General features: G+C 67.4%; 54 protein-coding genes and 1 pseudogene (2 of these 55 running past the window's edge). 28 read left to right on the forward strand and 27 right to left on the reverse strand.

Translation table 11 applies throughout. The annotated features are described in order from the left end of the window. Both EII34_RS09135 and EII34_RS09140 read left to right on the forward strand, forming a co-directional pair. A protein-coding gene (locus tag EII34_RS09135; protein WP_124844851.1) for a sugar kinase crosses the window boundary here: on the forward strand, window positions 1-577 show its 3' portion. The gene continues 299 nt to the left of window position 1, outside the view; 577 of the gene's 876 nt are visible here — the last part of the coding sequence; its start codon lies beyond the left edge, outside the window; it ends in the stop codon at window positions 575-577. Then, window positions 567-1,196, forward strand: coding sequence for a bifunctional 4-hydroxy-2-oxoglutarate aldolase/2-dehydro-3-deoxy-phosphogluconate aldolase (locus EII34_RS09140; protein WP_221620256.1), 630 nt, complete (start codon window positions 567-569; stop codon window positions 1,194-1,196). Before EII34_RS09135 ends, EII34_RS09140 begins: the two co-directional genes overlap by 11 nt. Before the next feature lie 4 nt (window positions 1,197-1,200). On the opposite strand, the gene EII34_RS09145 is transcribed toward EII34_RS09140, so the two are convergent. The 4 genes from EII34_RS09145 to tdh are packed head-to-tail and all read right to left on the reverse strand — an operon-like array spanning window position 1,201 to window position 5,035. Further along, the gene (locus EII34_RS09145; RefSeq protein WP_124844852.1) at window positions 1,201-1,920 is read right to left on the reverse strand and encodes a hypothetical protein; all 720 of its coding nucleotides are present in this window, start codon (window positions 1,918-1,920) and stop codon (window positions 1,201-1,203) included. Continuing rightward, window positions 1,913-2,770, reverse strand: a complete 858-nt coding sequence (locus EII34_RS09150) for a HipA domain-containing protein (protein WP_124844853.1) — start codon at window positions 2,768-2,770, stop codon at window positions 1,913-1,915. Before EII34_RS09150 ends, EII34_RS09145 begins: the two co-directional genes overlap by 8 nt. A gap of 49 nt (window positions 2,771-2,819) precedes the next feature. After that, complete coding sequence (locus EII34_RS09155) at window positions 2,820-4,007, reverse strand: glycine C-acetyltransferase (RefSeq protein ID WP_260425110.1); 1,188 nt, start codon at window positions 4,005-4,007, stop codon at window positions 2,820-2,822. Continuing rightward, complete coding sequence (tdh, locus tag EII34_RS09160) at window positions 4,004-5,035, reverse strand: L-threonine 3-dehydrogenase (protein WP_124844854.1); 1,032 nt, start codon at window positions 5,033-5,035, stop codon at window positions 4,004-4,006. The genes EII34_RS09155 and tdh overlap by 4 nt, the downstream gene beginning before the upstream one ends. Before the next feature lie 187 nt (window positions 5,036-5,222). Between tdh and EII34_RS09165 the strand changes: the two genes are divergently transcribed. The 4 genes from EII34_RS09165 (at window position 5,223) to EII34_RS09180 (ending at window position 9,943) form a co-directional block, all read left to right on the forward strand. Continuing rightward, complete coding sequence (locus tag EII34_RS09165; protein ID WP_124844855.1) at window positions 5,223-6,194, forward strand: sugar-binding transcriptional regulator; 972 nt, start codon at window positions 5,223-5,225, stop codon at window positions 6,192-6,194. 47 nt (window positions 6,195-6,241) lie between these two features. Continuing rightward, window positions 6,242-7,159 (forward strand): enoyl-CoA hydratase/isomerase family protein, encoded by a 918-nt coding sequence (locus EII34_RS09170; RefSeq protein WP_124844856.1) that lies wholly within the window; start codon window positions 6,242-6,244, stop codon window positions 7,157-7,159. 236 nt (window positions 7,160-7,395) lie between these two features. Next, the gene (locus EII34_RS09175; RefSeq protein WP_124844857.1) at window positions 7,396-9,504 is read left to right on the forward strand and encodes a prolyl oligopeptidase family serine peptidase; all 2,109 of its coding nucleotides are present in this window, start codon (window positions 7,396-7,398) and stop codon (window positions 9,502-9,504) included. Window positions 9,505-9,703: 199 nt separating this feature from the next. Beyond that, window positions 9,704-9,943, forward strand: coding sequence for an AbrB/MazE/SpoVT family DNA-binding domain-containing protein (locus EII34_RS09180; RefSeq protein WP_124844858.1), 240 nt, complete (start codon window positions 9,704-9,706; stop codon window positions 9,941-9,943). Window positions 9,944-10,202: 259 nt separating this feature from the next. Here the strand turns inward: EII34_RS09180 and EII34_RS09185 are convergent, their stop codons facing one another. The 5 genes from EII34_RS09185 to EII34_RS09205 all read right to left on the reverse strand — a co-directional run bounded on the left by EII34_RS09185 (window position 10,203) and on the right by EII34_RS09205 (window position 13,734). Next, on the reverse strand, window positions 10,203-10,511 hold the full coding sequence (locus EII34_RS09185; RefSeq protein ID WP_124844908.1) for an AzlD domain-containing protein: 309 nt from the start codon (window positions 10,509-10,511) through the stop codon (window positions 10,203-10,205). Continuing rightward, window positions 10,511-11,170: an AzlC family ABC transporter permease gene (locus EII34_RS09190; protein ID WP_260425111.1), complete on the reverse strand. Its 660-nt coding sequence runs from the start codon at window positions 11,168-11,170 to the stop codon at window positions 10,511-10,513. The genes EII34_RS09185 and EII34_RS09190 overlap by 1 nt, the downstream gene beginning before the upstream one ends. After that, window positions 11,167-11,769 carry a TetR/AcrR family transcriptional regulator gene (locus EII34_RS09195; RefSeq protein WP_124844859.1) on the reverse strand — a complete coding sequence of 201 codons (603 nt, stop codon included), beginning with the start codon at window positions 11,767-11,769 and terminating at the stop codon, window positions 11,167-11,169. The genes EII34_RS09190 and EII34_RS09195 overlap by 4 nt, the downstream gene beginning before the upstream one ends. Window positions 11,770-12,034: 265 nt before the next feature. Beyond that, the gene (locus EII34_RS09200) at window positions 12,035-13,309 is read right to left on the reverse strand and encodes a Y-family DNA polymerase (protein WP_124844860.1); all 1,275 of its coding nucleotides are present in this window, start codon (window positions 13,307-13,309) and stop codon (window positions 12,035-12,037) included. Further along, window positions 13,306-13,734 carry a LexA family protein gene (locus EII34_RS09205; RefSeq protein ID WP_260425112.1) on the reverse strand — a complete coding sequence of 143 codons (429 nt, stop codon included), beginning with the start codon at window positions 13,732-13,734 and terminating at the stop codon, window positions 13,306-13,308. The genes EII34_RS09200 and EII34_RS09205 overlap by 4 nt, the downstream gene beginning before the upstream one ends. Window positions 13,735-13,908: 174 nt before the next feature. Between EII34_RS09205 and EII34_RS09210 the strand changes: the two genes are divergently transcribed. From EII34_RS09210 to EII34_RS09235, 6 genes are read left to right on the forward strand one after another with little or no spacing between them, the layout of a single operon-like run. Further along, complete coding sequence (locus EII34_RS09210; protein ID WP_124844862.1) at window positions 13,909-15,369, forward strand: MFS transporter; 1,461 nt, start codon at window positions 13,909-13,911, stop codon at window positions 15,367-15,369. Between the two features lie 27 nt (window positions 15,370-15,396). After that, window positions 15,397-16,329, forward strand: coding sequence for a thioredoxin-disulfide reductase (trxB, locus tag EII34_RS09215; RefSeq protein ID WP_124844863.1), 933 nt, complete (start codon window positions 15,397-15,399; stop codon window positions 16,327-16,329). A gap of 16 nt (window positions 16,330-16,345) precedes the next feature. Next, window positions 16,346-16,666 (forward strand): thioredoxin, encoded by a 321-nt coding sequence (trxA, locus tag EII34_RS09220; RefSeq protein WP_124844864.1) that lies wholly within the window; start codon window positions 16,346-16,348, stop codon window positions 16,664-16,666. Continuing rightward, window positions 16,666-17,469, forward strand: a complete 804-nt coding sequence (locus EII34_RS09225; RefSeq protein WP_124844865.1) for a hypothetical protein — start codon at window positions 16,666-16,668, stop codon at window positions 17,467-17,469. The genes trxA and EII34_RS09225 overlap by 1 nt, the downstream gene beginning before the upstream one ends. A 42-nt stretch (window positions 17,470-17,511) precedes the next feature. Then, window positions 17,512-18,810: an aminotransferase-like domain-containing protein gene (locus tag EII34_RS09230; RefSeq protein ID WP_124844866.1), complete on the forward strand. Its 1,299-nt coding sequence runs from the start codon at window positions 17,512-17,514 to the stop codon at window positions 18,808-18,810. 15 nt (window positions 18,811-18,825) lie between these two features. Beyond that, window positions 18,826-19,764, forward strand: coding sequence for a D-alanine--D-alanine ligase family protein (locus EII34_RS09235; RefSeq protein WP_124844867.1), 939 nt, complete (start codon window positions 18,826-18,828; stop codon window positions 19,762-19,764). A gap of 92 nt (window positions 19,765-19,856) precedes the next feature. Here the strand turns inward: EII34_RS09235 and EII34_RS09240 are convergent, their stop codons facing one another. The 13 genes and pseudogenes from EII34_RS09240 to rpmH all read right to left on the reverse strand — a co-directional run bounded on the left by EII34_RS09240 (window position 19,857) and on the right by rpmH (window position 33,727). Then, window positions 19,857-20,762: a restriction endonuclease gene (locus tag EII34_RS09240; protein ID WP_124844868.1), complete on the reverse strand. Its 906-nt coding sequence runs from the start codon at window positions 20,760-20,762 to the stop codon at window positions 19,857-19,859. A 379-nt stretch (window positions 20,763-21,141) separates the two neighbouring features. Further along, window positions 21,142-21,975, reverse strand: a complete 834-nt coding sequence (locus EII34_RS16550) for an N-6 DNA methylase (protein WP_260425113.1) — start codon at window positions 21,973-21,975, stop codon at window positions 21,142-21,144. Window positions 21,976-22,031: 56 nt separating this feature from the next. Continuing rightward, window positions 22,032-22,637, reverse strand: a pseudogene (locus EII34_RS16555) (type I restriction-modification system subunit M N-terminal domain-containing protein); the annotation flags it as partial. 72 nt (window positions 22,638-22,709) lie between these two features. Then, the gene (locus tag EII34_RS09250) at window positions 22,710-23,267 is read right to left on the reverse strand and encodes an NfeD family protein (RefSeq protein WP_124844869.1); all 558 of its coding nucleotides are present in this window, start codon (window positions 23,265-23,267) and stop codon (window positions 22,710-22,712) included. 216 nt (window positions 23,268-23,483) lie between these two features. After that, entirely contained in the window at window positions 23,484-24,137 is a 654-nt protein-coding gene (locus EII34_RS09255) for a proline-rich domain-containing protein (protein WP_124844870.1), read from the reverse strand. A 1,141-nt stretch (window positions 24,138-25,278) separates the two neighbouring features. Then, window positions 25,279-26,184 carry a ParB/RepB/Spo0J family partition protein gene (locus EII34_RS09260; RefSeq protein ID WP_124844871.1) on the reverse strand — a complete coding sequence of 302 codons (906 nt, stop codon included), beginning with the start codon at window positions 26,182-26,184 and terminating at the stop codon, window positions 25,279-25,281. Next, window positions 26,184-27,188, reverse strand: a complete 1,005-nt coding sequence (locus tag EII34_RS09265) for a ParA family protein (RefSeq protein WP_124844872.1) — start codon at window positions 27,186-27,188, stop codon at window positions 26,184-26,186. Before EII34_RS09265 ends, EII34_RS09260 begins: the two co-directional genes overlap by 1 nt. 3,493 nt (window positions 27,189-30,681) lie before the next feature. Continuing rightward, the gene (rsmG, locus tag EII34_RS09270; RefSeq protein WP_124844873.1) at window positions 30,682-31,326 is read right to left on the reverse strand and encodes a 16S rRNA (guanine(527)-N(7))-methyltransferase RsmG; all 645 of its coding nucleotides are present in this window, start codon (window positions 31,324-31,326) and stop codon (window positions 30,682-30,684) included. 10 nt (window positions 31,327-31,336) lie between these two features. Continuing rightward, window positions 31,337-31,807, reverse strand: coding sequence for a Jag family protein (locus EII34_RS09275; protein ID WP_124844874.1), 471 nt, complete (start codon window positions 31,805-31,807; stop codon window positions 31,337-31,339). Window positions 31,808-31,850: 43 nt separating this feature from the next. Further along, window positions 31,851-32,954, reverse strand: a complete 1,104-nt coding sequence (gene yidC, locus EII34_RS09280) for a membrane protein insertase YidC (protein WP_124844875.1) — start codon at window positions 32,952-32,954, stop codon at window positions 31,851-31,853. Next, complete coding sequence (yidD, locus tag EII34_RS09285) at window positions 32,955-33,245, reverse strand: membrane protein insertion efficiency factor YidD (RefSeq protein WP_124844876.1); 291 nt, start codon at window positions 33,243-33,245, stop codon at window positions 32,955-32,957. Beyond that, complete coding sequence (rnpA, locus tag EII34_RS09290) at window positions 33,239-33,586, reverse strand: ribonuclease P protein component (RefSeq protein WP_124844877.1); 348 nt, start codon at window positions 33,584-33,586, stop codon at window positions 33,239-33,241. Before rnpA ends, yidD begins: the two co-directional genes overlap by 7 nt. Window positions 33,587-33,589: 3 nt before the next feature. Next, on the reverse strand, window positions 33,590-33,727 hold the full coding sequence (rpmH, locus tag EII34_RS09295; RefSeq protein WP_124844878.1) for a 50S ribosomal protein L34: 138 nt from the start codon (window positions 33,725-33,727) through the stop codon (window positions 33,590-33,592). A 316-nt stretch (window positions 33,728-34,043) separates the two neighbouring features. Here rpmH and dnaA point away from each other — a divergent pair, with 316 nt between their 5' ends. From dnaA to EII34_RS09350, 11 genes are all read left to right on the forward strand, one after another. Next, entirely contained in the window at window positions 34,044-35,453 is a 1,410-nt protein-coding gene (gene dnaA / locus EII34_RS09300) for a chromosomal replication initiator protein DnaA (RefSeq protein WP_124844879.1), read from the forward strand. 400 nt (window positions 35,454-35,853) lie between these two features. Beyond that, a complete protein-coding gene (locus tag EII34_RS09305) occupies window positions 35,854-36,756 on the forward strand; it encodes an ABC transporter ATP-binding protein (RefSeq protein WP_464115346.1) in 903 nt (300 codons plus the stop codon). A 2-nt stretch (window positions 36,757-36,758) separates the two neighbouring features. Continuing rightward, window positions 36,759-39,305, forward strand: coding sequence for an ABC transporter permease (locus EII34_RS09310; protein WP_124844880.1), 2,547 nt, complete (start codon window positions 36,759-36,761; stop codon window positions 39,303-39,305). 82 nt (window positions 39,306-39,387) lie between these two features. Continuing rightward, window positions 39,388-40,548, forward strand: coding sequence for a DNA polymerase III subunit beta (dnaN, locus tag EII34_RS09315; protein ID WP_124844881.1), 1,161 nt, complete (start codon window positions 39,388-39,390; stop codon window positions 40,546-40,548). A 48-nt stretch (window positions 40,549-40,596) separates the two neighbouring features. Continuing rightward, a complete protein-coding gene (locus tag EII34_RS09320; protein ID WP_124844882.1) occupies window positions 40,597-40,803 on the forward strand; it encodes a hypothetical protein in 207 nt (68 codons plus the stop codon). Window positions 40,804-40,943: 140 nt separating this feature from the next. Continuing rightward, on the forward strand, window positions 40,944-42,215 hold the full coding sequence (recF, locus tag EII34_RS09325; RefSeq protein WP_124844911.1) for a DNA replication/repair protein RecF: 1,272 nt from the start codon (window positions 40,944-40,946) through the stop codon (window positions 42,213-42,215). Window positions 42,216-42,270: 55 nt separating this feature from the next. Further along, a complete protein-coding gene (locus tag EII34_RS09330; protein WP_124844883.1) occupies window positions 42,271-42,792 on the forward strand; it encodes a DciA family protein in 522 nt (173 codons plus the stop codon). Window positions 42,793-42,935: 143 nt separating this feature from the next. Beyond that, window positions 42,936-43,916: a metal ABC transporter substrate-binding protein gene (locus tag EII34_RS09335; RefSeq protein WP_124844884.1), complete on the forward strand. Its 981-nt coding sequence runs from the start codon at window positions 42,936-42,938 to the stop codon at window positions 43,914-43,916. Further along, entirely contained in the window at window positions 43,913-44,647 is a 735-nt protein-coding gene (locus tag EII34_RS09340; protein WP_124844885.1) for a metal ABC transporter ATP-binding protein, read from the forward strand. Before EII34_RS09335 ends, EII34_RS09340 begins: the two co-directional genes overlap by 4 nt. Beyond that, window positions 44,644-45,570 carry a metal ABC transporter permease gene (locus tag EII34_RS09345; RefSeq protein WP_124844886.1) on the forward strand — a complete coding sequence of 309 codons (927 nt, stop codon included), beginning with the start codon at window positions 44,644-44,646 and terminating at the stop codon, window positions 45,568-45,570. The genes EII34_RS09340 and EII34_RS09345 overlap by 4 nt, the downstream gene beginning before the upstream one ends. Continuing rightward, the gene (locus EII34_RS09350; RefSeq protein ID WP_124844887.1) at window positions 45,567-46,466 is read left to right on the forward strand and encodes a metal ABC transporter permease; all 900 of its coding nucleotides are present in this window, start codon (window positions 45,567-45,569) and stop codon (window positions 46,464-46,466) included. Before EII34_RS09345 ends, EII34_RS09350 begins: the two co-directional genes overlap by 4 nt. Here the strand turns inward: EII34_RS09350 and EII34_RS09355 are convergent. Beyond that, complete coding sequence (locus tag EII34_RS09355) at window positions 46,387-47,055, reverse strand: metal-dependent transcriptional regulator (RefSeq protein ID WP_221620260.1); 669 nt, start codon at window positions 47,053-47,055, stop codon at window positions 46,387-46,389. The two genes, EII34_RS09350 and EII34_RS09355, sit on opposite strands and share 80 nt — an antisense overlap. A 147-nt stretch (window positions 47,056-47,202) precedes the next feature. Here EII34_RS09355 and EII34_RS09360 point away from each other — a divergent pair, with 147 nt between their 5' ends. Together EII34_RS09360 and EII34_RS09365 are read left to right on the forward strand one after the other, a co-directional pair. Further along, window positions 47,203-48,507, forward strand: coding sequence for an AAA family ATPase (locus EII34_RS09360; protein WP_124844889.1), 1,305 nt, complete (start codon window positions 47,203-47,205; stop codon window positions 48,505-48,507). A 112-nt stretch (window positions 48,508-48,619) separates the two neighbouring features. Next, a complete protein-coding gene (locus EII34_RS09365; RefSeq protein WP_124844890.1) occupies window positions 48,620-49,492 on the forward strand; it encodes a hypothetical protein in 873 nt (290 codons plus the stop codon). Here the strand turns inward: EII34_RS09365 and EII34_RS09370 are convergent. Both EII34_RS09370 and EII34_RS09375 read right to left on the reverse strand, forming a co-directional pair. Continuing rightward, entirely contained in the window at window positions 49,456-50,280 is an 825-nt protein-coding gene (locus tag EII34_RS09370; protein WP_124844891.1) for a hypothetical protein, read from the reverse strand. The genes EII34_RS09365 and EII34_RS09370 overlap by 37 nt on opposite strands. A gap of 25 nt (window positions 50,281-50,305) precedes the next feature. After that, window positions 50,306-51,253 carry a helix-turn-helix transcriptional regulator gene (locus EII34_RS09375; RefSeq protein WP_124844892.1) on the reverse strand — a complete coding sequence of 316 codons (948 nt, stop codon included), beginning with the start codon at window positions 51,251-51,253 and terminating at the stop codon, window positions 50,306-50,308. A 127-nt stretch (window positions 51,254-51,380) separates the two neighbouring features. Between EII34_RS09375 and EII34_RS09380 the strand changes: the two genes are divergently transcribed. Further along, the gene (locus tag EII34_RS09380) at window positions 51,381-51,944 is read left to right on the forward strand and encodes a mycothiol transferase (RefSeq protein WP_124844893.1); all 564 of its coding nucleotides are present in this window, start codon (window positions 51,381-51,383) and stop codon (window positions 51,942-51,944) included. On the opposite strand, the gene EII34_RS09385 is transcribed toward EII34_RS09380, so the two are convergent. Together EII34_RS09385 and EII34_RS09390 are read right to left on the reverse strand one after the other, a co-directional pair. Beyond that, window positions 51,898-52,797 carry a hypothetical protein gene (locus EII34_RS09385; RefSeq protein ID WP_124844894.1) on the reverse strand — a complete coding sequence of 300 codons (900 nt, stop codon included), beginning with the start codon at window positions 52,795-52,797 and terminating at the stop codon, window positions 51,898-51,900. The genes EII34_RS09380 and EII34_RS09385 overlap by 47 nt on opposite strands. A 178-nt stretch (window positions 52,798-52,975) precedes the next feature. After that, on the reverse strand, window positions 52,976-53,812 hold the full coding sequence (locus tag EII34_RS09390; RefSeq protein ID WP_124844895.1) for a glycyl-radical enzyme activating protein: 837 nt from the start codon (window positions 53,810-53,812) through the stop codon (window positions 52,976-52,978). Window positions 53,813-53,984: 172 nt separating this feature from the next. Here EII34_RS09390 and ptsP point away from each other — a divergent pair, with 172 nt between their 5' ends. After that, entirely contained in the window at window positions 53,985-56,513 is a 2,529-nt protein-coding gene (ptsP, locus tag EII34_RS09395; protein WP_124844896.1) for a phosphoenolpyruvate--protein phosphotransferase, read from the forward strand. 21 nt (window positions 56,514-56,534) lie between these two features. After that, window positions 56,535-57,094 carry the 5' portion of a glucose-specific PTS transporter subunit IIBC gene (ptsG, locus tag EII34_RS09400; protein WP_124844897.1) on the forward strand. 1,372 nt of this gene lie beyond the right edge of the window, so the window shows 560 of its 1,932 coding nt (coding positions 1-560); it begins with the start codon at window positions 56,535-56,537; its stop codon lies beyond the right edge, outside the window.

Genomic DNA, 57,094 nt, shown 5'->3' on the forward strand with positions numbered 1-57,094 from the left:
CCACTACTACCGCGACGGTTCGGCCGCGAGCGGTATGGATGCCGCCTTCGCCGATGTGCTCCCGCTGCCCCCCGAGACCCTGGTCCACCTCACCGGGATCACTCCGGCCCTGGGACCGTCGTGCCACGCGATGGTCGAGCGGCTCGTGGAGCGGGTGCGCTCGCTGCCCGGTGTGGAGCTGTCCTTCGACGTGAACCATCGGGCCGCGCTGTGGCCCGGGGGCGGGGCCGCCGAGGTGCTGGGGGAGCTGGTCCGGCGGGCGGACGTGGTGTTCGTCGGGCGCGACGAGGCCGCCGCGGTGTGGGGGACGGGATCGGCCGAGACCGTCCGGGAGCGCTTCCCCACCGTGCCTGAGCTCGTCGTCAAGGATGCGGGGGTGGGGGCGACGGCGTTCACCGCCGGGGGATGCTGCGTCGTCCCCGCACCGCCGGTGGAGGTGGTGGACCCCGTCGGGGCGGGCGATGCCTTCGCCGCCGGCTACCTGGCGGCGCGACTGGAGGGGGACGGCGTGACGAAACGGTTGGAACGTGGCCACGCGTTGGCCGCGACCGTGCTGAGGAGGACCGGTGACATCTGATGACCAGGGCACCGCATGGGTGACGGCCCGGTTCGACGCGGAGTTCCGGCCGGTCCCGGCCATGGTGATCCTGCGGGGTCTCGGCCCGGGAAGGAGCCTCGAGCTGGCGGAGGCCGCGTGGGAGGCCGGGATCCGGGCCGTCGAGATCCCGGTGCAGCAGGAACAGGACCTCGACACGCTGCGGGAGGTGGCACGGTGTGCCGGGACGCGCGGGAGATCGGTCGGGGCCGGGACCGTCGTCGACCCCGACCAGGTGGCGGCGGTGCGGGACGCGGGAGCGGCCTACGTCGTGAGTCCGGGCCTCGACCCCGCCCTGGTGGCGACCTGCCTGTCACAGGGTCTGCCACCCCTGCCGGGGGTCGCGACGGGCAGTGAGGTGCAGCGAGCGGTCACGATGGGGTTGACCTGGCTGAAGGTCTTCCCCGCAGCCGTGCTCGGTCCCGGGTGGTTCACCGCGATGCGTGGCCCGTTCCCGCAGGTCAAGTTCGTCGCCACGGGTGGGATCTCCGCGGCAACGGCGCAGGACTTCCTCGACGCGGGGGCCAGCGCGGTGGCCCTCGGGGCGGCCCTGACCGACCCAATCCAGCTAGGCCGTCTGTCCGGGCAACGCTGGTCGTGAACCGTCACATTTCCGACGGTTCACGACCAGTGGACAGCTGCCCTGCCTCAAGTCGACACAGCACAGCCAAGCGAGACGGAGCATCCAGATTCACCTGGTCCACGAACACCTCCACCTCGTTGGTCTCGCGCAGACGGTGCACGGTGTCGACCAGCCAGTCAGGAACCCAGCCGACGGGAGTGCCATCGGTGGTCAGCAGGATCGCTCGCGGATTCACAGGGTTGTCCGGCTCGTCACACAGCTCGAGCTGGTCTCCCACCTTGAGCTCACGAGCCACGGCCTCATTCTGGTGACGAACTCCGGAGATGAAGAACCAGCCCTCGCAGCGGCCGTCGTGCTCCTCGAAGCTGTCCACGACGTGGAAGGTGTCGGTTTCCCGTCCACCTCCAGTACGGGCGAGGATCTCGACAGGCAGGGCATCCTCGGTCAGCCCCAGCCACCCGACGTACTCGCCGTAGTTGACTCGCTTCCGGGACATCACCCGGTTGGCGAAGAACGCTGGCAGCACCTCCGAGACGTAGGGGCGCCCGGTGTCGGGGAACTGGAGCAGGGGATGGAAGCCATCAACGGATCCCACGTCCTCCCGGTAGGCGAAGACGTAGCGGCCGTCGCGGAGGTGCTCGAACTGCCCGACCTCGTGGTATCCACCGTCGACGGGGTTCTTCCAGATGAGTCGGAACTTGACGGCATCCCGGGCCTCCTGCTCAGAAAGCACATCAGCCATCACTGAACGCATCGCTCAACCTCCTCCGGTTCGTCTCGATAATCTTGATCGCCAATCTAGCTCGCTCCTCCGACAAAACCTCTTCGGGCATGCCCCTGGTGGCCACCGCCACATCTCCGGTGTCGAGATCGTGAAGTCGCCCCTCCAAGTACTCGCGAGGTTTTTGGGCGATCAGTCGGAACGCCTCTGCCGCCACCTCCACCGGACGTGCCCGGAAGTACCTGTTCCGTCCTTTACGCACCCACTTCACCAGCTCAGCCTCGTCCTTCAGCAGTCGTGTCACATCCTCCATCCTCACGGCGAAGCCCAGGGCGTTGCCGTGATCGAACGTCGGCGCAAGCCATCTCCTCCCCGAACCATCCTGGATGAGCCCCCAGTTCTCATGGTGTCTGTCACAGGCAGCCACCAAGGCATCCATCATCAAGTACCCGGCGAACAGGTCGAAGGCGCTCCAACACGAGTAGGGCTCTGGTGCTGGGAAGCCCTGGAGTGAACGATGGATGTTCTCCACCGTGTAGAGCTGGTTCCGTGCTTCTGCCTTGTCATACCCTTCCACCCCTTCAGCCAGCAGTTCATTCCCGTGGACGAGCTGCTCCTCGGCGCCGTGGACACGTTTGATCGCGACGCCGCGCCTCCCACCCTCCTTCGCAAGACAGACGCAGGCGGACGGGAGGTCGAGCAGCCGCGCCACCACGTGGACCAGGCACTCAGCCCAGTCCTCCCCGAGCTCACCGCAATCATTCAGCCGCACGTACTTGAACAGCCACCTCGACTCATCAGAGCTGAACCAGAACTTCTTCTTGGAACCCATCTGCTCATCGGTCGAGTCGCCGTGGTTCTCAACATCCACGGGGGTCCAGTCGTACGGCGGATGCCCCTGGCACCTCATCCGCTGGACCTCAGCCGACCTCGTCGCGGGCCTCGATGAAGGCCTGGATGGCCGCATCGAGGTCGTCGCGGGTCAGGGCCGCCGACAGCTGGGTGCGGATGCGGGCCCTGCCCTTGGGCACCACCGGGTAGCTGAAGGCCCGCACGTAGACGCCCCGGGCGAGGATCGCATCGGCCATCCGGGCCGCGCGCGCCGCGTCGCCGATCATCACGGGCACGATGGCGTGATCGGAGACGGGGATCTCGAAGCCCTCCTCCGTCATGCGACGCCGGAAGTACGCGGTGTTGTCGCGCAGCCGCTCCAGGAGGTCCCCGGAGGAGGCGAGCAGGTCCAGCATCGCCAGGGAGGCCCCGACGATCGCGGGGGCCAGGGAGTTGCTGAACAGGTACGGGCGGGAGCGCTGCCGCAGCCACTCGACGACCTTCGTCCGGGCGCAGGTGTAGCCGCCGGAGGCACCACCGAGGGCCTTGCCGAGGGTGCCGGTGAGGATGTCGACGCGGTCCGTGACGCCGAACTGTTCCGGGGTGCCCGCGCCGGTGGGACCGACGAAACCAACGGCGTGGGAGTCGTCGACCATCACCAGCGCGTCGTACTCGTCGGCGAGGGCGCAGATCTCGTCGAGGGGGGCGACGTAGCCGTCCATCGAGAACACCCCGTCGGTGGCGATCACCTTGTGCCGGGCCCCGGAGGCGGCCTCCAGCTGGGTGCGCAGGTCGTCGAGGTCGCGGTTGCGGTAGCGGAACCGGGCGGCCTTGCTGAGCCGCACCCCGTCGATGATGGAGGCGTGGTTGAGCTCGTCGGAGATGATGGCGTCCTGCTCCCCGAACAGGGTCTCGAACAGGCCGCCGTTGGCGTCGAAGCACGACGAGTAGAGGATGGTGTCGAAGTCGTCGGCGATGTCGGGGCGGAGGAAGGCGGTGAGGCGTCGCTCCAGCTCCTGGTGCTGGGTCTGGGTGCCGCAGATGAACCGGACCGAGGCCATGCCGAAACCCCAGCGGTCGAGGGCGGCCTTCGCGGCGTCGATGAGGACGGGGGAGTCCGCCAGGCCGAGGTAGTTGTTGGCGCACAGGTTGATGACCCGGCCCGCCGGGGTCGCGACGTGGGCAGCCTGCGCGGTGGTCAGTGGCTCCTCGTGCTTGTGGAGGCCGTCGGCGCGGAGCTGGTCCAGCTGGGCCGAGATGTCGTCGATGAAGTTCACAGTTCCTCCCAGTTGAGTACGACCTTGCCGGAGCGCCCGTCCCCGGCGACGGCGAAGGCCTCGGCGTGGTCGGTGGGGGCGAAGCGGTGGGTGATGACCCCGGAGATGTCGAGGCCGGAGCGGATGAGGGAGTTCATGGCGTACCAGGTCTCGAAGATCTGGCGGCCGGTGACCCCCTGGATGGTGAGCATGCTGAAGATGATCGTGGAGAAGTCGATGGTGAGGGGATCGGCCGGGGTGCCGAGCAGGGCGATCCGGCCGCCGTGGGTCATGTGGTCGATCATGGACTCCAGGGCGGCCCCGGAGCCGGACATCTCGAGCCCGATGTCGAAGCCCTCCCGCATCTGGAAACGCTCGTAGCTGTCGGCGAGTCTCTCCTTGGTCGGGTTGAGGGTGGAGGTGATGCCGAGGGAGGCCGCCAGTGCCAGACGTTCGTCGCTGAGGTCGGTGATGACGACGTTGCGGGCGCCCTGGAACCTCGCGACCAGTGCGGCCATGATCCCGATGGGTCCGGCCCCGGTGACGAGCACGTCCTCGGCGAGGGCGGGGAACTGGAGGGCGGCATGGACGGCGTTGCCGAAGGGGTCGAAGATCGCGGCGACGTCGGGGTCGAGGTCGTCGGGGTGGACCCAGATGTTGGCGGCGGGCATGGCGAAGTACTCGCAGAAGGCCCCGTCGACGTGGTATCCGATGCCCCGGGTCCGCAGGCACAGGTGGCGTCGCCCGGCCAGGCAGGCTCGGCAGCGGCCGCACACGTAGTGGCCCTCACCGGAGACGAACTGCCCGACCTCCAGGCCGCTCACCTCGGAGCCGAGCTCGACGATGGTGCCCGCGAATTCGTGGCCGAGGATGCGCGGGGTGACGACGGTGTTCGCGGCCCAGCCGTCCCACCGGTCGATGTGGACGTCCGTGCCGCAGATCCCGGTGCGTCTCACCTTGACCAGGACCTCGTTGGGTCCGGGCGCGGGGACGGGGACGTCGATGAGCTCCAGACCCGGGCCGGGCTGCGTCTTCGCCAGTGCCAGCATGGGGACATCGTGGCACAACAGCCCTGTCCACCCACACTCACCCCCGTGATCGACCGGTCACCGCTGCAAACGTGCGGCGCGTTGCTCCTGGAAGCGCTCCCAGGACGAACGCTCCGCGTGTTTGCAGCGCGACCCGGCCCGTGTCCATGACGTATGGTTCTGCCATCCCGACGGCGAAGGAGCCCCCATGGAACGCAACACCGAGCTGTTGCTCCGCGTCGCCCGCATGTACCACGTCCAGTCCGAGACCATGGATGCCATCGCCCACCAGCTCGGGGTGTCCCGCTCAACGGTCTCCCGACTGCTCAAGGACGCCCGCGACCGCGGCCTGATCCGCGTCACCATCGCCGACCCGGAGCGCCCCCTCACCCGCCTGTCCGCCCTGTTCGAACGCAACTTCCGGGTCCAGGCCCACCTGGTCAGCGTGCGCTCCGGCTCCAGCTCCGTGCTGCGCCTCGAGCAGGTCGCCAAGGTGGCCGCCCGCCTCCTCGACGACATCATCACCGACGGCGACACCGTCGGCGTGGCCTGGGGCACCACCACCGCCGCCATCGCCTCCCAGCTGCGACCCCGCGACCTGGCGGGGGTGCGCATCGTCGGCCTCAACGGCGGCGCGAACGACCGCACCACCGGCCTGCCCTACGTCGGCTCGATCCTGCAACGCTTCGCCGCCGCCTACCAGGGCGAGGAACAGCTCCTGGCCCTCCCCGCCTTCTTCGACGACCCCGCCACCCGCGTGGCCATGTGGCGGGAACGCTCCACCCGCCACATGCTGTCCGCGCGAGCCGCGTGCACCGTCGCGGTGTTCGGGATCGGCAGCCTGAAGTCCGAGCTCCAGAGCCACGTCTACGCCGCCAACTACCTCGACGACGACGACCTCGCCGCGCTGGAGGCCGCCCGGGTCGCAGGTGACGTCTGCACCGTCATGGTGCGTGAGGACGGCACCTGGCGTGACATCCCCCTCAACCACCGCGCCTCGGGCATCACCCCCGACGAGCTCCAGCAGCTGCCCCGCCGCATCTGCGTGGCCAGCGGGGCCGCGAAGGCTGCCGCCGTGCTGGGCGCGATGCATGCCGGCGTGGCCACCGACCTCGTCATCGACGAGGAGACGGCCCGTGCCGTGCTCAACCGGCTGCGCCCCGGGCTCGGCAAGGTGTGAGCGAAAACCTCACCCACCCCTTGCCACAAGGCATATGATTGAGTTTCATGACAGATCTCATCGCGACCTCCGTCGTCGACGGTGTGGCCACACTCACACTGAACCGGCCCCGAGCCATCAACGCCTTCAACCTGGAGATGCTGGAGGCCGCCCGGGAGGCACTCGATGCCTGGGCGCGCGACGACGACGTGCGCGAGGTGGTGCTGAGCGGTGCCGGGGAACGTGGCTTTTGCGCCGGCGCCGACGTCCGGGAACTGGCGTCGATGCTCACCGGGAACCAGGCCTGGCTGCACTTCCTGGAGGTCGAGTACCTGCTCGACCTCATCATCGCGCAGTACCCGAAACGCACCACCGTCCACATGACCGGCATCACGATGGGTGGCGGCCTGGGGCTCGCGGTGGGCGCGGATCGTCGCATCGTGGATGCCTCGTCACGGCTGGCGATGCCGGAGACGAAGATCGGTTTCTTCCCTGACGCCGGCGTGATGCGGTGGCTGGCCGCCGCCGGACCGGTGGGCACCCACATGGCGCTCACCTCCGCCGTGATCGGTGGTGGGGACGCCCTGGCGATGGGCCTGGCCGACGAGTCCGGCGACGGCGAGCTGGATGCCCCGTTGAGTCGGGCCGAGTGGATCCGCGACTGCTACGTCGGCGACGACGTGGTGGAGATCGCCCGTCGTCTCGCCGAGCACCCGGACCCCGATGCACAGCAGGCGGCCCGGGACCTTCGGGAACGTTCCCCCTTCGCGGTGCTGGTGTCGATGAAGGCGCTGCAACGTGCCTCGACCCTCGACCACAACGGGGTGCTGCACCAGGACCTGCGGCTGGCGGAGCGGATGCTGCCCGTCGACTTCGTCGAGGGGGTGCGGGCCCTGCTGGTCGACAAGGACAATGCCCCGAGGTGGCGCTGGGCCACGCTGGAGGAGGTGCCGCGCGAGGTCGTCGACGAGGTGTTCGCCTACTGAGGACAGGGGCGTGTTCCCGCCACCCGGCTGTTCGCACCGCGAAGTGGCCGTGGCGGGCCCCGGTGAGGTCTGGGAACCCGTCACGGGAACTCACCCCGACCCCCTCACTCCCGGGCGTCCTCTCGTCTTGTCACGAATCGCCGTCCTGCTTGTGTGGCAGCGTTGACATCCGTCGGTCGCGCAGGCAAATCGGCGGTTCGTGCCTGAGGACGTGTGCTGTGCATAGACTCAGGACCATGAGTGAGCGCAATGTGGCCCTGCCCGCCACCGACGGCAGTACCGACCCCCACCTGTGGTTGGAGGACATCACGGGGGAGGAGGCCTTGGCCTGGGTGCGCAACCGCAACGCCCGGGCGGAGGGGGAGCTGGACACCGACGGTGAGGTCACGGCCCTTGCTGCCGAGCTGAAGCAGATCCTGGACTCCCCGGCGAGCATCCCGCACGTGCGTCGTCGGGGCGATCACCTGTACAACTTCTGGACCGACGCGGAGCACCCGCGTGGGCTGTGGCGTCGCACCACCCCGGAGTCGTTCCGCACCGAGGAGCCGCAGTGGGAGGTCCTCATCGACGTCGACGCCCTCAACGTGGCCGAGGGCGAGGACTGGGTGTGGCACGGGGCCTCGGTGCTGCGTCCCGCCGAGGGGGAGCCGTGGCGGCACGTGATCGTCGACCTGTCGCACGGGGGCAGTGACGCCGACGTCAGCCGCGAGTTCGACCTGGTGGAGAAGCGTTTCGTGTCCCCGGAGGAGGGTGGGTTCCACCGCCCCGAGGCGAAGGGATCCCTCAGCTGGGTGGATCGTGACACGGTGCTGGTGGCCAACGACTTCGGGCCGGGCACGTTGTCGTCGTCGGGCTATCCGTTGCAGGTGCGACGGTGGCGTCGCGGCACCGCGCTCGAGGACGCGGAGCTGGTCTACACCGCCGAACCCTCCGACATGCAGGCCGCGGCCTGGCACGACGACGCGCCGGGGTTCGAGCGTGACTGGGTGTATCGCATCCGCGCCTTCTACGACGACGACCTGCTGCTGCTCGATCCCGACGGCGGCACCACGTTGATCGACGTGCCGGCGGACTGCCAGGCGCATCCGCACCGGGACCTGCTGCTGCTCAGTCCCCGTTCCGAGTTCGAGATCGACGGGGTGCGGCTGCCCGCCGGGTCGTTGGCGGTGGCGCCGTTGGCGTCGTTCCTGCCCGGCTGGGAGGGGGAGGGTCCGCGGGTGCGGGTGCTGTTCACCCCGAACGAGACCACCTCCATCGCCGACTGGTTCCCGACCCGCGACCTCATCGTCGTGGTGGCGCAGGAGGACGTGCGCACCTACCTCACCGTCTTCGTGCCCGACGGGGACGGCTGGCGGGAGCAGCGGATCCACAGGGATCTGCCGGGCACGGTGCAGGCGATCCCCAGCGACTCGGCGATCAACGACGTCGTCCAGGTGGTGGCCAGTGGGTTCCTGCAGCCGCCGACGCTGTACCTGACGGATCTGAGCCCGATGCTGGCGGGTGAGCCGCCGTCGGCGCTGGAGGAGCTGAAGGCGGAGCCGTCGCACTTCGACGCGTCGGGGCTGCGGGTGAGTCAGCACTTCGCGTCGAGTGACGACGGGACCCGGGTGCCGTACTTCCAGATCGGTCCGGAGCAGCCGCGGCCCGCCGAGGAGAGCCCGACGCTGCTGCAGGGCTACGGCGGGTTCGAGATCTCGTTGACCCCGCACTACGGGGCGCTGAGCGGCAAGGCGTGGCTGGAGCGTGGCGGGACGCTGGTGGTGGCGAACATCCGGGGCGGTGGGGAGTACGGCCCGGCCTGGCACCAGGCGGCGTTGAAGCAGCACCGGTACCGGGCCTACCAGGACTTCGCGGCGGTGGCGAGGGATCTGGTGGCGCGTGGGGTGACCACCAGGGAACGGCTGGCCTGTCAGGGCGGGTCGAACGGGGGCCTGCTGACCGGGAACATGCTCACCACCTATCCGGGGCTGTTCGGGGCGGTGGTGATCCAGGTGCCGCTGCTGGACATGCGTCGGTACACGAAGCTGTTGGCCGGTGCCTCGTGGATCGCGGAGTACGGCGATCCGGAGACCAGTGACTGGGACTTCATCCGCACCTTCAGCCCGTACCACCTGCTGGACGAGACGGTGGACTACCCGGCTGTGCTCATCACCACCTCGACGCGCGACGACCGGGTCCACCCGGGGCATGCCCGCAAGATGGCGGCGGCGCTGGAGGGGCTGGGCGCGAACGTGCGCTACTGGGAGAACATCGAGGGCGGCCACGGGGGAGCGGCCGACAACGCGCAGGCAGCGAGGATGAACGCCCTGATCTGGACCTTCCTGGACCACACCATCGGCGGCTGAGACTCTGTCGACAAGTCGTACGTTATGTCATTTCAGGGAGTTTTCGGGCATGTTTGCCCCAAAACGCATAACTGATACCCCAAAAACCTATCGGCGAGTTCAGCCAGCAACCACTGCCAGCTCGGAAACCTCGGACTGGCACTTCGGACCATGCTCGACTGGCTCAGTCAGCTGGAGGCCCGAGCGGTATCCTCCCAGCATGAGTACCACATATGACCTTCGTGTGGGAGATCGGGGCCGCGTGGTCCTTCCAGCGGCTCTGCGCCAAGAGCTCGGGCTGCAGCAGGGAGACGTGCTCTCGGTGACCCTGGCCGACGGTCAGTTGGTCGCCTCCACCCCTCGCGCTGCCTTGGCCCGCATCCGCGCTCGGATGAAGGGAAGCGGGGTCGTCGAGGAACTCCTCGCCGACAGGCGTCGTGAGGTGGAGGCTGGATGGTGACGGTGGTTCTGGATGCCTCAGCCCTCCTCGCATGGTTCGCAGGCGAACCGGGAGCACAGGTGGTGGAGCAGCACCACGAACTGGGCCGAGGCAGTGCAGAAACTCAATGCTCGTGGCTGCCCTGTCGGCGCTGCAAATGCGCGTCGCGTTGCTCGTGAGAGCGTTCCCAACCAGAACGCCAAGCGCATTTGCAGCGGCTTTCTCGATGGGCGTTTCTCAGAGCCAGGCAACCTGCCAGTTCGTGCTCTCCTGCCCGCCCTCACCCCGCGACCCCCAGCAGCCGGACCAGGGCCGCCGCGGCCGCCCCCAGCACCACGACCAGCAGGAACGGGGCCTTGAGCCGCAGCGCCACCAGTGCGACGACCAGGGCCGCCAGCCGCGCGTCGGCGACGACCCGACCCCCGGCCTCGACGGTGGACAGGGCGACCAGTCCTGCCAGGACCCCGACCGTCATGCCGGCCATCGTCACCACCGTGCGGTGGTCGTCGAGGAATCGCCTCGGCACGAGGAAACCGGCCAACTTCGTCGCGAAACAGCCCGCGCAGGCCAGCAGCACCCACCCCCACATCACGCGGCCCTCCTGACCCGCCACCACGCGGCCCCACCACCGACCGCGACCGCCGCGAGGATCGGCAGCCCCGCCGGCAGCGCCGGAACCAGGGCGATCACCACCACCGCAGCCGCGACGGCGACCGCCACCGTCTCCCTGTCCCGCAGCCTGGGCCACAGCAGCCCGCAGAACGCCGCGAGTGCGGCACCGTCGAGCCCCCAGCGTTTCGGGTCGCCCAGCAGGTCACCGAGCAGCACCCCGAGCAGCGTCATGAGGTTCCACAGCACGAACACCCCGAGCCCGGCCGCCCAGAACCCGACCCGCCGATCCGCCGGAACCGTCTGCGACCCCGCCACCGCCGTCGACTCGTCGATGCTGAGCTGCGCCATCGCCACCCGCTCCAGCCCACGCGGATGGAACCACGAGTTCACCTGCATCCCGTAGACGGCGTTGCGCAGCCCCACCAGCCAGGCCGCCGCCCCCGCCGCCAGGCCACCTCCGGTCAGGGCTCCGAGGAACGCGAACTGCGACCCACCGCTGAACATCAGCAGGCTCAGCGTCATCGTCTGCCACAGGTCCAGCCCCGCAGCGACGGCGAGCGCACCGAACGAGACCCCGTAGGCCCCCGTTGCGACGCTCACCGAGGCGGCCATCCGCCTGACGGCCCGCGAGCTCACCGCCTGGTACCGACGATGCCCGCGACGAGCCCTGTGGTCGCCTGTTCAGCCACCTCGAGCACCAGGTCGACGTCCACCCCGGCGTCGAGCTGCCGGAACGACGACTCCAGCACCCCCCTGGTCAGCGCTGCCGCGATCCTGCTGCGGGCATGGTCGAGCACCAGCGCCCCCCAAGCCTGGCTGAGGGCCTCCCGCATCACGTGATGGGCCTGGTCCATCACGCGACGGGTCGCCGGCGACGGCGTGATCCCGGTCGACAGGGTCATCAGCCAGCCGTGCCCCGTCGCCGCGGCCTGACGGATGTTGGCCGCCACCCAGGTCACGATCCTCTCCGCCGGGTCCTCCAGTGGTTCCAGTTCCGCCTCCACCGCGTCCAGCCACGCGGGCAGGTAGCGTTCCAGCACCAGACCACGCAGGTCGTCGACGGAATCCACATAACGGTAGATGCTGTTCCTGGCGATCCCGGCCGCGGCCGTGACCACCCCGGCGGTGAGCTTCTCCGGCTCCCCGGAGCGCATGATCTCCTCGGCGGCGTCCACCAGACGACGCTGCACCATCGCTCGGTGCTGCGCCACGGTCGGTGCTGCGATCTTCGGCACGGGACTCCCTTCCAGGTCGTTGGCGACTGATTGTAGAGTCTCGTCCTCAAACTGTCCGCAACTGGTCACCATGCGACACCCGGGACCACACCCCGGCGACCACCACCGCCACCCGGTTCGCCTGTCCTGGTGCCGGTTCACCTGCCTTGATTCGAATTGCCTGCCCAACAAGACAGGCAATTCCGAACAGGACAGGCAATTCCATCCCAGGACAGGCGAACCGCGGAATGCTGGCTGAACACCGACGGAGCACCGGCCAGGACACCTACGCCTTCACCGTCGCCAGCTCCTCCCACCGGGTGGTGGCCCGACGGGTGAGCATGCTCCGCCTCATCTGCCACGACGGGCCGGGACGCAACCCACCCCACCCGAGACCGATGGTGCCGCGACCGGCCCGCTGCTGCACCTGCTCGATCAGCTCCGCCACCCCGGCGTCCTCGTGCGGGGACCGGAACATCTCGAACGGCACCGAGGCACCGACGGGGGTCAGGTCCATGAGCATGATGCCGGCGCGGGCGTAGTGCACCCCCTCCTGGATGCGGGGCAGCAGTTCCCGGGCCGCACGCATGAGGGCGACGGGGTCGGCGGTCGGGAGCGGCAACCTGGTGATGACGCTCGGGTGGGACTGCTGCCCTGCGCGACGGCTCGTGCCCGCGAAGGCCTGCAGGGTCCCGGCGACCTGCTGGTGGCGCATCAACCGGGCGGCCGCCTGCTGCGTGTAGATGCTCAGGACCTGACGGATGCCCGCCCTGGTCGTGATCCTCTCGGAGAAGGACCGGCTCACGATGAGCTGCTCCTTCCGGCCGGTGCGGTCCTCCTCCCGGTCGATGCAGGCGACACCACGCAGTTCGAGCGCGGTCCGCATCACCAGGACATTGAACCGTCGCCTGATCATCCCGGGATCAGCGGTCGCGAGATCCCAGACGGTGCTGATCCCGAGACCGGCCAGGCGACGTTCCAGCCGTGAGCCGATCCCCCACACCTGCGAGACCGGCAGGCGTTCCATCAGGCCTCGACGCCACTGGGGACGACACGCCGGCCACACGCACACACCGTCGAACACGTCGATCCTCTTGGCGGCCATGTTCGCGAGCTTGGCGAGTGTGCGGGTCGGTGCGATCCCCACCCCGACCGGGATCCGCAGGCACCGCCGCAGGGTGGTGCGGATGTCCCGGCCGAACCGTGCCATCGCCTCGACATCGCGTGCGCTTCGGCGCGGGAGCAGGAGGAAGGCCTCGTCGATGCTGCGGACCTCCAGTTCCGTGGTGAACCGGTCGAGGATGGCCATCGTCCGTCTCGACATGTCGCCGTACAGCTCGTAGTTGCTGGAGACGGCCCTCAGACCGAGCCGTTGCGCATGTGGTCCCAGCTCGAACCAGGGCCGCCCCAGGTCGAGACCGATCGCCCTGGCCTCCGCGCTGGCGGCGACGACCATGCCGTCGTTGTTGCTCAGCACGACCACCGGCACCCCCTCGAGGGCCGGGTTGAACACCCGCTCGAACGACACGTATGCCGAGTTCACGTCGACGTGGGCGATCATCGTCGCTGGTTGCGGAGGTGGTGGATGCAGTAGGTCGCGACACCGAACACGTCCAGCTCGGCCAGCTCGGGCACGACGATGTCCGGGTACCCCCGGCCCTCGGCACGCAGGATCACACCATCCCGGGTGATGTCGAGGCGCTTGACGGTGAACTCGCCGTCCAGCCTGGCCACCACCACGTCACCTGCGCGCGGCTCCTTCGAGGTGTCGACGAGCAGTTCGTCGCCGTCACAGATCCCGGCATCCGTCATCGAGTCGCCACTGACCCGGACGATGAACGTCGTCAGTTCGTCGTCGACGAGCTGCGCGGTCAGATCGATCGGTCCCTCGTAGTAGTCCTGCGCCGGGCTCGGGAAGCCGCACGGAACCGCGACGGGCGCGGCCAGGAGCATCGCCCGGGTCGTCACATCCACTGGCCGTGGCACTGTCGCAGGCATTCCTCGCCGCCCTCTCGTGTCTCGGGTACCGGTTCCCCACAGGGTACCCCGGGAACGACCAGGAATCCAACATGTGTTCGAACATCGGTGGTGAGGTCCTGCTCACGACGCCCCGGCCGACGCGACAGGCCCTAGAGTTGGCGACAGCAGAAGGAGCAACCGATGTCGACGACCCCCACCACCCGCACCTGGCTCGGGTTGTGGGTGCTCGCCGCCGCGTTGGCGATCATCGTCATCGACGGCACCGTCGTCGGTGTCGCCCTTCCCACCATCATCGACGACCTCGGGTTGTCGTTGACCGGTGGCCAGTGGGTCAACTCCCTCTACTCCGTGGTGTTCGCGGCCCTGCTGCTCACCTTCGGGCGCATCGGTGACAACCACGGTCGCCGACGGATGCTGCTGGTCGGGGTGGCGGTGTTCGTCGCCGGATCGGTGTTGGCGGGCCTCGCGACGGGGGCCGGTCCACTCATCGCGGGACGCGCCGTCCAAGGGGTCGGTGGGGCGATGGTGCTGCCGGCGACCCTCTCCAGCGTCAACGCCACCTTCCGTGGCCCCCACCGCGCCACCGCGTTCGGCATCTGGGGGGCCGTGCTGTCGGGGGCCGCCGCGCTCGGACCGCTGCTCGGCGGCTGGCTCACCGCCGGCACCGGCTGGCGGGCCGTGTTCTGGATCAACGTCCCACTCGGGATCGCCGTCGTGGTCGCGGCCCGGCATCTGGTGCCGGAGACCCGCAGTCCCCGTCCCGAACCCCTCGAACCCTTCGGCCCGCTCCTGTCGGCCCTCGGTTTCGGTGCCCTGGTCTTCGGGTTGATCGAGGGCACCACCCTCGGCTGGTGGACCCCCCGCGAGGCCCTGCAGGTCGGGCGCCTGACCTGGGGCCCCGACGCGCCGGTCTCCGCCGCACCGGTCGCCGTCGCGGTGGGGCTGGGCTTCCTCGTCTGGTTCGTCCTGCGGGAGCACCGCCGTCACCGCCTGCCGCACCTGGTCAACCTCGACCTGTTCCGCATCCACACCTTCAGCCGCGGCAATCTCACCGCCGCGCTGGTGCAGGTCGCCGAGTACGTCCTGATCTTCGTGCTGCCCATCCACCTGGTCACCGGTGCCGACGCCAGCCCGCTCACCGCAGGTCTGGTGCTGATGTCGATGGCTCTCGGGGCCTTCGCCTCCGGTGCGTCCGCGCGTCTGCTGGCGCGCCACCTGGCCACCCGGCGCATCGTGCAGCTGGGGCTGCTGCTGGAGATCCTCGGCATGGCGGCGACGGCGCTCGCCATCCAGACCTCCGTCTCCCCCCTGTGGGTGGCGGCCGCGATGCTGCCGTACGGGATCGGCCTGGGGTTGGCGGCCGCCCAGCTGACCTCCATGGTGCTCCACGACGTACCCGTGGCCCAGTCCGGTCAGGGATCGGCCCTCCAGTCCACCATCCGGCAGGTCGGGGCGGCCCTCGGGTCGGCGCTGGGCGGTACCGTGATGGGGTTGGTGCTCGCCGGTCACCCCGTCTCCGACGCCCCCGCGACACTCCTGGCCCAGGCCTGTGGCGTCGCCCTGTGGCTCGCGACGGCGGTGCTGGTGGTGGCGCTGGGCCTGGTTCCGCTACGTCGAACTTCGGGGGGACACGTAGAATGACCGGGCGAGATCACTTTTGAGGGGAACATGAGCATTCACGATCTGATCATCATCGGTTCCGGCCCGGCCGGGTACACCGCCGCCATCTACGCGGCACGCGCGGCGCTCAGCCCCGTCGTGTTCGAGGGTGCGTTCAGCGGTGGTGGTGCCCTGATGAACACCACCGATGTGGAGAACTTTCCCGGCTTCCCCGAGGGCGTCATGGGTCCTGACCTGATGGAGAACATGCGGGCCCAGGCCAAGCGGTTCGGGGCGGAGCTGGTCACCGACGACGTGACGGCCGTCGACCTGACCGGTGAGGTGAAGCAGGTCACCGACTCCACGGGCAACCTCTGGCAGGCCCGGGCCGTCATCCTGGCGATGGGTTCGGGCTACCGGAAGCTCGGGGTTCCCGGCGAGGACCGGCTGTCCGGGTTCGGGGTCAGCTGGTGCGCCACCTGCGACGGTGCGTTCTTCCGTGACAAGCCGATCATCGTGGTCGGGGGCGGTGACTCCGCGGTCGAGGAGGCGACCTTCCTCACCCGGTTCGGCTCCTCGGTGCTGCTCGTGCACCGTCGTGACGAGTTGCGTGCCTCCAAGGTGATGGTCGCGCGTGCCGAGAAGGACCCGAAGCTCAGTTTCGCGTGGAACAGCGTCGTGGAGTCGATGAACGGCGAGAGCACGGTGGAGTCCGTGACGCTGCGTGACGTGGTCACCGGCGCCACCCGCGACGTCGAGGCCGCCGGGGTGTTCGTCGCGATCGGGCACGATCCCCGCAGTGAGCTGGTCAAGGGCCAGGTGGATCTCGACGACGCCGGTTACGTGCTGGTGCGCGAGGGCTCCCAGGCCACCAACCTCGACGGGGTCTTCGCCTGCGGCGACCTCGTCGACCACACCTACCGTCAGGCCATCACCGCCGCCGGGTCGGGCTGTCGCGCAGCCCTCGACGCCGAGCGGTGGCTGGCCGCCCTCCAGTCCTGAACCCGAAGGAGAAGCCATGAGTGTCGCCGACATCACCGAGGCCCAGTTCGCCGATGAGGTGCTGCTGTCCCCCGTCCCCGTCGTGGTGGACTACTGGGCCGACTGGTGCTCTCCCTGCAAGCAGCTGTCACCCATCATCGACGAGCTGGCCCGCGAGTACGAGGGTCGGGTGAAGTTCGTGAAGGTCGACACCTCCGCCGAGGCGGGGCTCGCCGCGCAGCAGGGCATCCTGTCGTTGCCGACGTTGCAGTTCTACAAGGCCGGGCGGGTCGAGAAGTCGCTGTCCGGCGGCAAGTCGAAGAATGCGCTCAAGAAGGTCCTCGACGAGCTGATCTGATGGCCGAGTTCGATTCACCCGGCTCCGGCAGGCCTCGCCGGGGTCTGCCGGAGGTTGCCGAGGAGGACGACTCGCCCACCTTGGTGAACATGCCGGTGCCCCGTCGTTCCGCGTTGACCCCGTCGTCACCCGGCACGCCACTCAGCCCGTTCCCGGACCCGGTGCCGCGACGTTCCGCCCTGACCCCCGCCTCGCCGACGACGGCTGCTCCGGTGCCGCGTCGTTCCGCGTTGACGCCGTCGTCGCCCGGACGCTGGCACGCGGTCGGGAGGGATGACGACGACGCCAAGCCGCCGCTGCCGGTGTGGGTCAAGAGCACCGCGATCGGGGTGCTGGTGGTGATCGTGGTGGTCGCCGGGTGGCTGGTGTTCAACCTGGCCTCCCCGACCCCGCCGTCGCCCTCGACGTCGCCGTCGGACTCGGCCACCTCGAGTGGGCCGTGGGAGCTGCGGCTGGTGAAGCAGGTGGGTGAGTACGTGGCGGGGGATCCCATTGTAGGGGACGGGTCCGTCACGGGTGACGCAGAGCTGCTCAGCGCCGACTACTCCGACGGCACCAGCAAGTTCCGGCTCCAGCTGTACCGGCCGGAGACGGACATGACCGCGTACCTGAAGACGGCCGGTGTGGTGGAACCGGTGGAGGTCGGCAATGCGATGTGCGGCACCCTGGAGGGCAACGGGTTGCCGATGTGCGTTCGGGTGGTCGACGACACCGCCATCGCCGTGGCGGGGCTCAGCGAGCAGACCCCGGAGGCGCTGTCGGCGCTGGTGGACGAGTTCTACGCCAGGCTGAGCGGAAAGTGAGCGGTGTTCCCGCCGGGGGGTGGTGAGGGATAGGTTGGTCCGGTGAGCCAGAGCAGACACGACACCCGGCTCGACCCGTTCGTCGAGCACTACGCCCAGCGCACGCACAGCCTGAAGGTCTCGGCGGTGCGGGCACTGTTCGCGGTGGCGAACCGGCCGGAGATCGTGTCGTTGGCCGGGGGGATGCCGAACATCCAGGACCTGCCGTTGGATCATCTGGGCGATGAACTGAGTGCCCTGGTCCGGGAGCGCGGCACCCAGGTCATGCAGTACGGGTCGGGGCAGGGGGAGCCCCGGATCCGGGAGCAGATCTGTGAGGTGATGGCGGAGGAGGGCGTCGTCGCGCATGCCGACGACGTGGTCATCACCGCCGGGTCGCAGCAGGGGCTGGACCTGGTGACCCGCACCTTCTGCGACCCGGGGGATGTGATCCTGGCGGAGTCGCCGTCGTACGTGGGTGCGCTGGGCACGTTCCAGAGCTACCAGGCCGAGGTGGTGCACGTGCCCTGCGACGACGCGGGCCTGGTGCCGGAGGCGTTGCGGGAGGTGATCACCCGGCTGCGTGCGGCGGGGAAGCGCCCGAAGTTCCTGTACACCATCCCGAACTTCAACAACCCGTCGGGGGTGACGCAGCCGCTGGAGCGCCGTCGTGAGGTGCTGGCGGTGTGCCGGGAGCTGGGGGTGCTGGTCGTCGAGGACAACCCGTACGGGCTGCTCAGCCTGGATGCAGAGCCGATCCCTGCGATGCGTTCGATGGATGAGGACGTGATCTACCTGGGGTCGTTCTCGAAGACCTTCGCGCCGGGGTTCCGGGTGGGCTGGGTGTGTGCACCGCACGCGGTGAAGGAGAAGCTGGTGCTGGCGCAGGAGTCGGCGACGCTGTGTCCGCCGGTGTTCTCGCAGTTCGCGATCAGCGACTACCTGACCCACAACGACTGGCGGCAGCAGATCGAGGTGTACCGGGGGATGTACCGTCAGCGTCGTGACGCGATGTTGCAGGCCCTGGGCCGGGAGATGCCGCCGGGGTGTTCGTGGACCCGGCCGGGTGGGGGGTTCTTCGTGTGGGTGAGCCTGCCGGAGGGGATCAATGCGTCGGCGATGCTGCCGCGTGGGGTGAATGCGCGGGTGGCGTTCGTGCCGGGCTCGGCGTTCTTCGCCGACGGTCAGGGGGGTCGCAATGTGCGGCTGTCGTTCTGCTTCCCCCCTGCGGAGCGGATCGTCGTGGGGGTGGAGCGGTTCGCCGAGGTGGTGCGGGGCGAGCTGGAGTTGTTGCACACGTTCGGGATCTCCAGCAGTTCGGGTGGGGGTCATGCGGCTGGGCCCGGACCGGATGTGTTGTGAGAAGGGGAGTGTGACATGACCGTGTTCGTCATCGCCGGTGGGTTGAGCCATGAGCGGGACGTGTCCCTGCGTTCGGGGGCGCGGGTGGCCACGGCGCTCCGGGATCGGGGGCTGGCCGTGGAGGTCGTCGACGTGAACCAGGAGCTGATCGCCAGGCTCCAGGCCGACGACGACCCCGTCGCGGTTCCGGTGCTGCACGGGGGGCTGGGTGAGGACGGGGCGCTGCGTGAGGTGCTGCGGGTGCTCGGGGTGCCGTTCGTCGGGTCGGGGGGTGCGGCGTCCAGGCGGACCTTCGACAAGTCGATCGCGACCCGGCTGGTGGCCGGGGCCGGGATCCCGACACCGCAGCAGGTCGCGTTGCCGGATGACATCTTCCGGGAGTTGGGGGCGCAGGCGATCATGGCGGCGCTCGGGGAGAGGTTGCACTTCCCGCTCATGGTCAAGCCGGCGCGGTCGGGATCGGCGTTGGGGGCGGTGAGGGTGAGTGCCGCGGAGGAGTTGCCGCAGGCGCTGGTGGGGGCGTTCGCGTACGGGAAGATGGCCGTGGTGGAGGAGTTCATCGACGGCGTGGAGCTGGCGGTCACCGTCGTCGACGGGGCGGAGGGGCCGCGGGCGTTGCCGCCGGTGGAGATCCGGCCCGCGGGTGGGGTCTACGACTACGAGGCCCGCTACACGGCGGGGGCGACGCGTTTCGTCACGCCGGGGGAGCTGCCGGAGGCGGTGCTGGAGCAGGCCGGGGAGGTCGCGGTGCGGGTGCACGAGCTGCTGGGGCTGCGTGACCTCTCACGCACCGACCTGATCGTCCGCGACGGCGTCGCGCACTTCATCGAGGGCAACGTCGCACCGGGCCTGACGGAGACCTCTCTGGTGCCGCTCGCCCTGGAGGCAGCGGGTCTGAGTTTGGGCGAGGTCGTCGAGGATCTGATCGACAAGGCCAGGTCCAGGCTCGGGTGAGCCGCCTGTTTCAGAGACTTTTCGGGGATCAGTTGTGCGTTTTGACCATCCAAGGCCCGAGAAGTCATGACAGGATCCCGAGAAACTGCCTCTCACAGTCCCTCAAAGAAGTCGTCGTCGAGCCGTACCAGGCTGGGAGTCTCCTCACGTTGCACCCCGACGCCGTGCTGGACCAACAGGTGGGCCAGCCGTGAGCCGTCGATGAGTTCGATGCGGGCGTTGATGCGTTCGGCCTCGTCACGGGCTCCGCGGCTGAAGGTCGCGGTGGTGATGTAGACACCACGGTCGCCCTGTCGTCCGAGCAGGGCTCCAGCGAATTTCTGGATCTCTGGGCGGTCGACGATGCGATCAGCGGCCCACCGTTTGGCCTGTACGTAGATGCGGTCCAGGCCGAGGGGGTCCTGGCTGATGATGCCGTCGATCCCACCGTCGTTGCTGGGCTGGGTGCGCTCCAAGGAGCCGCGTTGTCCATACCCCATGGCACCGAGCAGGCGGATGACCAGGTGTTCGAAGGCCGCCGGGGTGATGCTCAGGGCGGCTTCCAGCACCTCGGTCTCGACGGCAGCCCGGTTGACGCTGACGGCTCGGGCGATGAGATCAGCCGGGGTGGGTGCTGGTTCCAGTGATGGTGTGGAGCTGTCATCAGTCGTGTTCCGGGTGCGTTGCAGGAACTCGCGAAACGACGGGTAGGTCTTCAGGATCTTCACATCGATCCGCTCCGGGTGGGAACGGAGGACTTGGAGGCCGGCTTCGGTGATCCGCTCCTGACCCCGGGCGGGTCGCTCCGCCAGGCCCGCCTGCACCAGGTAGGTCACGGCCCAGCCCACCCGACCGGCCATCACCCGCTGTTTCCCACTGGGTATCAGGGCGGCGCGCTCCTCGGCCGTGAGTTGGAACTCGTCCTCCAGTGCGGAGATGAGGTCCCGCATCCGCCAGGTCCGGCCATCGGAGAGCAGTTCCAGTACCGGCCGCATGCAGGCCTGGTAGTCGGGGATCATCTCTTCTCCTCAAAGGTCAGCAACCGACCCCGGCAGCACTCATACTGGCACCGCAGAGCTCCAGTTGAGTGAACCTCTCCAAGAGTCTCACGATTTCCCGCTGCACTTCAATCGGGGAAACGGAGACTCAGAGATCGTTTCCGAACTGCCGGTGACGCTTCGACCACGGACGGATTCGGTTCCGGGATCACCTGGTGGCACCGGTTGCATCACTGACGAGAACCAGGCGTGTGGGCCAGCCTCCACCAGATCCTTCTTGACCAACTCGGTCACCCCGGGGCCATCGACTGGGAACACCACTGCCCTGCTCACCCTGGCCACGGCCTACACCGCACCACCACTCCTCGTCAAAGCACGCCACCAGTCATGAAACGACCTCTCAGGCCACGCTGGTGTCGTAGAGGTCCAGCACCTGCCGGTACAGCACCTTCTCGCTGCTGCGGATGTCCCGGGTGACCTGGCGAGATCCCTCGGTGCGAACCTGTCGGAATCTCCGACAGGTTGCCGACTCCTCCAGTTCACCCTCCGCGTAGATGTTGCGCAGGTGCTCGACGACGTTGGTTCGGGAGGTCTGGAACAGCTCAGCGATCTGTTGCTGACTCAGCCACAGCGACTCATCCACCAGCCGCACCTCCAGAGCCGCGGTGCCGTCGTCGCGACGGTAGAGGAGCAGCTCGGCCTGACGGGCGACGATGCGGGCGATCTCCGCGTTGAGTTCCGTGATGTCGACCGCCTCGCGGGTGTCCTCCTTCTCCACGTGCGCGGAGACGGACAGGTTGTAGTCGGCCTCACCGATGTCCTCATTGCTGACCAACGACGCGACGTGGGGGACCTCCTCCCGGGCGGTGAACAGCTCCAGGATGCGCTGCTGGTGCTCCGGCTGCAGCTTGTTCTTGTTGCCGACCCGGCTGAACTCCGCCGAGGCGTCGATGAACAGGACGTCGTTGCTGGGTTTCGACTTCTTCAACACGATGATGCAGGTGGCGATCGTCGTGCCGAAGAACAGGTCCTGCGGCAGCTGGATGACCGCATCCACGTAGTTGTTGTCCACGAGATACTTGCGGATCTTCTGCTCCGCGCCGCTCCGGTACAGCACCCCGGGGAACTCGACGATGGCCGCGGTGCCGTTGACCGCCAGCCAGGACAGGATGTGCATCGTGAAGGCCAGATCGGCCTTCGACTTCCGCCCCACCACGGTGAGCCGGGCCAGCACCTCTGAGACCTCCGGCGGCGTGTATAGTACTCGCCCCCGGACTTGCCCGCCTGGGAGGCGTACATCTGCATGAGGTACTCGTAGGCGTCGCCGAACAGGTCGATGGAGTTGTCCTCGAAGCTTCCCAGCGGCAGGTCACCGATGGCGTTCAGCAGCTTGACGAGCTTCTCGTTCCGCCTGGGGATGGTTGGTCCGAGCTTCGAGCTGTTGACGTCGAGGTCATCGAACAGGCCCTTGAGGGCGCGTTCGCTGGGCTGGCCCATCGCGGAGCCCTGGATGTTGCGGAACACCCGCGCCAACGTCTCGTTGAGGTTCGCGTCCTGAGCAGCCCGAGCACGGACGTTGACGAACAGCTCCGAGGGGAAGATGAAGAACCCCTTCTCCTCGATGATTCCCCGCATGCCCCGCTCCGCAACGGCATCCGGCAGCTCCGCGTAGTCGTCGTCCCCATCAGCGTTGATGTAGGCGGTCAGGTTCTCCGAGATGAACCGGTAGAACAACATCCCCAACACATAGGCCTTGAAGTCCCACCCGTCGACGCTGCCACGCAGGTCGTTGGCAATGCGCCAGATCGTCTTGTGCAGCTCGCCGCGCTGGGCTTCGCTGGTGGTGGGTGCCATGCTCGTCTCCTGGCCCGAGGACCTCTCGGATGCAGGCATCATCCTACCGAGGGAGTCCGACACAAGGTCTCCAGCAGTCGACGAGTCGACTCAGGGCTGGATACCGGCCGCCGGTCAGGCCCCGTGGCCGGTGCTCTGCCCCTGCCGCTGCCACATTTTGACCGACGGGCTGAACAGCAGGATGAGTGAGGCCACTGCAAGCCCCAGGCTGACGGTACCGCCGATCAGGCTGGGTGCATGTCTGCCTCTTCCCACGGTCAGGTGAAACAGGAGAAAGGCCCCGCTCAGCAGGAGCTGCATCACGGTGCCGGCAATCAGCGAGGCGTACCCCTTGCGCAGCAGAAAAACGATCCCGGACACCAGGAGCAGCACCGCCGCGACAGGAAGGCCGACAGCGAAGAAGTACAACACTCCCAGGCCGATCGTCCCGGAGGTCGCCCCCTTCTGGGTCTCCATCGAGATGAACAGTGCCAGCCCGGCGAAGATGAACGACAGCATGATCCCGAGACTGCCGCTGACGATGCCGAGCACCGACGCCGCCGTCGCCGCGCCGGGACGTCGCTGTTTGCTCGTGCCACTCGTGTCGTGGGGTGCCCACACGTAGCCACCCGGTGGTCGTACCGGGTGCGACGGTGTGGGCCGGAACTCAGGGGGCTGCTCGGAGAGGTTCATGTCGTTGATCCTCCCGCACCAACCCCGGGATGTCCACAGTCCTGATGCTCTCAGGGCTCGTCGTCTCCGCTGGCGGTCAGTCCAAGGCTCGACAGGAGCTGACCCACGGTTCCGCTGAGAGCAACACCGGGGCAGGAGGATGCGGATCGCTCAGGCCGGAAACGCGACGGCTGCCCGGAAAGATCCGGACAGCCGTCGTGATGAGGCGGTGTGGGTCTACTTCTTCCACTGCTTTGCTGCTGGGCTCAGCATGAGGAAGATGGTGGTACCGGCCAGACCGTAGCCGATGATGAGGCCCAGGATGTTGGCACCGTTGAGTTCCCCGACCAGCATCAGGGTGATCACGAGTCCCAGTGTGACGCAGGCCGCCTGTGCGATGCCTGCGCCCAGCAGAACACCGTACCCCTTGCCCTTGAGGAAGGTGATGCCGCTCGCCAGGAGCGCCACGGCGGTGAGGAAGGTTCCGAAGGCGTGGATGTAGCCCAGGATGAGGATCGGGCCGAGATCCGCGGATCCCGTCACGAAGTCTGCGCCTGAGACCACGGCGATGCTGAAGAAACCGGCGATGATGCCGAGGCTACCGCTGATGATGCCGAGCACCGACGCCCCCGTCGCGGCACCCGGGCGCTGCGGGGCAGCTGGCTGCCCATAGCCCTGGGGAAGATATCCACCGGGCTGCCCATAGCCCTGAGGAGCGTACCCACCGGGCTGCCCGTAGCCCTGCTGGGCATGGGCGCCGTGCTGGGGCGGGTAGGGGCCGGGTGGGGTCATACCGCCATGCTGTGGGGCGACGAACCCCTGGCTCTGGGGCGGGTGGCCCAGCGACGGCTGATATCCGGGTTGCTGGCCGGACGGGTACGGTTCGCTCATGTGGGGACCTTTCTGACAAGCTTCATCCCAGAGCATAGAAGCTACTCCACGGAAGGTTCGCATCTGTCCCGGTGACGTCGACGTGATCGGGAACTGCTGGTGTCTCCGCTCCGTCGAACCAGAAATGTGACGAGCAACCCCGTTCTCGACCCGACCTCCTGCACCATGCGCCAGAGGCCTGGGCCGTGAGGCAGGGATGAGCATTGCAGGCCCTCCTCTGACCTGGGTTGGTGCCTCTTCGGTGCCCCTGGTGCCAGTGGCCCAATGCCGGGGAAGGCAGGTGATTTCGTCATGACTCGCGTGGTCAGCCGCGGGACACTCCCGGACCCGACGAGGCGCTGTCACGCACACCACCGGAATGGCCTTCCAACGTCATCCTGCGCTTCCGCACAAAACACAATGAGGTTCTTCCTCACCGCATGAAGTGCAGATCCTCGGTCCGCATCACCGAATCAGGTGGACGAGCCTGCGAGAGGACCCGTGTCGGGACGACCCGGACCATGCGCAGGAACTCAGACCCAGACCACCACACCACGGACCCCGGCTCCCGGGCACCAGCCAGACCAGAGGTCTCGACTGTCAGTCCACAGACGTCCCTCGGCTCGACCAGCGAGGTGTCCGCACCGAGCACGGCGGACGGGCCTGCACGACCCCTCATGTCGAGATGCCATCAGCTTGAGCAGGAATCCGGCCCAGACCAACGCCGCTGGGTGCAGGCCCCAGCACAGGCCACCAGAGGTCTCGACTGTCAGTCCACAGACGTCCCTCAGCTCGACCAGCATCGGGAGAGGGGCTCAGCACTCCTGCAGTCGCCCGGACCTCCGCACGACCAACGGGACGAAGGAGCCAAGCTCTCTACACACCCCGCTGGTCGCATCGAGGCCCAGTCACCACGGACAGCCCCGTGCAGGACCTCGAACCCGGCTCACGACTCGGACTCGAGGCCTGATCCCCTGAGTCCGGACCGCTCAGAAGAGAGGCCTCCACCGAGGCTCTGCTGCCCTCAGAATCGCTCTGAGACAAAATCCCTTGTCACAGACCTGAGAGTCAACCTTGCACGACCTCCTCACCTCCATCAGCCCACCGTTCAGCGCTTTGTCGACAAAACGTTGAACAGCTATGGCGTCTTGGAGCTGAAGGTTCAGATCGTCCTGTGTTCCATGACCGCGAGGATGCGCTCCAGGTCGTCACCCGTCGCGAACTCGATGGTGATCTTGCCCTTGCTCCGACCAATGGCCACCTTGACCCGGGTGTCGAAGTGGTCCGAGAGGCGCTGCGCGACCGCAGCCTCGCGCTCAGACGGAAGACGCCGTACCTTGGTCACCGGCTCTTCCTCCGGTGCACCATCGGAATCCCCCAACCGCACGATCTCCTCGGTGCTCCTCACCGAAAGACCTTCCGCGATGATCCGCTCAGCCAATCGCTCCTGCGCGGTGGGTGAGCTGAGTCCCAGCAGTGCGCGGGCGTGCCCAGCGGACAGCACACCGGCGGCAACCTTGGTCTGCACCGTCGGGGGAAGATTCAACAGCCGCAGCGTGTTGGAGATCTGTGGTCTGCTTCGGTGGATCCGCTGCGACAGCTCCTCCTTGGAGCAGTCGAAATCCGTCAGCAGCTGCTGGTAGGCCAGGGCCTCCTCGAGCGGGTTGAGGTTGGCACGATGCAGGTTCTCCAGCAGGGCATCACGCAGCAGCGCGTCGTCCTCCGTACCCCGGACGATGGCTGGAATGGTCTTCTTCCTGGCGAGTTTCGACGCCCGGAAGCGCCGTTCACCCATGATGAGTTCATACCCGGCCTCGACTTCACGTACAACGACGGGTTGCAGCACACCGAATTCCTTGATGGAAGCAGACAGCTCCGCCAGGTCGTCCTCATCGAAGACACTGCGGGGTTGCCGCGGGTTCGGCGTGATCTTCTCAAGCGGAATCTCCATGAAATAGGAGCCGTCCTTGAGCTTCTGGCTTGGTTGTGTGCTGTCGTTCTCCGTGTTGTCCGTGCGGGCAAAGAGGTCCCCGAGCCCCTTGCCGAGCCCCTGGTGCGCTTTCGCCATCATCGACTCCCCTCAGTCACTGCGCGCTGTGCGATCTCCTCCGCTGCCTTCTGGTAGGCCTGAGCCCCGGAGGACTTGGGCTGATACGTGATGACGCTCTGCCCGTAGCTGGGGGCTTCTGCGATGCGCACCGACCGCGGAATCTCGACGTCCAGCGTCTGCGTGGGGAAGTGGGTACGGATTTCACGTGCCACCTCGGAGGCGAGATTGGTGCGGTTGTCGTACATGGTGAGCAGCACCGTGCTGAGTTCCAGACCGTCGTTGAGGTTCCCCTTGACCCGCTGGATGGTGCGGATCAGCTGCGCGACACCCTCCAACGCGTAGTACTCGCACTGGATGGGCACCAGGATCTCATTGGAGGCCACCAGCGCATTCAGTGTGAGCAGGCCCAACGACGGCGGGCAGTCGAAGAAGACGTAATCCACGTCCGAATTCGCGATGTAGCTGGCCACAGCCTTCTTCATCATGGCCTCACGACCAGCCACGTTCACCAGTTCCAGTTCGGCCGTCGCCAGTTCGATGGCCGCCGGGAGCACATGGAGATTCGGGGAATGTGGTGATCGCTGCGCCAGATCCTCGATCTTGGCGTTCTGGAGCAGCACCTCATAGGCGCCAGGAGTCCCGGGATCGTGGTCGATTCCGAGTGCCGTCGAGGCATTTCCTTGTGGGTCCGTGTCGATCACCAGGACATTCAGCCCACCGAAGGCCAACGCGGAGGCCACGTTCACCGTCGTGGTGGTCTTCCCGACCCCACCCTTCTGGTTGGCAACGACGAAGACACGCGGCCTGTCGGGGCGAGGAAGCGTCAGTGGCGGCCCCTCGTCGTACTCCACGCCGTACTCGTCGACGTAGTCCCAAGCCTCCTCATCGTCGTCAAGGCGTGCTCTGCGCGGGCCGACAGAAGTCTGGATCACCGTTTCACGTGAAACGTTCTCGTGGCGCTTCCACGGCTCCTCCGGCTCGGGCTGGGGCTGTGAGCGCCGCTTCCGAAAGAACAATCCCATGTCTCCTCCTTCGACACAAGACACTGTATGCCTCACAAAAGCCCCCCGCACCTTTCAGAGCGTTTCACGTGAAACGTGACCAGAATTCTGGCCACACGGATGACTCCCTGGTGACGATTGGAGGAGCTCCACCCCTCTTTGGACCAGACATCGTAGGCGTCGTCCGACACAAGGCACCGCCTCGAGCATCTGTTGGAGAGGCGTTTCACGTGAAACGGCATCATCCATTCCTGCTGCCGATCCGCTCCATCCCACAGGGTCTGGGGCGGGCCTCTGCGAACCCTCTCCCTCGATCTGTCAGGGAACATGTGCTTCAAACACGGTGTCAACGCCCGTCGTGAGCATGCAAGGCGTATCGTGTGCTGCACCGATCGGCTCACCCAGTAGCCGGACAGATGAACACCGTCCGTTGGACTCATGCTCCGTTTCACGTGAAACGTCAGCGCGTTGTCCACAACCACCCTTACCGAGCAATGTCTCAGACAGAGTTGTCCCCACAATGTGGACAAGTTGCGACGGTTCTGTTGATCACTGTCGTGTGGCGCGCCTCCTCTGGGGCTCCATCCACGAGAGCCAGATCGAATCTTCGTCCCACTGCTCACGCCGAAAGCACCGCGCCCGGCAGTGAGACCTCCCACGAGTTCCCTGTAACTCATCACCAGGGTCTCGGACACGGACAGCTCGCTGGCCCTTTCACTCCGACATGAACGGCCGAAGCCACGTGAACAATGGCACTGATCCTTCACAGTGAATCCGACGCGACATCATCCGCCAGAACTCAGCCACACCGCTGGCTCAGCCGAGACCAGAGATTTCCGGGCAGGACAGGTCGGGCAGTCATGACCGTTCCCCTTGTCACGAGTCATGCCGAACAGCTGAAGGCTCAACGGTAGGGCCAACACCAGGTCCTCTCAGTCAGTTCACCGACGGAATCATCGACGTCACGGTCTCGGAGTTGAACATGCAGGTCAGGGCAGCAGCGGACAACCATTCAGACCTGACCCTGGGCTCAGCGACGCTCATGGGGCACCGCAGCTTCTGGAGCTCCTGCCGCCTCGCACAAGGTCATGTCCATGAGCTCATCATCCGGATCCCTTCCGTTTCACGTGAAACGGAAGGGATCGTCCATTCAGCTGACCGCTCCACGGTCACGGAGAAATCGCAGCAGACATTCAGCAGCCGTCGTTCTCGTGTTCCCGCATCAGACAGCGGGCAGCGTGGGCGATGACCCGGGTCATGACCTGCTTCCGGTTCCTTGCGCTTTCGACGGGTCTCAACTCCTGCTCTCTGTACGAACTCCGTCCGAAGTCGGTCAACGACCTGTGGTGCATCACTGAACCCTTCCTGTGGGGATCATTCATGAGCGCCAGATCGCAACTCCTTCCCACTGCTGACACCGTAGGCACCCAGCACCGCACCGTGAGAGCTCCGGACCATCTCTGCTGGAACTCATCCCCGGCTCTCGACACCTCGACACCGCCTGCTCGCTGCCGCATCGCGGTCCGGCGTGAGCAGCAGTGAAGCAAGACCTTGCGAAGAGTTTTCAGCAGATTTGGGCTTGTTCTCCCCAGCTTTTGAGCCTGTAGCAACGCGATCAGCAGTTGTTTCTCCACAGCTGAAGGGTCATCCCTGTCGATCACCTCGGGCTCAGCCCCAGAGGTGGACTCAGGGAGGACCTCCGTTGAGCGGCTCACACCGCATCTGGAAGCTCACAGGTGTCCGTTTCACGTGAAACGAACCCACGCGAACCCTCAGCCACAACCGTGCTGCACGACAGCGCCATGGCGAGTGGTTCTGTGGCCTGTTCGGCGGTCTGTTCGTCCACGGACCACGAACACTGGCGGGCGACCGGGCCAAGACCAGCAGGATGCGTCGCGAGGAACCCGTGCGAGGACTCGACGGTCGGGCCCTGGATCCCCTCGGTGTGAAGAGCAAGATCCTCTGTCCTGAGCAAGCCCTCGTGTGTCTGGGTACTGCGCTCACCCATGTCCAACCGGCTCAGCACCACTCTCTGCCGCTCATGGAGGTTCTGGTAGGTGCCGCATCGAATCCCGGAGAGACGCGCTGACCCCGCCATCAATCCACGAGTGGATCTGGTGCACACGACCTCTCGGCTGTCTGATCCTGGAGGTCCTCCACCTGACACAGGATGAGAGGCGACTCAGAGGTCTGACCGAGCCGTGGACCCGCGGTGAAGTCACAGTCGGCCACAACAGCTGATGACACGCTCCCCACCAAGGTCAGTGGTTCTGACTGCACCATGTGCAGATGTAATCTCCCGTTTCACGTGAAACGGCATCCTCCAAGTGACATGGCTTGAAGCAGTATGGCAGGGCGAACTGTGCCGATTCGGAGGTTCAGCGTGCATCGCCCCTTGTCGCGACGATGCTGCAGGAGGGTCAGTGACGACATCCGGTGGGAGCACCTGATCACTCGCAAGGCGTCCGCAGCCCATGACAACACTGCCCGACGAAGGTGAGACGACGCTGTGGCGGCAGCGAGACGACGTCCGCGCACAACTCCTGTTCCGATCAACCAGGAGGTCACTCATCACGTGATCGCGATGTGTCCTGGCCAAGGAGGTGACCGAACCGCCCTGATCTCTCATGTCGTGCCACAGAGTTGTGGGGCATGTCCTGGAACATCACACTGCTCGACGTGTCTGCCATGGTGTGACAGTGGGAACACCCGCGACTTCACGGCCGTCTGCGCACCTGCATGGATCCCAGCACCTCGGTGACAAGCAGACCTCACGGTATGTCGAAAAAGCGACATGATGACATAGCATTTTCAAGCTTCAGTTGAAGGGATCACTGACCACCCATGTTCACACTGGTCACGCCGAACCTCGAGCGAGGCGGGTCCGTGGCGAGGCGAGAGATGCCCCCCCGCAGAAGGTCTGAGGTCACCTGGGTTGCCTCGCTCCTGGTCATGAACCCGGCTCGACCAGTGGAGAGGTGATGAAACATCCTCTGACAAGGTGTTCGACCACGCAGAATGCGGAACACCCAATGATTGTCGACATACTGATTTACAAACTCAACGACTTACAGGTTCAAGGTCATGTCGGGATGCTACCCCACAGCTGACCATGGGACAGAGGTCGGGAGGGTTGTTCCGCGGTCCGGCCTGCACACCGGATCACGAGGACAACGAGCAGCCCGGTCGGGACCAGAGATCGTGTCCCCGGGCAGCCCTCACCGGGGCTCGCCGATCAGGCGCCTCGTGCCCTCGGTGTGAGCAACGGACCCCACATCCCGGACAGACCACTGTGACACAGCTTGTGACCCAACTCACCCCGGCCCTGGCCGACCACGAGCCCACCACCACACCACCGGGATCGACCTCCAGGCTGTGACCACTGACCAGCGGCGCTGCGTGATCGAGACCAGTCACACGGTCCCGGGAGCCTCCGGGGTGGACGTCACGGAGTCTCGACGTGCTCGTCGCACACGCTCCGGGGTGAGGGTGCACCAGCCGGGAGCCTGACCACTCAGGCAGACCGGACCAGGACCGCCCTCGTGCCCTCCGTCATCGCCGCAGCACGGATCTCCAACACCTCCGCGACGAGACCACGCTTGCGCAGCAGCGTCGACGCGGCCTCGATCTCCTCCTCCGCCGAGACCCCCTTGAGCGCCAGGAGTTCACCCTCGGGCAGGAACAGCGGTGTGGTCCACCTCACCAGCTTCTCCAGCGACGCCACCGCCCGGCAGGTCACGACGTCGAAGACCTCCTTGACCTCCTCCGCCCGCGCCCGGAGCACCGTCACCCGTTCACCCAGCGCCAACTCCTCGACGGCGAGTTCCAGGAAAGTGGCACGACGCAGCAGCGGCTCGATCAAGGTGACCCGCAGATCCGGACGCACCAGGGCGAGGGGCAGCCCGGGCAACCCTGCCCCGGACCCCACGTCGGCGACGTCCAACCCGGAGGCGATGACATCACTGAGTGCCAACGAGTTGGACAGATGCCTGCCCCAGACGCGGTCACCCTCCCGCGGCCCCAGCAGACCCCACTCGATGCCCCTGCCCCGCAGGATCTCCGCGTAGCTGTCGAGCCCCGGCAGGGCCTGGGGAAAACGCTCGGCGAGGGCACCCCGCACCCGGTCCTCCGACCGATCAGCCTCACCCGGGGGCACCATGGCGTGGTCCTCAGCCCTTCGAGACGACCACGCGACGGAACGGCGGCTCGCCCTCCGACTCGCTGCTCAGTCCGGCCGCCGCGACCTCGTCGTGGATGATCTTGCGCTCATAGGCGTTCAACGGCGCCATCCTCACCGCCTCACCGGTCTCCGTGACCTCGGCGATGGCGTCCTTCGCCAGCGCCACCAGCTCCGCACGACGCCTGTCACGGAACCCTCCGACATCCAGGGTCAGCCTGGAGCGGTGCCCCTGCTCGGTCATCACGACCAGTCGACACAGCTCCTGCAGGGCATCCAGGACCTCACCGTCCTTGCCGATCAGACGGTCGTCGTCGGTGACGATGGCGATGTGCGCCCGGCCATTCGCGACGGAGTTCTCGATGTCCCCATCGAGATCCGCGATGTCCAGCAGCTCCTCCAGATAGTCGGCGACGAGGTCACCCTCACTCAGCAGGGCCTCGTTGTCGGTCTTCTCACTCATGGTGATCCCTCTTGAATCAGTGGTCCCCGACGGGACCGGAGAACTACTTCTTCTTCCTCGCCGCCCGCGTCGTGGCGCGCGGCTGACGACGGCCCCCGCCACTGGTGCCGCCGGTGGCACCAGTGCTGTCCGTGGTCCGGACCGTGGAACGCGAGACCTGCTGCCTGGTCACCTTCCGACGCCCGGTCCGCTCGTCGACCTCCGGCTGCGACGACGAGGCCGCCGGGGCCGGCCGACCCTTGCGGCGCTTCGCGGCACGCTCCTTCATGATGGCCTCGGGATCCTTGCCCTTGGCACGCATCCGCTCCTCCCAGTCGATGTAGGCGGGGGTGTTCGGTGCGGGGTTGTTGCGGATCAGCAGACCCTGCTGACCCATCGTCCAGATGTTGCTGACCGTCCAGTACAGCAGCACACCGATCGGGATGAACGTCGAGGTCAGCGCGTAGATGATCGGGAAGCCGTAGAGCATGATCTTCTGCGTCTGCGCGAACTGGCTCGTCAACGCCTCCGGCGGCATGTTCTTGCGCATCAGCTGCAGCTGCGTGATGAACAGGGTCACCACCATGAGCACGACGAGCAGGACACCGAGGATCTGGGTCATCCCGAACGGGCTGAGCGGGAAGATCCGCCCGGACAGATCCGCCCCCAGGAACTGTGCCTGCTGCAACGACTCGACCAGCTGCGGGTTGTCCTTGAGCCACTGACCACGCACCTGGTTGTCCGCGACCCCCTGCAGCACCCGGTACAGCGACAGCATCACCGGCATCTGCAGCAGCATCGGGAAGCAGGAGGCCATCGGGTTGACGCCCTCCTCGGCGTACAGCTTCTGCACCTCCTGGCTGAACCGCATCTGGTCCGAGCCGTACTTCTTCTTCAGCGCCTCCATCTTCGGCTGCAGCATCTGCAGGGCCCGCGACGAGTTCGTCGACTTCACGAACAACGGGATCATCAACGTGCGCACCAGCAACGTCATGCAGATGATGGCCATGGCCCACGCCCAGCCGGAGTCGGCCCCGAACAGTGGCGCCCACAGGGCGTGGAACAGCACGAGAATGCCGGAGATCACCCAGTAGATGGGCTGCATCATCGCTGACAGCAGGCCGTAGATGCCGTCCCAGATGGACAGGGACACCAGCAACTCGATCATCTAGGACACCTTCTGCCCGGAACGGTCCCGGGTCTTGTCGTTTGCTTCCTCTTCGGCCCACTGCTGGGCCTCGGGGGTGCCTGGCACGTAGTCCACGCCCCCCATCGACCAGGGGTGGCAGCGGGTGATCCGCCGCACCGTCAACCAGCCACCCCGGATCCCGCCGTGGAACTCGACGGCCCGCTCACCGTAGGCGGAGCAGGTGGGGTGGAACTTGCACACGTCGCCGTAGAGCGGGGAGACGAAACGACGCCACCCCCGGATGAACCACAGCATCGGGTGCTTCAACACGTCGTCACCCTCCGCAACGCCCGCTCCCAGGCACTGTGGAAATCCTCCGCGAGGGTTCCCGGATCGGCCGCGGCGGGCGGAAGTGCCCGCACGACGACATCCATCCCCGTCGTCATGGGCCGTGAGGCGACGAGGTGCCGCAACCGACGCTTCACCCGGTTGCGGATCACCGCGTTTCCCACAGCCTTGGAGACGACAAAACCCACCCGGGAAGCCCCGGATGGATTCTCGGCTGCGACCGCCACGTGGACCACCACGCTGGGAGTCCCTGCCCGGGCCCCGCGGCGGAACGTCTCGGTGAAATCGACCGAACGTCGCAGCCTGCGGGCTCGGGGCAGCATCTCTCAGGCGGACAGTTCGACGCGGCCCTTGCGACGACGCGCGCTCAGGATGGCGCGTCCGGCACGGGTGCGCATGCGGGCGCGGAAACCGTGGGTGCGGCTGCGACGGCGGTTGCTCGGCTGGTACGTGCGCTTGCTCATGGGGATGACTCCGTGACTGTTTCCAAAGACGTTGGCGGTCCGTTGCGGACCTGGGGAAGGTTGCCGTCCTCAGGATGGGGACAGCGACCGGTCAACGATACGTGGCGGAGCACGTTTTCGACAAACCGCGGGCAGAACTTCACAGCCTGTGCAAACTACACCGATGTAGTACTGCCAGTGCGTCCGATGGCCTTGCAGGCGGCCTCCAAAGCGGCTAGTTTTCTTCCTGCGCGACGTGCTTTTCCACAGGGGTCGGCCTGTCGCGGTCACAGCTGGGGGAGTTGTACCCCGTTGTGGACAACCATGTGGATTACTCGTGAGAGCTCATCCGTGGCCGGTCAGAGAGGAGTCGCGCGTGACAGTGTCCCCGGGCGGTGAGCTGAACGAACTCTGGGAGGATGTCGTCACCCAGGTCCCGATCTCGTCGCGTGCCTGGCTGAGACGGACCCGTCCGTTCGCCATCCACGGCAGCACCCTGATGCTGGCGGTCTCCGACGAGACCACCCGGGAACGCATCGAGACCAAGCTCCGCTCCGACATCGAGAGCAGGCTCACCCTCGCCACGGGAACCCCGACCTACCTGGCCTTCATGATCGACCCGTCGATCCAGGAGGAGACCGCACCCCCCGGTCACGAGATCCCCAAGGACACCTCCCCCGATGACGATGACATGCGCAGCAAGCATGTCGGAGTCAATCATGACCTTCGGCTGAACCCCCGCTACACGTTCGAGTCGTTCGTCGCCGGATCCTCCAACCGGTTCGCCCACGCCGCCGCCGCCGCCGTCGCCGAGCAGCCGGGGAAGTCCTACAACCCACTCATGATCTACGGCCCCTCCGGACTGGGCAAGACCCACCTGCTGCACGCCATCGGCCACTACGTCAACAGCTACTACGAGACCCTGCGGGTGAAGTACGTCTCGACGGAGGAGCTGACCAACGACTTCATCAACGCGATCTCCGAGAACCGCGCCTCCGACTTCCGGCGCGCCTACCGCGACGTCGACGTGCTGCTGGTCGACGACATCCAGTTCCTCGAGGCGAAGATCCAGACGCAGGAGGAGTTCTTCCACACCTTCAACACCCTCCACAACGCCCAGAAGCAGATCGTGATGACCTCCGACCGGCCGCCGAGACTGCTGGAGGCCCTGGAACCGCGGTTGCGGTCACGCTTCGAGTGGGGGTTGATGACCGACATCCAGCCGCCGGACCTGGAGACCCGCATCGCCATCCTCCGCAAGAAGGCGGCCTCGCAACGACTGACGGCGGGCACCGAGGTGCTGGAACTCATCGCCTCCCGCATCCCCACCAACATCCGGGAACTGGAGGGGGCACTCACCCGTGTCGCGGCACTGGCCAGCCTCAACCACCAGGAGATCACACTGGAGCTGAGCGAACAGGTGCTGGCCGACCTCATGCCGGACGGCAGTGCCACCCACGTCGACGCCGACTCCATCATCACCGCGACCTGCGAGTACTTCTCGATCTCGATGGACGACCTCGTCGGCTCCAGCCGTGTCGCCGCCCTGGTGCGGGCCCGGCAGATCGCGATGTACCTGTGTCGTGAGCTCACCGATCTGTCACTGCCGAAGATCGGCAGCCGTTTCGGGGGGCGCGACCACTCGACGGTGATGCACTCGGTGCGCAAGATCGACTCCCGCATGGGCGAGGACCGGCAGCTGTTCGACCAGGTCACCGAGCTCACCAACCGCATCAAGCAGTCCTGACGCCCTGACGGCGGCCTGTCGAGAGTCAATGCCGAGCGGGGTTCCCTCATGTCCACCGGCACGCCACCGGGTGGGCAACCCGTGGCTCACTTTCGGCCGCAAATTCGTCCCCCCGGATATCCACAAGTTGTCCGCAGTACCGGTGGAAGCTGTGGTGGACGACGTCGACGGCCGTGGCCGTCCACAACCAGACACCGTTCATCCATCGGTCACCCACAGCCAATCCACACCACCGAACTGGCTCTGACAAGCTTCTTCGTCAGGTTCCCACAGGATCCACAGGCGCTACTACGGTGACGAAGTTGTAATTACACATCAAGACTCAAAGTCACCGGGTGTGGATCTGTGCATGCCGAACCTGATCCGGCCCACAACACGTCTCGCTGGTAGCTTGGCTCCCGTGACCATCGCAGCCAAAGCAGTCAAACTCCGCAAGACCTACGGCCAGGGCAGTGCCACCGTCGTTGCGTTGGACAGCGTCGACTTCGAGGTCTACACCGGTGAGTTCACCGCCATCATGGGACCCTCCGGGTCGGGCAAGTCCACCCTGATGCACCTGCTCGCCGGACTCGACTCACCGACCTCCGGCAGCGTCCACATCGGGGACGTCAACATCGGCAACCTCAAGGACACCGCCTTGACCACCCTGAGACGCAGCCGCATCGGCTTCATCTTCCAGGCCTTCAACCTGGTCCCCACCCTCACCGCGCGTGAGAACATCGTGCTGCCGTTGACCATCGCCGGACGCAAGGTGGACAAGCGCTGGTTCGACCAGATCATCGACGTGCTGGGGCTCAACGACCGTCTCACCCACAAACCGCACGAGCTCTCCGGTGGGCAGCAGCAACGCGTGGCGTGCGCCCGTGCGCTGATGAACCGCCCGGACATCGTGTTCGCCGACGAACCGACCGGCAACCTGGACTCCACCTCCGCCGCGGAGGTGCTCACCTTCCTGCGTCGCTCCGTGGACCACTTCAACCAGACCATCGTCATGGTCACCCATGACGCGCTGGCCGCGAGCCATGCCGACCGTCTGGTGTTCCTCTCCGACGGTCGGATCATCGAGGAACAACGAGGCGGCAGCCCCGAGGAGGTGCTCGCCACCATGTCACGCATCTACCCACGCCACCAGACCACCCGTCACCTCGTCAAGGACGATGACGACCCCAGTACCTCGCCGCAACCCCGGATCACCGGCGAGATGCTGTTCCGCGACGGCTCGATGCAGCCCGCACCATCAGGCGAGATCCACCCCGAGACCGAGGCCGAGCAGAGCGCTCCGCGTCGCGCCATCACGGAGTGACCATGCTGCGTGCCGCCTGGAAGTCCCTCCTCAGCCGGAAGCTCCGGCTCCTGATGAGCGCGTTGTCCATCGTGCTCGGGATCACCTTCGTGTCGGGATCACTCATGTTCACCCACCTGCTCGGTGGTGCCTACGAGCAGATCATCAAGTCCACCGTCGGGGACGTGAACGTCCTGGTCGGGGGCAGTTTCGAGATGGGTGACAACCAACGGCCCGAGGCCGTCATGCTGGAGGCCGACGTCGTCGAACGGATCCGTTCGACCCCCGGGGTGGCCCGCGTCGCCGGCCTGGTGAGCAACCCCTCGGTGTATCCGCTGGACCGCGACGGGCGCGTGATCACCCTGGGCGGGGCGCCCGGGATCGCCATCAACTTCGACGACATCCCCGCCATGGACAAGGTGGTCGGGATGCGGGTGATCGACGGTGCCACCCCCGCAGCCGACGACGAGGTGGCCCTCGACCCGGGGACGTTGCGTCGCTCTGGTCACGCCATCGGTGACACCATCCGGATCGCCACCCCCCGCGGCGGGGTGCAGGAGTTCACGGTGGTGGGCACCGCCACCTACGGTGACGGCTCCTCCTCCGGGGCCGCCTACCTGTTCTTCACCCTGACGACGATGCAGCAGCTGGCCCTGAACGGGGCCGACGGCTACACCGGTGTGTGGATCCAGGCGGAACCCGGGGTGGACCGGGCCGAGTTGGCCGACCGGATCCAGCAGTTCCTGCCCCACGGGTTCGAGGCGAAGGACGGTCCCACCGTCGCCGAGGAGATCCGCAGCGAACTGGATGTGGGCCTCGGGTTCATCAACACCTTCCTGCTCGTCTTCGCGGGGATCGCACTGCTGGTGGCCGCCCTGCTGATCCTCAACACCTTCTCGATCCTCGTCTCGCAGCGCAGCAGGGAACTCGCCCTGTTCCGGGCGCTCGGTGCGAAACGTTCCCAGGTGCGTGCCTCGGTGCTGCTCGAGGCCGTGGTCATCGCGGTGATCGGGGCCAGCCTCGGCATCGTCGCCGGCTACGGCCTGGCGTGGGTGATCCTGGCGGTCATGAACGTCGTCGGCATCGATCTGGGGTCCGCTCAACCGGGGATCACCTGGCAGCTGGTCGCGATCTCCTACGGGGTCGCGCTGGCGGTCACGGTCGTCGCGGCCCTGCTGCCCGCGGTCCGGGCCTCACGCACCCGCCCGGTCGAGGCGATGACCCGGGCCGCCGACACCGCCCCGGAAGGGATCGGTCTGCCCGCGTGGTTCGGGCTCGGGATGGTGCAGCTCGGGGCGGCCGCGGTGGTGTGCGGCACCTTCTTCACGGTGCCGCACCGACTCTGGTGGGTTGCCGTCGGGGCCGCGGTGGTGCTCGTGGGAGCAGTGCTGTCGGCCGCGGTGCTCGGTGCCCCGGTGCTGTGGCTGGTGGGCAGGGTCAACACACTGATCTTCGGTGAGGTGGGCCGGATGGCCGCCCGCAACGCCACACGCCAACCCCGTCGCACCGCCGCCACCGCCGCCACCCTCATGATCGGTCTGACCCTGGTCAGCACCATCGCCATCCTCGCCGCCACCGCCACCGCGACGCTGCGTTCGACCCTGGCCGAGGACCAGCGCGGGGACTTCCTGATGACCCCGGTGAACCACCGACCGTTCGTGGTGGACGTGGAGCGGCTCGAGCAGATCGACGGGGTGTCGGCCGTGTGGACCTACGCCCAGTCCGCCGTCGTCATCGGTGACGGTGATCCGCAGGGCATCACCGGGACCAGCCCCGAGGGACTGACCCGGGGGACCTCGACGACGGTGCTGGCCGGAGAACTGCTGGAGACCTCCGGGTCGGTGCTGATCGATCACCAGCTGTCCGAAGAACTGGACCTGCCGATGGGCAGGAGGTTCACCGTGCCGGGGGTGGACGGCTCCCCCGTCGAACTGCTGGTCACCGGCATCATCGACGGCAGGAGTGCGCCCCTCGGGATCTCGGAACTGGTGACCAACCAGGAGACCTTCTCCCGGCTCGGTGATCCGAACACCTTCGGGGTGGTCAAGGTGGAGGTCGCGAAGGGCGCTGATCCGGCGGCCGTGAAACAGGCGCTCCGGGATGCCACCACCGATCATCCGCTGGTCTCCGTCGTCAACAACGACGAGTTCATCGACGACCGCCTGACCCAGTTCAACACCCTGCTCGGCATCATCTACGGCCTGCTCGCCCTGGCCATCGTCATCTCGGTGCTCGGGATCATCAACACGTTGGGGCTGTCGGTGCTGGAGCGGACCCGGGAGATCGGGTTGCTGCGCGCGGTGGGACTCACCCGGCCACAGCTGCGACACATGGTCCGGTTGGAGGCGGTCGCGGTCGCGGTGCTGGGGGCGGTGCTCGGTGTCGTGCTCGGCATCGGGTTCGGGACCGCACTGGTGCGTGTCATCCCGGACCTGGAGGTGCTGGACGTACCGTGGAGTCAGCTGGTGATCTTCGTGGTGGTCTCCGGGTTCATCGGGGTGATGGCCGCCATCCTCCCCGCCAGACGGGCCTCACGGCTCAATGTGCTGGACTCCATCGCGACGCAGTGACGCCCGGCTGGGCCAAACGGTATATTGGCTGCGACCACGCCGTGGTGGCTGGTAGGAACTTGAGGGAACATAAGGGGACGACGTGAAGATCCGAGTGGAGCGTGACGCTCTTGCCGACGCTGTTGCCTGGGTGGCCCGAAGCCTCCCGAACCGGCCCACAGCACCGATTCTCGCGGGTCTGCTCATCACCGCGCAGGGCGACGAGGTGACGTTGTCGAGTTTCGACTCCACCACCTCCGCCCAGGTGACGATGCCCGCCCAGGTCACCGACGAGGGCACGGTGCTGGTCTCGGGTCGACTCCTCAACGAGATCGCCCGGCAGCTGCCGAACAAGCCGGTGGACATGGTCGCCGACCACACCCAGGTCGAGCTGACCTGCGGGTCGGCCCGGTTCAACCTGCAGACCCTCCCCGTCGAGGAGTACCCGAACCTGCCGGAGATGCCGACGCAGACCGGTGAGGTGGATGCGAACGTCTTCGAGAAGGCGGTCAGCCAGGTGGTCGTCGCGGCGGGTCGGGACGAGCTGCTCAACGTCTTCACCGGTGTGCGCGTGGAGATCAACGGCGACCAGCTGTCGTTGCTGGCCACCGACCGCTACCGGATGGCGCTCAAGGAGTTGACCTGGGCCCCGTCGTCGCCGGACATCGAGGGTGCGGTGCTGGTGCCGGGGCGGGTCCTGGCGGACACCGCGAAGTCGTTGACCTCCGGCAAGACCGTCACCGTGTCGCTGTCCACCACCGAGTCGGAGGGCGAGGGGCTCGTCGGGTTCATCGGCGAGGGTGCCAAGGGTCGTCGTGAGGCCACCACGCGTCTGCTCAACCAGGCGTTCCCCAAGGTGAGGCACCTGATGGACGTGGTGGGGACCGTCACGGTGAGGGTGCCGACGGCGGAACTGCTGGCGGCGGTGAAGCGCGTGTCACTGGTGGCGGAGCGCAACACGCCGCTGCGGATGATCATCGAGTCGGACCACATCGCCCTCGAGGCGGCGACGGGGGACCAGGCGCACGCCTCGGAGGCCATCGAGGCGCAGGTGGACGTCGTCGGCAGCGAGCAGTCGATCACGGCGGCCGGGTTCAACCCGCAGTACCTGTTGGATGCGCTCGGCGCCGTCGATGCACCCTATGCCCACTTCGCCTTCACGGCGCCCGGAAAACCGTGTCTGATCACCGGTCTGGCGACCATCGACGGCGACCAGCTGCTGGACTACCGTCACGTCATCATGCTGATGAGGCTGCCCAGCTGACCCTGTGCCGGGTTAGGGTGGGGCATCGTCTGATGAAAGGTGATCACGATGGGTTCCGCTGGAGTTGCGTTGATGATCCTGGGCTTCGGCTCGCTGATCCTGCCCCATTTCAACATCCAGTTCACGGTGTTGCAGTGGGCGGATCCCTACCAGCCATGGATCGGTGTCGTCGTGGGAGTCATCGGTGTGCTGCTCCTGGTGGGCAACATCATGGCCAACAAGAACAAGGAGACCCCGCCGCCGTACCAGCAGTGAGGTGAACCCTTGGGAGCGGACCGCCGTGGGCAGGCGGTCCGTTGTCGTCTCCGGCGACGACTCCGGGAGGCCTGGATCGTCCGCGCCTTCCTCCGGTGTCGCCTGTCCCGTGGCGGGGGGAGCGTCTAGGATCGCTGGTGATGTTCGTCACCCACCTGTCGCTCACCGACTTCCGCAACCACGCTGCCACCGAGCTGGACCTGGTCGCCGGTGTCAACGTGTTCGTCGGTGCGAACGGGCAGGGCAAGACCAACCTGGTCGAGGCCGTCGAGTACCTGTCAACGATGTCCTCACACCGCGTCTCCGGTACCGCCCCGTTGATCCGTGCGGGGGCGGGGGCGGAGTCCGCGATCCTGCGTGCCCGGGTGCAGGCCTCCCGTGAGGACGAGCGTCTCATCCAGCTGGAACTGGAGGTCACCCACGGCCGCAGCAACGTCGCCCGCCTGAACCGTGCCCCCCTGCCCCGTCCCCGCGACCTCGTGGGGGCCCTGCGCACCGTCGTGTTCTCCCCCATGGACCTCGCGATCGTGCGCGGCGACCCGTCCGACCGGCGTGCCTGGCTGGACACCCTGGTCACCACCCGGTGGCCGCGCATGGCCGGGGTCAGGGCCGACCTGGACAAGATCCTGAGGCAACGCAACTCCCTGCTCAAGGCCATGTCCGGCCGTTCCCTCAGGCAGGCGCAGCCCGAGGAGGAGGCCACGCTCCAGGCGTGGAACGAGGCCTTGGCCCGGATCGGCGCGGAGCTGCTCCACGCGCGCCTCGACACCTTGGCCGACGTGCTTCCCCACGCCGTCGACGCCTACCGGACCATCGCGCCGGTGAACAACACGATCACCACGCACTACAAGACCTCCCTGGATCTGCAGGGCATCCCCGTCGACGACGTGCGCGGAGCCCTGGAGGCCCGTCTGCTGGCCGCGATGGAGGAGCGACGACGCGACGAGATCGCGCGCGGTGTCACCCTGGTCGGTCCGCAACGCGACGACATCGAGCTCGGCATCGGGGATCTCCCGGCCAAGGGCTACGCCTCCCATGGCGAGTCCTGGTCGCTGGCGTTGGCGTTGAAGCTCGGTGGTTTCATGCTGGTGCGGGCCGATGGCACCGAACCGGTGCTGATCCTCGACGACGTGTTCGCCGAGCTGGATGTCGACCGGCGGGAGCGCCTGGCCGGGGCCGTCGCCGATGCGGAACAGGTGCTCATCACCGCCGCGGTCGGGGCCGATGTCCCGGACTTCCCCTCGGCCCGACGTTTTCGGGTCGAGGCGGGCACCGTCCGGCTGCAGCAGGATCGGCAGCACCGGGTGATGGCAGCCATCGACAGGATCCACGCGAACATGACCGGCGAGGAACGTGAGGCCCTGCGCACCGTCGATCAGGAGATCCACGACGAGGACGGGCTGCCCCGATGACTGCGCTGGCCATTGATCTTTTCACCCACACCGATGTGCGACGGGGAGGGCTGAGATGAGTGAGCCGCACGACCCGACGGGGCTGGACCTGGCCGCCGAGATCGCGCACCGGGTGGCACGCACCTCGCCACTGCTGCCGGAGGTCCCGGCCGCACCGCCGCCGAAGGTGCCCAGGCGCCGTCGCTTCACCGGGGAACAGCGTTCCGGGGCACGGCCGGACGACCGCGACCCGCAGCTGATCGGCTCGGTGCTGGAGGGGGTGGCCAAGCGACGGGGCTGGCAGAAGCAGCTGTCGTTGTCGATGGTGCTGCGTGACTGGGCGGGGCTCGTCGGGGAGGCCAATGCGGAGCACTCGCAGCCGGTGGAGTTCCGCGACGGCGTGCTCACCGTCCAGTGCGACTCCACGGCTTGGGCCTCGGCGATGAAGTTCAACGCGGGGCCGCTGGTGGCGCGCCTCAACAGGGAGCTCGGGGATCGGTCGGTGCTGCGGATCGAGTTCCTGGGGCCCAGGGCCCCCAGCTGGAAGAAGGGTCGTCGCTCGGTGCCTGGTCGAGGTCCTCGCGACACCTACGGCTGAGCCTCTGTCACCCGGTGATGTGGCCGTGGGACGTGACGTGGCACTCGATGCCCTGATCCCGGTGCCGGGGTGGATGTGGTCGTCGACCGATGATGATTCCCAACACCTTGCATGTTCGGATACCCAAACCTAAGATGTCGCGCATGCAAACTTCGATGTTCGGTGCCATCAGTCGTCGGGCTTTGGTAGCCCTTGCCGCCTCAACGATCGCCCTGGCCGGGTGCTCCCCCGCCAACGGTCCCACGACGCAGGAGAGCAGGGCATCCGGCGAGACCAAGGCCCTCACCGTCTACGCCACCACGGGCTACCTCGGCGACGCCGTGGCCAACATCGCGCCCGATGCGAAGGTCACCGTGATGGTCGGCCCCGGCGGCGACCCACACACCTACCAGCCCACCACCAAGGACACCGAGGCCATGACCCAGGCCGACGTCGTGGTGTGGACCGGTCTCCACATGGAGGCCCAGATGATCGACCAGCTCAGGGGCTTCGGTGACAAGCAGATCGAGGTGGGCACCAAGCTCGACGAGAGCAAACTGCTCGAATGGCCCGAGCTCGACGAGCAGGGCAACACCCTCCACGACCCCCACATCTGGAACGATCCGGACATCTGGAGCGACGTCGTCATGATCGTCGCCGAGAAGCTCGGTGAGGTCGACAAGGACAACGCGGAGACCTACAGGAAGAACGCCGAGGCCTACCAGGGCAAGATCGCCGAGACGGTCAAGACCGCGAAGGCCGAGCTCGACAAGGTCCCTGCCGGATCCCGTGTCCTCATCACCGGACACGACGCGTTCAACTACTTCGGGCGCGCCTTCGACTTCGAGATCCACGCCACCGACTTCGTCTCCTCCGAGGCACAGCTGAGCGCCGCCGAGATGAGCGACCTCGCCAAGCTGATCTCCGAGAAGAAGGTGCCGGTGATCTTCCAGGACAACCTGGCCAACCCGCAGGCCATCGAGAGCCTCAAGGAGGCCGTTCGCGCCAACGGCGGCGAGGTGGAGGTCTCCGACGAGGCCCTCTTCGCCGACGCGCTGGGTGACACCCCCGAGACCAACACCTACCTCGGGGTCCTCCAGACCAATGCCAGGACGATCTCCAAGGCACTGGGCGGTTCCCGGTGATCTGCTCCGTCCGCGGGCTGAGCGTCGCCTACCGCGACGCCCAGCCCGTGCTGCTCGGGGTCGACCTCGACCTGGCACCGGGCACCCTGCTCGGGGTCGTCGGCCCCAACGGTGCAGGCAAGTCGACCCTCATCAAGGCCATGCTCGGCATCGTCACCCCACTGGCCGGGACCGTCGAGTTCATGGGACAGCCCCTGGACAAGGTGCGCAACCGGGTCGCCTACATGCCGCAGACCGCCTCCGTTGACTGGGACTTCCCGACGACGGTGCGAGGCGTGGTGCAGATGGGGGTCACCCATGACCGGGGCTGGTGGCGGCGTCCCAGCCCGGAGGCACGAGCCGCCGCGGATGACGCGATGCAGCAGTGCGGTGTCGCCGACCTCGCCGACCGGCAGATCGGTGAACTCTCGGGCGGGCAGCAGCAGCGCACCTTCCTGGCCAGGGCGCTCGCCAGCCGTGCCGAGCTGTACTTCATGGACGAGCCCTTCCAGGGGGTCGACGCCCCCAGCCAGCGCACCATCATGCGGGTGCTCCGCGAGATCCGTGACTCCGGGGCCTCCGTCATCGTCGTCCACCACGATCTCGGCACCGTGCCCGAGTTCTGCGACGAGGTGATGCTCCTCAACCGCAGCGTGGTCTCGATCGGTCCACTCGACGAGGCCTTCACCGAGGAGACCATCTCCGAGACCTACCGCGCCCACGACCCGATGGAACTGGCAGGGGTGCTGTGAGCCCGGTCGAGTTCTTCGCCAACCACACCTTCCGCATGGTGTTTTTCGGCACGAGCCTCATCGGGCTCGTCGCGGGAACACTCGGCTGTTTCGCCTACCTGCGCAAGCAGGCGATGGTCAGTGATGTCGTCTCCCACGCCGCCCTGCCGGGGCTGCTGGGCGCCTTCTGGGTCTCCGTCGCCCTGTTCGGCGACGGCAGGAACATGGCCGCCCTCATGATCGGCTCCATCGTCGCGGGCATCGCCGCGGTGTGGCTGGCGGATCGGATCACGCACTGGTCCAAGGTCGGTCTGGATGCGGCCATGGCCATCGTGCTCAGCACCTTCTTCGGGATCGGGCTGATCATCATGCACCTGGGTTCCCGCAGCGGGCAGAAGGGGCAGGGTGGGGTCCAGGACTACCTGTTCGGGAACGCCTCCACCCTCACCCACGCCGACATCACCACGACGGTGGTGGTCGGGGCCCTGGGCGGGATCATCCTCATCGTTCTCGGCAGACCGCTCGGCATCCGCTGCTTCGATCCCCACTTCAGTGCGGTGCGGGGGATGCCGGTCAGGCTGCTGGATCTCACCATCTTCGCCCTCATCGTCGTGGCGACGGTGGTGGGTCTCAAGGCCGTCGGGCTGGTGCTCATGGTGGCCTTCGTGCTCATGCCTCCCGCAGCGGCCCGGCAGTGGGTGGGCTCCATCCGGGGCCTGTTCCTGCTCTCCGGGCTGATCGGGGCCGGTGCCAGTGGGATCGGGGCCTACCTGTCGATCAGCATCGGACGGATCCCGACCGGCCCACTGGTGGTGCTGATGCTGTTCGCCGCTGTCGTGGTCTCCCTGGTCGCGGCACCACACCGTTCCGTCCTGATGCGGGCCGTGCACCGTGCCCGGTTGCGTCGCAGGCTGCGGCTGAGTCTGCAGGAGGGGATCTCATGAGCCTCGCCGTCTCGGTGATGTTCCTCGCCGTCGCGACGGGACTCGCCTGCAGCGTGCCCGGCAGCTTCCTGGTGCTCAGTCGCCGCTCCATGCTCGTCGACGCGATCAGCCATGCGGTCCTGCCCGGGGTGGTGGTCGGGTTCTGGTTCACTCGCGACCTCACCTCGCCGTTGCTGATCCTCGCCGCGGCCGGGGCGGGGCTGATCGTCGTGGCCGGCAGTGAGTTCCTCGGCCGCACCGGGCTCATCAGTGGCGATGCCCCACAGGGGCTGATCTTCCCGGCCCTGTTCAGCGCGGGTGTGCTGCTGATCACGCTGCGTTTCGCTCATGTCCAGCTCGATGCCCATTCCGTCCTGGTCGGTGAGCTGAACTACGTCGCGATCAAGCAGCTCGAACTGGGTGGACTCGAGTTCGGCCCGCGGTACGGCTACGTGATGCTGGGGGTGCTCGCGCTCAACGTGCTCATGGTGGTGGGGTGTTTCCGGGCCCTGGAGGTCACCACCTTCGACCACGACTTCGCGAAGGTGAGAGGCCTGCCGGTACGTTCCCTCATGCTGGGGATCACCTTCCTCACGACGGTGACCGTCACCTCGGCCTTCTACGCCGTGGGGGCGGTGCTGGTGATCTCACTCATGGTGGTGCCCTCCGCGGCGGCTGCCCTGTTCGCACGATCACTGACCCAGATGCTCTGGTTCTCCGCGGGGTTCGCCCTGATCGGGGCACTCGGTGGGTTCTGGGGGGCCTATGTCATCGATGCCCCGACCAGCGCCGGCATGGCCGTGTTCTACGGGACGCTGTTCGCGGTGTGCCTGGTCGTCAGTCGTCTGCTGCGTCGCGGACCCACACGGCCTCGGCCGCACGTCGCCCCAGTGGGACGGACTGCCCGGCCTGGGTGACGATGGTCACCGTGTCGGAGAACCGTGCCCCGGTGAAGACCTCGATCCTCCTGCCGAGCACGATCCCGATCTCGGCGAAGAAACGCACCAGCTCGGGGTCGCTGTCGTCGATGCGGGCGACGACGTACCTTCCCTCGGCCACACCGATCAGGGCATGGGCGCTGCTGTCGGCGAGCACCCCGTCGGGGTCGGGGATCGGGTCGCCGTGCGGATCGTGGGTGGGGTGTCCGAGCAGCGCGTCGATGCGTTCGATGAGGTAGTCGGAGGCGACGTGCTCGAGGTGCTCCGCTTCGTCGTGCAGCTTCTCCAGGGGGAATTCGAGGGTCTCGGAGAGGAAGGTCTCGATGAGGCGGTGGCGCCGGATCATCTGGAGCGCGTGGGCCCGGCCGGTCCCGGTGAGGACGATGGCCCCGGACTCGGAGCGTTCGAGCAGTCCGTCGTTGACCAGTCGGCTGAGGGTGCCGGAGACGGTGGACAGCTTCAGGCCGAGCCGTCGTGCGACATGGCTGGGCGTCACCGGGTCGTCGGACCATTCGTTGGCCGCCCACACGACCTTGAGGAAGTCCTGGGTGCTGCGGGACAACTCCATCACTGACACGCGATCAGTGTAGATCGTTCCTTGTGGGTCATCCGGGACCGTTCAGACTCCGGCGCATGGCATGGACCGGAAGATGTTGAGATCCCTTGATTCCTCGAAAAACGTGAAAAACGCAACGCTCAGTGCTGGATTGATGCCATGTTGTTGCTGCGGTTCACAGTTCGCAACCACCAGAGCATCCGCGACGAGGTCACGCTCGACCTGACGCTACCCTCGCTGCGGACCCTTCGGCCCCGGGACGACGACTGGGGATCGGTGATCTACCCCGTCGCAGGGATCTTCGGCGGCAACGCCACGGGGAAGACCGCTCTGCTGGACGCCCTGTGGTACACCTTCACCGCGATCCGTCACTCCTCGACGACGTGGCAGGCCGGCAGGACGATGCACCGGGCTCCGTTTCTGCTGGACGGGACGGCGCGCACCTCGACGAGCAGCTACGAGCTCGACTTCATCCACCGGGGACGCCGCCACCGGTACGGCTTCGAGGTGGATCACGACGGCATCCGACGTGAATGGCTGAGCGATGTCCCGAACTCCCGGTGGCGCACGCTGCTGACCCGCGACCGCGACGAACGGGTCCTGAAGTTCCACCCGAGCCTGGGGAGGCCCTTCCCGGTGACTGATCGGGAACTGCTGCTGAGCCGGGCGCTGCTGCTCACCGACTCGCCGTTCCATGCCGTCGCGAAGGACCTCGTGGAGCACTGGGATCAGGTCTCGGTCAAGGACTCCCATCGTGCGGCCCGGTTGCGGATGCTGGCTGACATGCTGGTCGCCAAGATGGTCTCCTTCGCCGACATCGAGGCCCTGCTCCAGGTGGCGGACACCGGTGTGGTCAGGGCTGGTGTCCAGGAGACCGAGATGCCGGAGCACATTCGGCGGCTCTTCCAGAAGGTTCGCACAGTGCTGAACGAGGAGGATGAGGTCGAGGCCCTGGATGACGACCAGCTGGATCAGGTCTCCCGCCACCTGGTGTTCCAGCATCGAGGCAGCGCTCAGGAGTCCCCCACCTTCTCCATCGACGACGAGAGCAACGGCACGATCGCCTGGCTTTCCCTCGCGGTTCCTGTCCTGCAACGTCTGCGGGAGGGTGGGTTGCTCGTCGTGGATGAGATCGACGCGAGCCTGCACCCGCACCTGGTGGACCTGCTGCTCAGTGCCTTCGCGGACCCGGAGGTCAACACCAAGCAGGCCCAGATCATCTTCACCAGCCATGAGTCCTACGTGTTGTCCCCGTTGAGTGAGGTGGAGCTGGAGCCGGAGCAGGTCTGGTTCACTGACAAGAGCCACGACGGCGTCACCGAGCTCACCTGCCTGGCCGAGTTCCCCAGGCATCCCGATGCCAACGTGGCGAAACGCTATCTGGTCGGTCGATACGGTGGGACTCCCCGACTGGCCCCGAGCATGCTGGCCGCCCTCGTCGCCTCTCGTGAGGGGGTGGCGTGAGCAGACGGTCGGGCGGTCGCCCGACCTCAAGGCTGGCAGGGTGGGGCCGGATCCCTCCACCGCGATGCCTGTCCTGGTGGATCTCATGCGGGGCGGCGATGGGTGATGCGTGATGCGGTGGAGTGAGATTCGGGAGGCCATCCGGCGGCGACCGGGCATGTACATCGGGGGGAGGCCCGACGGGGAGGGTGCGGCGCGGCTCCTCCTCTCGTACCTCGTCGAGCCCGCCCTCAGGCTGGGGGCCCGGCGGGTCGAACTGACGGTCGCGCCCGGCCCCTGGTTCACCCTCCGATACGACGGGCCCCGACCCCGACACGAGGACCTCACGGGCCTGGACTTCGGGAAAGGATGGGGTGATCTCGGTGTGCTGATGGCCCTGACGCAGGTCGTCCGCCCCGACACGACCGGCGGGGAGGCGTCCAGCCCTGACGGGCCGTCGGGGCACGAGATGATGGGAGAACTCGACCCCGAGATCTTCACCGTCGACGAGGTCGACGCGGAAACCCTGGCCGACCGGTTCCGGGAACTCGCCTGGCTGCACCCGGGCGCGACCCTCACCCTCCGGTCCCCCGCCATCGAGGAGACCTGGCATCAACCCGGCGGCCTGCTCGACTGCGTCGAGGCGCTCGCCGAGGGGATGGGGCCAGCACTGACGGCCCCCGTCGTCATCGACCACCGCGACGAGGAACGGGGGGTCGCGGTGCAGGTCGTGGTCCGACGCGGCCGCCGCTGGCCCGCCCGCATCCTCAGCTATGTGGGCGGGGAGCGGACCCGGGGCGGCGGTAGCCACGAGGACGCGCTCCGGAAGGCCCTCCTCGACGAGCGCGACCTCCTCCCCGACGGCCTGGCCGCCGTCATCACCGTCGAGGTCGACGAGCCGAGCTACGCCGGGGCCACGAAGGACCGGCTGGACGACGAGGTCGTCGCCCGGGTCGTCCTGGAGGCCTGTCAGCGATACCGGACCTCGCTCCGGTCGAGTTCCTGAAGCAGTTCGTCCCACGCGCCGGGCTTCGCGGCGACGAAGCTGCTGTTCTGGATGCCCTGGATGAGGGATGTGTGAAGACCCCGCCCGGTGGCGAGCTGCCACCTGCCGTCGTATCTCATCAGCTCCTGGCTGAGAATGTAGTCGCCGTGGTCCGAGGTGAGCAGGATGTAGGCGTCGACGGCGTCCTCCGGATTGTGGGGCGGGTCGGTGAGGGTCTTTCCCTGCAGCTTCCCGTAGCCCTCGACGAGCTTGATCTCCTTGACCTTGAGGCTGCCGTTGAGGCGTTCCGGATGGAAGAGCTTCTTGATCGCCTCCGCATCGTCCGACACGGGTCGCTCCAGCACGGTCGGGTCGTCGACGGTGAGGGTCGTCACGCGGGCCATCGTGATGTGGCGGGCCGCTTGGTGGAACTGCTCCGCCCAGATGCCGCGACCCACCTCGGTGTCCATGGGGACTGGGACGAAGTTGTTGAAGGCCCAGGTGCCGTGCTTGATCATCGACTCGTTCAGGTCGTAGCGCTTCGCCATCGAGGTGGTGGCGTAGGCACTGACCGCGGTGGCGACGTCGCCCTTGCCGATGGCGGCCACGTAGAACGTGATGGCCTCCTCGGGGGTGGCGAAGCTGCGCTGCACATCCGTCGGCCTGCCGAGGAACTGGGCGACGTTGACGCCGAGGCTCGCGACGAGGGCCAGGGCGAGCAGCCCGACGGTGAGGACGAGGCCCCGACGGCGGGGCGGTGTGGCTGGGAACGGTGGGGGCGGGGGAACCGGGGGCAACGGTGCAGTCATGTTGACACACTACGTGGCGAGCGGATCAGCGTGTGGCCCGGCCGAGTCGTCGGCTCAGCTTCTCGACGGCCTCGCGGACGGCGTCGTCGCCGAGCAGCGTGAAGTCGTGCCTCATGCGCGCCAGCCAGCACGCCGCATCCTCCGGGTCGTCGGCCCCGCTGACGAACTCGGTGCCCCCGTCGGGCAGGGGTCGCAGGCGGCCCACCGCCTGCGGGATCTCTTCCGCCACCACTTCGTGGGGGGCGTGGATGTGGAGGACCACCCGGTGGCGCCAGGCAGAGGGCGGGACGGGCTCGTCGAGGCCGGCCACCACCTGCTCCAGACCGGGGCGGGGAGTGAACCGCCAGGTGCGGGCCGTCGCCTGACGCATCCGATCGATGCGGAACGTGCGCCAGTCGTCCCGGTCCAGGTCGAAGGCGACGAGCAGCCATGACCTGGCCCGGGCGACCAGCCGGTGCGGCTCCACCGACCGGGTCGTCCCGGTGCCGTGCCGGTCCCGGTAGTCGAAGTGCAGTCGCACCCGGCGACGGATCGCATCGGCGCAGGTGAGCAGCAGCCCTGTGTCAGGGCGCTCCCCCGAGACGATCACCGTCGACGACTCCCGCAGCGCCGCCAACCGGTGCCGCAGTGCCGACGGGATGATCGCATCGATCGTGCTCAGCGCCCGCAGTGCGGCCTCGGCCTCGGGTCCGGTCGTGGCATGGGCGGCGCGGGTCAGTGCGAGGGTGACGGCGACGGCCTGCTCCTCGTCCAGCAGCAGCGGCGGCACCACCTGGCCGCGGCCCAGCGCGTACCCGCCGCCCGGACCCGGATCGGCCTCGACGACGTAGCCGAGGTCGCGCAGGCGCTCCACGTCGCGACGAAGGGTCCGGGGTGTCACCCCCAGCCGCTCCGCCAGCTCCGCCCCGGTCCACACCGACCGGCTCTCCAGCAGACCGAGCAGGCTGAGCACGCGGGAGGTCGGATCCGTCATGACCCAAGCATGACGCAGGTCGCCACCTCTCGAACCGGTCCTCTCGATCAACGCATTCTGTTGAGGACAGGATCTGTCCGCATCGGTGCCTACGGTGGGTTCATCCCGAAGAGAAGGAGACAGGATCATGGGATTCCTCACCCCCACCGCCACCGGAGAACTGGATCACCTCAAGGTGTTCGTGCTGCAGCAGCTGGCCCAGCTGCGCACCACCGTCGTCGGACTCACCGACGACCAGGCCAGGAGCACCCCCAGCGCCTCGACGCTCAACCTCACCGCCCTGCTGCTGCACACCGGGCCGGTCGCCGTGTACTGGTCCGCGAGCGCAGCTGCAGGTCCCAACCCACCCCAGCTGCCTGACGGCGTGGAGGACAGCCACACCGACGCCCTCGTCGACGACCCGCGCAGCCTCGACGAGGTGCTGGCCTTCTTCGACCGCTGCGTCGCGTGGACGGCGGAGAACATCGACGCCGTCGCCGACCTCTCAGCCCCGGTCCCGACACCTCCCGCCCCGTGGATCCCGAAGGATCTCACCCACTGGGAGGCGCGCTGGTGCCTGCTCCACCTCGTCGGGGAGCTCGCCCGCCACGCCGGTCACGCCGACATCATCCGCGAGACCATCGACGGCCTGGGGGCCTTCGAGCTCAACGACCTGGCCGAGGGTGTGCGGGGTGACGCCGAGCGGCGATGACCCACCAGGTCAGCCCGACGACGGCCATGGCCAGGCCCACCCACACCAGCAGCATCAACGATGCCGCCAGCGACGAGGTGAGTTGCCGCGTCGCGACGGTGGCCATCGTCTGGACGAGGGTGGCCTGGCCACGACCCGGCAGGCCCACCTGGTCCAGGAGGTACCGCAGCAGTGCGCCACCCCCGGCCGCGAACAGCCCGACCAGCAGCAGCACCACTCCCCGGCCCCGGGGCCGGGCGAAGGCGACGGCCAGCAGCAGCACCACCGCGGCCAGGAGCAGGAAGGCCTGCCACAGCTGCGCCAGCTGCAGCGTCGGCGAGGCGATCTCGGTCACCCGGTCCTCCAACCTGGTCCCGGTCATCACCATCTGGTCCGGTACCTCGATGTGTTCCGCGGCCAGGGCGACGGCGGGGTCACCGTGGGTCTTCAGCTGATCGAGCACGAGGTGTGCGATCGGTGTCAGGTTGAGCGTGAGATCAGGGGAGGGATCCCCGCTGCGCCACGCGTCGAGGTCCGCGACGAGCCGTTCGCGTGACTGGCCGAGAATGGTCCGCCAGGCGGTGTCGAAGCCCTGGTCGGCCAGCACCTCCTCGACCGTGACCTCCACGGCCTCGGTCAGCTGCTGCGTGAGCTGCTCGTAGGGCAGGTCCACCTGCTTCAGGGACTCCTCCAGGCGCTGGGTCACCTCCTGCGCCACCGCGGTGTGGACGGCAGGGTCCTCGGCGACGGCGAGCGCGACCTGCTCGGTCGGTCTCGGGTCGCGGGCCGAGTGGTCGATCCACTGCAGCACCACACCGAGCAGACCGGCGAGCAACGCCACGATGCCCAGGAACCCGGCGAAGACATTGCGCACTTGTGCGACCTCCGTGTGAGTTGGTGCTTCGAGGGTACCGGCTCCCTGCTGGGACGCGCCCGCGCTGATGCCCTGTCGTCCTTCGCCAGGCCCCGGGGCCGGGGAGTCGTGCGGGGATGGGCGGGCACCGTCACCCTGGCTGCGCCGGGACCGACTCCCATCGGGCCGAGGTCAGTGATCAGCTGGCCCGGTCGCAGGGGTGGTCGTGGCGGGCCGTCGTGGCCGACTCCGGGGGCTCGAAACTGGCGGCCACGCCGTGGGCGATCAGCTCCTGCCGGAAGGGCTCGACGTCCTCCTCGTGGAGGTTGCGCACCCCGTCGAAGTCGTAGTCCCAGCCCAGCAGCTCGTACTTGCGCTCCCCGTACTGGTGGAACGGGAGCAGCTGCACCTCGGTGACGCCGTGTCTGAGCAGGTGGGCCGCGAAGGTGGGGGCGTCCTCGACGGCGTCGTTGACCCCGGGGATGACGGGGATGCGTGCCCACACCGGCACCCCTGCCTGGATGGCCAGTGCCAGGTTCGACAGCGGCAGGTCGTTGGCCACCCCTGTCCAGCGCTTGTGCCTGTCCTTGTCGAAGTGCTTGACGTCCATGATGACCAGGTTGCAGTGCTGCAGCGCCTTGGTGAAGATGGCATTCGCGACGTAGCCGGTCGTCTCGATGGCGGTGTGGACGCCCTCGGCCTGCAGCCGCTTCAGCAACGTCGTCGCGAACCGGTGCTGCACCAGCGGTTCACCCCCGGACAGGGTCACCCCGCCACCGGACTCCTCGTAGAACGGCAGGTCCTGGAGGCAGATCCGCACCACCTCATCGGCCCGGTACTCGCGGCTGTCCTCGAGGAAGACGTTGGGGTCGTTCGCGTCACGGATCATCAGGGGACGCAGTTTGCGACTGTTCGGGTTGGAGCACCAGGAGCAGGCCAGCGGGCAGCCCTTGAGGAACACGACGGTGCGGATGCCCGGTCCGTCGTGGATCGAGAACTTCTGGATGTTGAAGACGCGTCCCTCGGTGTCCGACATGGGTGGAACTTTCGTATCCGGGTCAAGCTGCTTTCACTTGAAACTCTTTGTTCGAAACACTAACATCTTCCGTCAGAAGCCGACAAGACCTTCGGTCGAGGACGACCAGGCTTGGCCGACTTCGCGCTGGAGCAGCGCCTGCCCCGTCCACAACCAGCAAGAAGGGTCGACAATGCCGTCCTCTCAACTACGAGCCCCGGTCTCCGGGGTCATGACACCCCTGGAGGAAGTTCCCGACGAGGTCTTCGCCTCGAAGATGGTGGGGGACGGGGTCTCCATCGACCCCACCGACGAGGTGGTGCTCGCCCCCTGCGGGGGCACCGTCACCCTGGTCCACCCCGCCCACCACGCACTGACGGTGACCTCCACCGAGGGTGCGGAGATCATCATCCACGTCGGCCTCGACACGATCGAGCTCAAGGGAGACGGCTTCACCCCCCTGGTCAAGGAGGGGGACCGGGTCGAAACGGGCCAACCCCTGCTCCGCTTCGACCAGGAACGGATCATCGCGGGAGCCAGCAGCCTGCTCACCCAGATGGTGATCGCCAACATGGACATCGCCCACAACCTGACGCCTGCCGTCGGGCTGGTGCGGGCCGGCCAGGACGTCGCCCTGAGCTTCGACCTCACCCGTCCCAGCAGCGATGACTCCCAGGTGCGGCCCGACGACGTGGTGGAGGGCGAACCGGTCGTGGTGCCCTGCGCCACCGGACTCCACGCCCGACCGGCCGCAGTGCTCGCCGACAAGGCACGATCCTTCAGCAGCCAGGTCCGGCTGCACCGTGGCGACCGCGAGGTCAACGCCAAGAGTGTCACCGCCGTGATGACCCTCGACGTCGGCCACGGCGACCGGGTACGGCTGAGCGCCTGGGGCCCCGATGCCGAGGCCGCCGTCGCCACCCTGACCGCCGCGATCCGTGACGGCCTGGGCGAGACCGTCGTCGCCACCGGGACCGGGACGGCACCCGAGGCGGTACCCACCCCGGAACCCGACCCGGAGCCCGACCTGCTGCGCGGCGTCGGGGCCTCCCCCGGCCTCGCTGTCGGGATCGCCGTGCCCCTGACCGCCCCCGACATCCCCGTCACGGATGTCCCCTCCGGCCCGCCCGAGCAGGAATGGGACGCCTTCCAGGCCGCACTGGAGCGGGCCCGTCGCCAACTGGCCGAGCTGGAGACCGCCACCGCCGCGAAGGTCGGCATCTACCAGGCCGACATCTTCGGGGCGCAGCGCCAGATCCTCGACGACCCCGAACTCACCGAACCCGTCGAGGCCGCCGTCAGGTCCGGGGCAGCCGCCGGTCCGGTCTGGAAGGACACCTACCAGCAGCACGCCGACGCCCTGTCCGCCATGGCCAATCCCCTGCTGGCGGCCCGGGGCTCCGACATCCGCGACGTCGGGCTGCGGGTCCTGGCGGAACTCACCGGCACCATCCCGGCCCGGGCCGAACTGCCCGCCGGGGCGGTCCTCGTCTCGCGCGACCTGACGGCCTCCGACACCGCCGTGCTCGACGCGGAACGCGTGGCCGCCATCGTGCTCACCGAGGGTGGGGCCACCTCCCACAGCTCGATCCTCGCGCAGTCGCTCGGCATCCCCGCCGTCGTCGGCTGCGACCCCCGGGTGCTCGACCTGGCGGAGGGATCGGAACTGGTGGTCGACGGTGACGACGGCACCGTGCGCATCGACGTGCCCGCCGAGGAACTGGCCGAGGTCCGCAGTCGCCTTGAGCGCGACGCGGAGCGGCGTCGGCGCAACCTCGCCGCCGCCCACCAACCCGCGGTCACCCGTGACGGCCACCGTGTCGAGGTGGTGTGCAACATCGGCAGTCTCGACGACGTGCGTCGCGGCATGGCCGAGGGGGCCGAGGGGGTCGGTCTGCTCCGCTCCGAGTTCGTGTTCATGAATCGTGTCACCGCGCCGACGGAGCAGGAGCAGGCGGAGCTGTACCGGAGCGTCGCCGACCTGGTCGGGGAGGGCAACCGGCTCATCATCCGCACCCTCGACGTCGGTGGCGACAAACCCCTGCCGTACCTGCCGATGGCGGCCGAGGACAACCCGTTCCTCGGGCAGCGCGGCATCCGGGTGGGCCTGGAGCACCAGGAGAAGGTGCTGCGTCCGCAGCTGCGCGCCATCCTGCAGGCCGCGAGGACCTCCCGCGCGGCCATCCACGTGATGTTCCCGATGATCTCCACGCTGGCGGAGTTCCGTGGCGCCAAGGCCATCCTCGAGGAGGAACGTGTCCGGCTCGACGCCCCGGTGGTGCCCGTCGGCATCATGGTGGAGGTCCCGGCGGTGGCGATGATGGCCGAGCAGTTCGCCCGCGAGGTGGACTTCTTCAGCATCGGCACCAACGACCTCACCCAGTACACGATGGCGATGGATCGGGGGCACCCGAAGCTCGCCCCCCGCGTCGACGCCCTCAACCCGGGCGTGCTGGCGCTGATCCGCAGCACCGTCCAGGGGGCCCATGCCCACGGCACCTGGGTCGGGGTGTGCGGTGCCCTCGCCTCCGATCCGCGTGCCGCGGCGATCCTGCTCGGGCTCGGCGTCGACGAGCTCAGCGCGGTGATCTCCGCCGTCGCCGACGTCAAGGCGGCCGTCCGGGACCTCGACCTCTCCCGGGCCACCGAGCTGGCCGAGCGCGCCGTCCGCAGCGAGGACGCCTCGGCCGTGCGTGACCTGCTTCCCCCCATCAACGCCTGATCCAGAAAGGTGGCCAGTTCCATGTCAACGACGACGGAGTCGCGGCCCGCCACCGGTGCCGAACCGGAGCCGCGCACGAAGCGATCCAGCAGGGTCTTCGCATTCCTGCAGCAGTTGGGCAAGTCGCTCATGCTGCCCGTGTCCATCCTGCCCGCCGCCGGCATCCTGCTGGGTGTCGGTGGGGCACTGCTGAGTGGTGCGACGCAGAACGGCTGGGACCTGCCCGTGCCGCTGCGGGTGTTCCTCGAGGTCCTCAAGGCCTCCGGAGAGCCGATGTTCGCCGCCATGCCGTTGCTGTTCGCCATCGGTGTGGCGCTCGGCATGACCAAGAACGACGGTGTCTCCGCCCTGGCGGCCACCGTCGGTGTGCTGGTGATGACCACGACGATGGGGGTGGTCGGCAAGGAGACCGGGCAGATCGTCCCGCTCGACCCGAACGTCCCCGCCGCCGAGCAGACCGCACCGTTCTCCTTCCTCGGCATCGACACCATCTCGACGGGTGTCTTCGGTGGCATCGTCATGGGTCTGGTCGCCGGTTACCTGTTCAACCGGTTCTACCGGATCCAGCTGCCGACCTATCT

Origin of the sequence: Arachnia propionica (assembly GCF_003859805.1) — a bacterium.
GTDB lineage: Bacteria > Actinomycetota > Actinomycetes > Propionibacteriales > Propionibacteriaceae > Arachnia > Arachnia propionica_C.

Bases quoted from the DNA above. Each gene is read 5' to 3' on its own strand.
- EII34_RS09145 (WP_124844852.1), bottom strand. From the start codon at position 1,920: ATGGCTGATGTGCTTTCTGAGCAGGAGGCCCGGGATGCCGTCAAGTTC.
- tdh (WP_124844854.1), bottom strand. From the start codon at position 5,035: ATGCTGGCACTGGCGAAGACGCAGCCCGGCCCGGGTCTGGAGCTCATC.
- EII34_RS09165 (WP_124844855.1), top strand. From the start codon at position 5,223: ATGGAACGCAACACCGAGCTGTTGCTCCGCGTCGCCCGCATGTACCAC.
- EII34_RS09170 (WP_124844856.1), top strand. From the start codon at position 6,242: ATGACAGATCTCATCGCGACCTCCGTCGTCGACGGTGTGGCCACACTC.
- EII34_RS09175 (WP_124844857.1), top strand. From the start codon at position 7,396: ATGAGTGAGCGCAATGTGGCCCTGCCCGCCACCGACGGCAGTACCGAC.
- EII34_RS09180 (WP_124844858.1), top strand. From the start codon at position 9,704: ATGAGTACCACATATGACCTTCGTGTGGGAGATCGGGGCCGCGTGGTC.
- EII34_RS09185 (WP_124844908.1), bottom strand. From the start codon at position 10,511: ATGTGGGGGTGGGTGCTGCTGGCCTGCGCGGGCTGTTTCGCGACGAAG.
- EII34_RS09200 (WP_124844860.1), bottom strand. From the start codon at position 13,309: ATGATCGCCCACGTCGACGTGAACTCGGCATACGTGTCGTTCGAGCGG.
- EII34_RS09210 (WP_124844862.1), top strand. From the start codon at position 13,909: ATGTCGACGACCCCCACCACCCGCACCTGGCTCGGGTTGTGGGTGCTC.
- trxB (WP_124844863.1), top strand. From the start codon at position 15,397: ATGAGCATTCACGATCTGATCATCATCGGTTCCGGCCCGGCCGGGTAC.
- trxA (WP_124844864.1), top strand. From the start codon at position 16,346: ATGAGTGTCGCCGACATCACCGAGGCCCAGTTCGCCGATGAGGTGCTG.
- EII34_RS09225 (WP_124844865.1), top strand. From the start codon at position 16,666: ATGGCCGAGTTCGATTCACCCGGCTCCGGCAGGCCTCGCCGGGGTCTG.
- EII34_RS09235 (WP_124844867.1), top strand. From the start codon at position 18,826: ATGACCGTGTTCGTCATCGCCGGTGGGTTGAGCCATGAGCGGGACGTG.
- EII34_RS09240 (WP_124844868.1), bottom strand. From the start codon at position 20,762: ATGATCCCCGACTACCAGGCCTGCATGCGGCCGGTACTGGAACTGCTC.
- EII34_RS09250 (WP_124844869.1), bottom strand. From the start codon at position 23,267: ATGAACCTCTCCGAGCAGCCCCCTGAGTTCCGGCCCACACCGTCGCAC.
- EII34_RS09255 (WP_124844870.1), bottom strand. From the start codon at position 24,137: ATGAGCGAACCGTACCCGTCCGGCCAGCAACCCGGATATCAGCCGTCG.
- EII34_RS09260 (WP_124844871.1), bottom strand. From the start codon at position 26,184: ATGGCGAAAGCGCACCAGGGGCTCGGCAAGGGGCTCGGGGACCTCTTT.
- EII34_RS09265 (WP_124844872.1), bottom strand. From the start codon at position 27,188: ATGGGATTGTTCTTTCGGAAGCGGCGCTCACAGCCCCAGCCCGAGCCG.
- rsmG (WP_124844873.1), bottom strand. From the start codon at position 31,326: ATGGTGCCCCCGGGTGAGGCTGATCGGTCGGAGGACCGGGTGCGGGGT.
- EII34_RS09275 (WP_124844874.1), bottom strand. From the start codon at position 31,807: ATGAGTGAGAAGACCGACAACGAGGCCCTGCTGAGTGAGGGTGACCTC.
- yidC (WP_124844875.1), bottom strand. From the start codon at position 32,954: ATGATCGAGTTGCTGGTGTCCCTGTCCATCTGGGACGGCATCTACGGC.
- rnpA (WP_124844877.1), bottom strand. From the start codon at position 33,586: ATGCTGCCCCGAGCCCGCAGGCTGCGACGTTCGGTCGATTTCACCGAG.
- rpmH (WP_124844878.1), bottom strand. From the start codon at position 33,727: ATGAGCAAGCGCACGTACCAGCCGAGCAACCGCCGTCGCAGCCGCACC.
- EII34_RS09310 (WP_124844880.1), top strand. From the start codon at position 36,759: ATGCTGCGTGCCGCCTGGAAGTCCCTCCTCAGCCGGAAGCTCCGGCTC.
- EII34_RS09320 (WP_124844882.1), top strand. From the start codon at position 40,597: ATGGGTTCCGCTGGAGTTGCGTTGATGATCCTGGGCTTCGGCTCGCTG.
- recF (WP_124844911.1), top strand. From the start codon at position 40,944: ATGTTCGTCACCCACCTGTCGCTCACCGACTTCCGCAACCACGCTGCC.
- EII34_RS09330 (WP_124844883.1), top strand. From the start codon at position 42,271: ATGAGTGAGCCGCACGACCCGACGGGGCTGGACCTGGCCGCCGAGATC.
- EII34_RS09335 (WP_124844884.1), top strand. From the start codon at position 42,936: ATGCAAACTTCGATGTTCGGTGCCATCAGTCGTCGGGCTTTGGTAGCC.
- EII34_RS09350 (WP_124844887.1), top strand. From the start codon at position 45,567: ATGAGCCTCGCCGTCTCGGTGATGTTCCTCGCCGTCGCGACGGGACTC.
- EII34_RS09355 (WP_221620260.1), bottom strand. From the start codon at position 47,055: ATGGAGTTGTCCCGCAGCACCCAGGACTTCCTCAAGGTCGTGTGGGCG.
- EII34_RS09360 (WP_124844889.1), top strand. From the start codon at position 47,203: ATGTTGTTGCTGCGGTTCACAGTTCGCAACCACCAGAGCATCCGCGAC.
- EII34_RS09365 (WP_124844890.1), top strand. From the start codon at position 48,620: ATGCGGTGGAGTGAGATTCGGGAGGCCATCCGGCGGCGACCGGGCATG.
- EII34_RS09370 (WP_124844891.1), bottom strand. From the start codon at position 50,280: ATGACTGCACCGTTGCCCCCGGTTCCCCCGCCCCCACCGTTCCCAGCC.
- EII34_RS09375 (WP_124844892.1), bottom strand. From the start codon at position 51,253: ATGACGGATCCGACCTCCCGCGTGCTCAGCCTGCTCGGTCTGCTGGAG.
- EII34_RS09380 (WP_124844893.1), top strand. From the start codon at position 51,381: ATGGGATTCCTCACCCCCACCGCCACCGGAGAACTGGATCACCTCAAG.
- EII34_RS09390 (WP_124844895.1), bottom strand. From the start codon at position 53,812: ATGTCGGACACCGAGGGACGCGTCTTCAACATCCAGAAGTTCTCGATC.
- ptsP (WP_124844896.1), top strand. From the start codon at position 53,985: ATGCCGTCCTCTCAACTACGAGCCCCGGTCTCCGGGGTCATGACACCC.